The organism is Skermanella aerolata KACC 11604 (assembly GCF_000936425.1).
In the GTDB taxonomy this organism is placed as follows: domain Bacteria; phylum Pseudomonadota; class Alphaproteobacteria; order Azospirillales; family Azospirillaceae; genus Skermanella; species Skermanella aerolata.
Window position 1 is genome coordinate 55,916 of sequence record NZ_AVFK01000008.1, and the last position, 56,666, is coordinate 112,581.

The window sequence follows — 56,666 nt, forward strand, 5'->3', positions numbered from 1 at the left end:
GGCGGCACCGGCATGCTGGCCGGACCGGAAGAACTGCGGGCCTGGATCTGGCTGTCGATCCTCGTCCTGTTCACCCATCCCATCATCGACGTCTTCACCAGCTACGGCACGCAGTTGCTGGCGCCGTTCTCGCGGCACCGCTTCGCCATCGATGCACTGCCGATCATCGATCCCATCTACAGTCTCGTGCTGGTGGCGGCGCTGGTCGTAGGTACCTTTGCCCGCCGAAGACCGGGTACCGCGGTCGTATCGGCCGCAGCGGCGCTGCTGTTCATCTATAGCTGGACGCTGATGGGATGGGCGATCAACGAGAACATCCGGGCCGAGGCGCGCCAGCAGTTGAAGACGGCCGGCCAGCCGGTCCAGAACATCCTGGCGTATCCGCAGCTCTTTCAGCCCTGGTTCCGCCGGGTCGTCGCCGAGACGCCGGACAGCATCATGGTCGGTTATTATTCTATCGTGGCCGGCGGAACGATCGACTGGACCACCCATCCGGTTCGGCAAGATCCCCTGATCGACAAGGTCGCCGCGACGTGGGAAGCCGGGGTTTTCCGGTGGTTCGCGATGGACAAGCTGTGGTGGCGGGTCGTCGAGAATGCCGAAGGCGCCGCCGTGGAGGCGTTCGATTACCGCTATGGCATGATGGGCAGCACCGAACTGGGCTTCTGGGGCATCCGTGCCCAAGTGGACCGGGACGGACAACTGCTGGGTGCGCCCGAGAGATTTCAGCAGCCTCGCTCGGCTTCACGATCCGATTTTAGCGAGTATTGGCGCCGTATTTGGGGATAGGCCTTTCGGCATATGAAGGATAATTACAGTATTCACTCATATTGTTTTGCATATGAGTGAATACTGCTAATTTCGGCCTTCGAGACGACCAAAGAGCTATCGGATTCTCCCAGATACGTAAAATTTTATTAATAACCCTGATCAATGATGCAAGGAGTTCGAAACGCCGGGGAAAGCGGTTATGTTCAAGAAGTTCAGCAAAAACACCGTGGATATAAGTAAAACTACGGGTCTGGACGCTTTGCGCGCCAATGTGATGATTGCCGACAGTGAGCTCAACATCACCTACATGAATCCTGCCGCCGTCAACCTTATGCGGGATGCAGAAGACGAGCTTAAGGCTGAACTTCCTCGCTTCAGCGTCGCCAAGCTTATCGGTAGCAACATCGACATCTTCCACAAGAACCCCGGCCATCAGCGCAAGATGCTGGCGGCGCTGGACAAGCCGCACAGCGCCACGATCCGCGTCGGCAAGCGCGTCTTCGATCTGCTGGTCAGCCCGCTCTTCGACAAGGGGCAAAGGATCGGCTTCGTCGTGGAATGGTCCGATGCCAAGGAACGACTTCTGAACCTCGACTACGCGATGCAGCTTACCGCCGTCAACCGGTCGCAGGCCGTGATCGAGTTTTCGGTAGACGGTCAGATCGTCAATGCCAACGAGAACTTCCTCAAGGCGATGGGATACCGCCTGGACGAGATCAAGGGCAAGCATCACGGCATGTTCGTCGAGCCCGGCCAACGCGACAGCCGGGACTACACGGCGTTCTGGGACAGGCTTCGGGCCGGAGAATTTCAGGCCGGGCAGTATAAGCGGATCGGCAAGGGCGGCAAGTCGATCTGGATCGAAGGAGCCTACAACCCCATCCTCGATCAGAATGGCAAGGTCGTGAAGGTCGTCAAGTTCGCGACGGACATCACGGCCCAGGTGGAACTCCTGGCGAACTTGAAGACCCTGATCGATACCAATTTCGGCGAGATCGACGGCGCGATCGAACGGTCGACCTCGGAGGCGCGCTCCGCGTCGCTGGCGGCGGACGAGACCTCGACCAACGTTCAGATGGTCGCGGCCAGTGCCGAGGAACTGGCGGCATCGATCAACGAAATCTCGCAGAACATGGCGAAGTCGCGCTCCGCCACCGACAATGCCTTCGACCGGGCGGTGGCGGCCGGGCAGAGCACGGAGAAGCTGACCAATGCCGCCCAGGCGATGAACGGCATCGTCGGCTTGATCCAGAACATCGCCGGCCAGATCAACCTGCTGGCGCTGAACGCCACGATCGAGGCGGCACGTGCCGGCGAGGCCGGGAAGGGTTTCGCCGTCGTGGCGAGCGAAGTCAAGAACCTTGCCAACCAGGCGGCCCGGGCGACCGAGCAGATCTCGCGGGAGATCGACGGCGTGCAGTCGACCTCGGGCGAGGTAGTAACCGCGCTCGACACCATCCGGGACGCCATCGGCAGCGTCCGCGACCATGTCACCGTGACGGCGGCCGCCGTCGAGGAGCAGAGTTCCGTCACCATGAGCATGTCGTCGAACATGCAAAGCGCATCGGCGGCCGTTTCGACGGTATCCTCGAATGTCGGGGAGATTTCCTCCGCCGTGCATCAGGCGGCGCTGGCGATCACCAAGACCAAGGATGCGGCAAAGGTGCTTGTCCGCTGAGGCGGAGAGGCATCGATGCCCGTTCAGAAAAGCTCGATGGCATCCTGATCGGGATCGGATTGGGCACCGGGCACATCGTCGGTGCCGGTGCGGTCGCCGGGTAGGACATCCAGCGCCCCGATGCCGTCGAGCGCAGTGCCGCCCATCAGCAGGGCACGAAGGAAGCGCTGGCGGGCGGCACCGACCGGGAGGCCCGCCGCCAGACCGCTCAGCCATTCGGACCGATCGTCCGGCGTGAAGGCGGGAGCGGCGCCGATGGCGGCCGATGTCGCCGGCCCCAGGTCTTCCAACCCGCTCTTCATTAGCATCATGCCGTCGATGACATGTTCGAAGTGCTGCTTGGCCAGATCCTGGAACTGCAGGCGGGTGACGATCTGGCCGATGTTGCGTGTCATCGTGTCGGACGCGACGACGGCATCGCTCAGTACGGCGGTGAAGTGCTCCGCCTGGACGATCAGGCCGGACATGGCGCTGTCGATCCGCTCCTTCGCCAGAAGCTGGGGCGACAGATCGGTGTCGGCGATGGTCTGAAGGATCTCGTAGCCTCGGACGACGCCGCGCGAAACGGCCCCGACCGAAAGTCTCATCCGCTCGGCCAGGGCCGCGGTCGTGGATGAGAGCTGGCGGACCTCTCCGGCGACGACGTGGAAGGTGGTTCCGGCGGCGCCGGCGCGGGCGGCTTCGATGCGGGCGTTGAGGGCGAGGAAGTTGGTCTGCTGGTTGATCTCGCCGATCTCGCCGATGAACTTCTCGACTTCCTGGACATCCTGGACGACGTCGTCCAGCAGATAGACCATCCCCTGGACATCCTGGACGACGTCGTCCAGCAGATAGACCATCCGCATCGCCTGTTTCGACAGCGAGACGATGTTGTTGACCATGTCCACCAGGATTTCCTGCATCGCCACCATGACCCGGTCGATCGGGACGCGCTCGCCGTCCAGTTCGACCACATTGGCGTTGGCGATGATCTCTTGAACCCGCCGGCTCTGCTCGCCGGCCGAATCGGCCAGATCGCGGAACCCGGTGCTGATGTCCTGGGTGCTGTTCTCGATGCTCCGGCTGGTTTCCTCGATCTCCCGCCGCAGCACGTCGAAGGACCGGCTTTGAACCGTCGAGAAAGCGGCCCACTCGCTCAACAGCGATGGGTCGCCTGCACGGGCCGATGGAAGATTGATGCCGGCAGATGTCATTATTATGCTTTTTGCCTTAAAATTTAAATTCTATGATGAGATTAGCCGCCGGTCGTAAATGAAGGATGACCAGGGCACGTGTTCAGGCGACAGGTCTCCGGCAGGCCCGCCTTCAGGCGAACTGGCCGGCGCAGTAACCGGACGACCATGCCCATTGGAAGTTATAGCCGCCGAGCCAGCCGGTCACATCGACCACCTCGCCGATGAAGTAGAGACCCGGCACGGCGCGGGCTTCCATCGTCTTGGACGACAAGGCGGCGGTATCGACGCCGCCCAGGGTGACTTCGGCTGTACGGTAGCCTTCCGTCCCGGCGGGGGAAATCTCCCAGTGGCGGAGGTCGTGGGTCAGCGATTGCCATTCCCGCTCCGGCACCCGGTTCGCCGGACGGCCGTCGAAGGATGCGGGCGTGACCTTCAGGGCCAGTCGGCGGGGCAGCAGGTCGGACAACAGCGTCTTCACTTCCGCCTTGGGACGTTCCGCGACAAGGCCCTTCAGCCGGTCTTCGATCCCGGCTCCCGGCAGCATGTCGATTTCCACCGGCATGCCGTCCTTCCAGTACGACGAGATCTGGAGGATGGCCGGGCCGCTGAGGCCCCGATGGGTGAACAGCATCGCCTCGCTGAAGGAGGCGCCGCCGCACCGGACCTCCGCGTCGAACGCCACGCCCGCCAGATCCTTGAAGTTCCTGGGGTCGGCATCGGCGAAGGTGAAGGGGACGAGCCCGGCCCTGGTCGGCAGCACCTCGACGCCGAACTGCTTGGCCACCCCATAGCCGAAGCCGGTCGCTCCCATCTTCGGGATCGACAGCCCGCCGGTCGCGATCACGAGGCTTTCGGTGTCGAAGGCGCCCCCGCTGGTCTCGACCCGGAAGCCGCCGTCCTTCTCGATCCGGCCGACCGTGGTGTCCAGCATCAGGGTGACGCCGGCTTCCTCGCATTCGCGCAGCAGCATGCCGACGATGTCGCGGGCGCTGTCGTCGCAGAACAACTGCCCCAGCTTCTTTTCATGAAAAGCGATGCCGTGGCGGCGAACCAGCGCGATGAAGTCGTGCTGGGTGTAGCGCCGGAGGGCGGAGATGCAGAAATGCCTGTTGGCCGAGATGAAGCGGTCGGGAGCGGTGTGCAGGTTGGTGAAGTTGCAGCGCCCCCCGCCGGAGATCAGGATCTTCTTGCCCGCTTTTTCGGCATGGTCGATCAGCAGCACCCGGCGGCCGCGCCGCCCGGCGGAGATCGCGCACATCAGTCCGGCGGCTCCGGCTCCGATGACGATGACGTCAGTTTTAGTGGCTGATACGGCCATTCAGGTGCCCCGGCGTTTGGCGCGGCTGGTCGGTTCCGCTTCCAGCGGGTCGTCCGGCCAGTAATGTTTCGGATACTTGCCCTTCAGGTCGGCCCTGACGTGGCGGTAGGTATTGGCCCAGAAGCTGGCGAGGTCGCTGGTCACCTGCATCGGCCGATGGGCCGGCGACAGCAGATGGAGCACCAGCGGCACCCGACCATGGGCGAGCTTCGGCGTTTCGGCCAGCCCGAACATTTCCTGAAGCCGCACCGCCAGCACGGGCACGTCGCCGCTCGTATAGTCGAGCGGGATGCGCGAGCCGCTGGGGACATTGACATGGGTGGGTGCCGCGTCCTCCAGGTCGCGCTGGCGGTCCCAGGGCAGCAGCGACTTGAGGGCGGAGCCGAGGTCGAGCCGCTTCAAATGGGCACGGCGCGTCAGCCCAGTCAGGAACGGAGCCAGCCAGTCTTCCAGGCTTGCGAGCAAGGTCTCGTCGGACATGTTCGGCCAGCCGGAGCCTTCCGGCTCGAACCGGCGCAGAAACTCGACGCGGGCGCGGAAGTTCTCCAGCTCGCGGGTCCAGGGCAGCACGGCGAGGCCGAGTTCCCGGATGCCCTGGCAGAAGGCTTGCGCCGTGCGGGCGCCGCCGGGGTCCGGCAATGGCTCGTCCTTCAGGACCAACTCGCCCAGCCGGCGCTGGCGGCGAGCCAGCACGGCTTCCTCCCGGCTGTCCCAGGCGATGGATTCGACCGTCTCGATCGTGTCGGCGAAGTCTTCCTCGATCTCGGCCAGGGTCAGCGGCGCTGCCAGGAAGATGCGGGCCTCCCGCTTGGCGCCGTCCAGGTCGGCCACGGCGAGGAAGTCCTCGGCGGCGAGAGGCTCCATCTTCAGGAAGAACGCGCCGCGCCCGTTGCTCAGCCGGTACTGGCCGTCGCTGCCCGGACGCCGCTGGGCAATGCGGTCGGGATAGGCCAACGCCAGCACCCTTCCGGTATCGCCTACGGTTCCGCTTCCGGCGGCGATGCCGAGCTGGCGCTGCCATTGCCGCGCCTGAGCCGCCACCTGCCGCACCGACCAGAGCTTCTGGTCGCCCGATCTCAGCGTCTCGACCCGGCGGCGGATATCGGAGTCGCGCTGCTCGCCCGGCTGTTCTGTCAGGATATCGCGCTCCCCCAGCAAGGCCGCAATCTGGCAGGCCAGCGCGCCGCAGCCGAGGTCGCGGGCGCGCAGGACCATGTGGGCCAGACGCGGATGCATGCCGAGCGAAGCCATGTTGCCGCCATGCGCCGTGATCCTGCCATCCGCGTCGAGTGCGCCCAGCCGGCGCAGCAGGTCGCGAGCCTGGGCATAGGCCGGTGCGGGCGGCGGGTCGAGCCAGCGCAGGTCGGCCGGATCGCTGACGCCCCATTGCGCCAGTTCCAGCGCCAGCGGCGCCAGATCGGCCGCCAGCATCTCAGGGGCGGTATGCGGCGGCAGCGCCCTGTGCTGCCCCTGCGGCCAAAGCCGGTAGCAGACGCCCGGCTCCAGCCGTCCGGCGCGGCCCCGCCGCTGGTCGGCGGAGGCTTGGCTGACCTTGATCGTCTCCAGCCGGGTCATGCCGCCGCCGGGATCGAAGCGGGAAACCCGCATCAGTCCGCTGTCGATGACGACGCGGATGCCTTCGATGGTCAGGCTGGTCTCAGCGATCGAAGTGGCCAGCACGATCTTCCGCAGTCCCGGCGGCGTCGGACCGATCGCCGCGTCCTGGCGGTCCTGGGGCAGGTCGCCGTAGAGCGGAGCGATCAGGACGCCCGGCCCGGTGGAGGCCTGCACCAGCAGTTTCTCCACCCGGCGGATCTCGGCGACGCCGGGCAGGAAGACCAGGATATTGCCGGTCTCCTCCTTCAGCGCCGTCAGCGTGGCGGATGCCACGGCATCCTCGATCCGGCGGGCTCCGCTTGGATCGATATGGCGGGTTTCAACCGGGAACGCGCGGCCTTCCGAGGTGACGACAGGGGCACCGTCCAGCAGCCGGGCGACTGCCGTGCCGTCCAGCGTGGCGGACATCACCAGCAGGCGCAGATCGTCGCGCAGGACCGACTGGGTCTGGAGGCACAGGGCCAGCCCTAAATCCGCGTCCAGGCTGCGTTCGTGGAACTCGTCGAACAGGACGGCGCCGATCCCTTCCAGGGCGGGGTCGCGCTGGAGCAGGCGTATCAGGATTCCTTCGGTCACCACTTCGATCCGGGTGTTCGGTCCGACCTTGCTGTCCATCCGGACGCGGTAGCCGACGGTTTCGCCGACGGCTTCCCCCAGCATGTCCGCCATCCGGCGGGCGGCCGCGCGGGCGGCCAGACGGCGCGGCTCCAGCATCACGATCTTCGAGCCGGCCAGCCATGGTTCGTCCAGCAACGCCAGCGGGACGCGGGTGGTCTTGCCGGCACCGGGCGGCGCCTGGAGGACGGCGTAGGGAGCCGCTCCCAAGGCCCGGCAGATGTCGGGAAGGACCGGATCGATCGGCAGGACTGAGGGGATGGGATGCGGCAAGGGATGCGCGGCCTGTTTCAGAATAGGTCGGGAGCGTTCGGCGGCTCTATAGCATGGCGTCTGGGACGATGCCCGCCGCTTTACTGAAAATTAGGCACGGCGGCCGGAAGATGCAGCCCGAAGTCCCGTATTTCCGGAGATTCGCTGGCGATCGTCCATGATAACGAACGTCTCTTCTCTCCAGCGTCCGCTCTATGCCGCGCCCCAGCGCGGCCGCGACGGCGCTGCACAAGGCACCGGCCTCGCCGGCGCCGACGGGGAGACGAGTGCTTCGACCGACGGCAACGCCGCCACCCGGGATTACAAAGGCGCCGGGAACGCCAAAGGCGATGCCAAGGGCGCCAAGGGCCTCAAGGGTGGCAAGGACGATAAGGACACCGGCGGCGACGGCGAGAAGCGTGACGCCAGCGGCCTGACGGAGGGCGAGCGCAAGCAGCTCAAGGAGCTGAAGGCCCGCGATACCGAAGTTCGCAATCACGAAAACGCGCACAAGGCTTCCGGCGGCCAGTTGGCCGGCTCGCCGTCCTATACCTATCAGACCGGACCGGACGGCCAGCGCTATGCCATCGGCGGCGAAGTCTCGATCGACGTCAGTCCGGAGGACGATCCCGCCGCCACCATCGCGAAGATGGAACGGGTCAGCCGTGCGGCGACGTCTCCCGCCGAACCGTCGCCGCAGGACTTCAAGGTCGCCGCCGCCGCCCGCCGCATGATGGCCGAGGCGCAACGCGACCTCGACGCCGCGAAGCTCGACGAAATGAAGGGTGGCGACGACAGCGTCAAGGGTGCCGCCGGTAATTCCGCCACGGACCCGGCCGGGCAGGGGGGCAGGGCGGAGGAAGCCGGGCAATCCGGCCCGCACGATGGGAAGAGCGGTGAAAAGGAGCAGGCCAAGGCTTCCTCCGCCGCCGCGGTCGCCACCGCCATGCAGGCCTATCAGAGTGCCGCGGCGCTTGTCCGGTCGTCGCGGGCGCAAAGTGGGATAAACGCCTGAAGCGTTTGCGGACATGCGGCATCTTCGGGTGTTATGCAACACCTCGACATCCGCTCCCAAGTTCGCCTGGATCCTCCCGACGTGACCTTTTTCGTCCTGGCTGTCTTCACCGCCACTTATGCCGGAATGGCCCTGGGGCGGTTCCCCGGTCTGCGCATCGACCGCACGGGTATCGCCCTCGTGGCGCTGATCGTCCTGCTCGCCGGCGGCGCCGTGCACACCTCGGAGATCGCCGGGGCCATCGATTTTCCAACGCTGTTCATCCTGTTCGGGCTGATGATCCTGTCGGCGCAGTTCGCCGCCGCCGGATTCTACGACTGGTGCGCGCTCCGCGTCGCGACGGCCAGGCGCTCTCCCCTGGTCCTGCTGGCGGTGACCGTCGCCGTGTCGGGCGGATTGTCCGCCGTGCTGGCGAACGACGTCGTGGTCTTCGCCATGACCCCGATGCTGTGCGTCGGATTGAAGGGGCGCGGGCTCGACCCCCGGCCGTACCTGATAGCACTGGCAGGGGCCGCCAATGCGGGTTCCGCCGCGACGCTGATCGGCAACCCCCAGAACATCGTGATCGGTCAGGTCGGCGGTCTGGATTTCTGGCAGTTCGCCGGCGCTTGCGGCGTGCCGGCGCTGTTTGGGCTGGTCTGCGTCTTCGTCACGGTGGCCTTGATCTGGCGCGGACGCCTGACGGTCGGCGGCCTGAGCCTGGACGACGTGCCATTGCCGCAATTGGACCGCTGGCAGTTGGGCAAGGCGCTGCTGGCGACGTTCGCCCTGCTGGCGATGTTCGGGACGGCGATGCCGCACGAGATCGGGGTGCTGCTGATCGCCGGCGCCATGCTGATCAGCCGCCAGTTGGGCAGCCGCGACATGATCGGCATGGTCGACTGGCACCTTCTCGTCCTGTTCGCCTGCCTGTTCTCCATCAACTTCGCGCTCAAGCAGACCGGGCTGCCGGCGGATGCCGTAGCCTATCTGGCCGCCGCCGGACTGCTGCCCGACAGTCTCGCCGTCATGGCCCCGCTTTCCGTCTTGGCGAGCAATACCATCGGCAATGTCCCCGCCGTCGTCCTGCTGCTGGCCGTCTGGCATCAGCCGCCGGAAGGAGCGCTGTACGGACTGGCGTTGCTGTCCACCCTTGCCGGCAACCTGATGATCCTCGGCAGCCTGGCCAATATCATCGTGGTCGAGCGGGCACAGTCCATGGGAGTGCGCCTCGGTTTCGTCGAGCATGCCCGATGCGGTATTCCGATGACGCTTGCATCCCTGGCTTTTGCTTGTCTCTGGTTATGGGGGACCGGGCTGATGCCGTTGAAGTAAAAGGAAGCTCGCGTTATTTCGCAGTTGCGAGATAAAGCATAAACAGAACGGTTCAGTACTCAACGGTACACCTGTTACCCTTTGGGATAATATTACCTTTGGCTTGGTGTCTATGCCGAGAAAGTCTGCACAAGAACCAGTTTTTGTGCAAAAAGCCCTTTGCGGCGAGGGGGGATTGCGTTATTGTCCCCTCCAACGATGCGGGCAAGAACAAAAACAACTCTGAACCCGCACATGGGAGGATCGCTCAAAATAAAAACGCCACATCCGGCAAAGGATGGGCAACAAGGTTGAGGACGCTACGGCACCAATTACCGCACCTGATACAGGGCGGTTGGACCTGACCCAGGTTAGGTTCCGTCCTATACTCGGAGACATCGGAACAACGCTTCCGAAATAATAAGATCCCTTAGCATCAATGCGAGGGACGGCCGGGTAGAAGGACGATATGGAGGGTTATAGGAATTCAGCGGCGGGCATCGACCCGCCGCTTTCTCTTTGTGCGCCTCTTATTTAAGCAAGATCAGATCGTATCCCCGGCAGCCGCCGCTTCCCGGTAGGCTTCGTACATCGCTTCGATGGTCTCCCGGCTGACGTCGCGGGTGATGAAGACGATGCGCGACCGGTGATCGTCGCTAGGCCATGCCTCCAGCCGGACCGGCGGGTGGAAGACGTGCTGGACGCCGTGGACCACGACCGGCGCATCGGATTCCCGGACGTTCAGGATGCCCTTGATGCGCAGCAGGTCGGGACCGCGCAGCGTGATCAGCGTCTCGATCCAGGTCGCGAAGGCGTCCCACACCAGCGGTTCGTCGATCGTCATGCAGAAGGCGGTGATGTGGTCGTCGTGCCGGTTGCGGTCATGCCCGTGGTGGTGATGGCCGTGATCGTGGTCGTGTTGATGCTCGTGCCCATGATCGTGCCCATGGCCGTGATCGTGCCCGGCGTCCTCGTAGGCCTCCGCCTTCAGCCAGCGTTCGACATCGGGGCTCTTGGTTGTCGGGTTATAGAGGCCCGCGTCGAACAGACCGGCCGGGTCGATCTGGCCCTGGACCGCCCGCAGGATCGGGGCGGCAGGGTTGAGCGCCTTGAGCCTGTCTTCCAGGTCGGCTACCGCCTCGGCCGACGCGATATCGGTCTTCGTCAGGACGATCCGGTCGGCGACGGCGGCCTGCTTGACGCTTTCGTCGTGCCGGTTCAACTGATCGCCGCCGTTGACGGCATCCACCGTGGAAATGACGCCGTCCAGCCGGAAGCGGGCCGCGATCAGTGGGTCGTTCATCAGCGTGTGGAGCACGGGCGCCGGATCGGCCAGTCCGGTCGTCTCGATCACGACGCGGTCGAACTCCGGCACCAACCCGCGAACCCGCTTCAGGAACAGGTCGCGCAGCGTGTCGATCAAGTCGCCGCGCACGGTGCAGCACAGGCATCCGCTGTTGAGCAGCACGGTGTTCTCCGAGCTTTTCTCGACCAGCAGATGGTCCAGCCCGATCTCCCCGAACTCGTTGATGATGACGGCCGTGTTCGCCATGCCGGGATGGCGCACGATCTGCGACAGCAGCGTGGTCTTGCCGCTGCCCAGGAAGCCGGTCAGGACCGAAACGGGGAGACGGGTCGGGTTCGCGGCGATGACTGTGTTCACTCTATCTTGCCTTCCGGTTCGCCCCTGGGATCGGCCCTTCGCATCGGCGGCGCGGGCATCAGGGGCAGGGCGATTGTTCGTAGACTACGCTAGCGAGTTGCGGCAGGTCGTGCAAAGACCTCGGACTTCGACGGTCGTCCTGTCCACCGTGAAGCCCTGATCGCGGGCACAGGCGTCGATCGCGGCGCTCACCCTCGCGTCGTTGAGTTCGATCGCGTTGCCGCACTCGCGGCACACCAGGAACTGGCCGGGATGGGCATGGTCCGGGTCCGGGCAGCCGATATAGGCGTTCAGGCTCTCGATCCGATGGACCAACCCCTGCTCCACCAGGAAGTCGAGCGCCCGGTAGACCGTGAGCGGTGCTACCCGCTTGCCCTCCACCGCCATGTCGTCGAGGATGGCATAGGCGCCGCGCGGCCGGTGGCCGCTCCACACCAGTTCCAGCACCTGCCGGCGGATAGCGGTCAACCGCGCGCCGCGCGACGCGCACAGCGCTTCGGCACGGCCGAGCGCTCCGTCGACGCAGCGGCCGTGATCGTGTCCGGTTTCGGCCGGGGCCGTGATAGTCGTCATGGCGGGTCCCGTAAACTCATCCAGCGTTATGTAACTATATAACAACGATGAGGCCGGACTACCCGCAAAAATGAACCGAACTGGCGAAGCTATCCGCCGGTGCGGTAGGAGAAGGAGATGTGATGACAGTTCAGCCTGACGCAACCGTCGCCCCCGACGGCGACCTTCCGACGCTTCATATCAGGTGCGGCTCCGACATCCGTCAGGCGCTGTGCGATGCCGGCTTCACCGGCGATTTCCTTGAATATTCCAACCCCTACTGCATGGGGCCGGTGCCCGACGTCCCCGATCTCCAGGCGATCCGCGCGCGGTTCATCTCCGATGCCTTCGGCGGACCGCTCGGCTTGTCGGAGGTGGACGTCGTTGAAAAGCTGCGTATCGAGCATGATGGGTTGATAGGAGCCGCCACGCGCTATGAACGGGTTATGCTGTGGTTCGAGCATGACAGCTACGACCAGCTTATCCTGGCCCGGTGCCTGGCGCAGTTCCATCAGACCGGAGCGCCGAAGGTCCTTGAACTCGTCTCCGTCGACCACTTCCCCGGCGTGGAGCGTTTCATCGGCCTGGGTCAATTGCCCGCGCAGGCATTCCTGACGCTATGGAGCGAAAGGCACGCGGTCACTGCTTCCGACCTGTCGATGGGCTTCCGGACTTGGGACGTCTTGCGGAGCGACGATCCGAGTGCGCTGTCCGGTATCGCCCGCTCGAGCATACCCGGCTTGCCGGACCTACCGCGAGCGCTTCAGCGGCATCTGCGGGAATTGCCTTGGACGATCGATGGCCTCTCGCTGACCGAGCGCCTCGTTCTGCAGATCCTTGACGCCGAAAGCCAGACCATCGGCCGCATCTTCTCCCGCCTGATGCGGGAGGTCGAGCCGCTGCCCTGGCTGGGCGATGTCATGCTGCTCGCCATAGTCGAGGCCATGGCGAAGGCCAGCCAACCGGTCTTCACGATCACGAACGACAGCACCGCCCCGAACTGGCCCGAGCGCCGGCTGGAAATCACCGCGGCCGGCAAAGCCGTGCTGAAAGGCGAAATCGACTGGTTGTCGCTGTCGCCGCCGGAACGCTGGGTCGGCGGCGTCCGGATCGTTCCGGGCACGCCGCACTGGCGCTGGGACGAGGCTGCAGGAAAGCCGGTGCGGGCATGAAACCAACCCGCACCGGTTTGTACTCAAGGGCGGATCAGACGCCGATGACGCCGCCGTCTTCCTTGGTGATCATGACAACCGAGGGGCGGGGCGGCATGCCGTCCTTGAAATCAGGCCAGCGGGTGGCAGGGTCCTCGAAGCTGGACGACCTGCCGAACTCCGGCCAGTCCTTGGTGTTGTCGGTCGCCGGGTGCTGGACCGCGACGAACAGCGTCCTGTCGTCCGGAGTAAAGCACGGACCGCACATCTCGGCCCCGACCGGCACGCGGAAGAACAGCCGGGAAGTCCCCCGCATCTCGCCCTCGGTCTCCATCGCCCAGACGCCATCGGTCGTCTTCGTGCCCTTGTAGCTGTTGCCGTCGGTCGCCACCCACAGGCGGCCCTGGTTGTCCACCGCGCAGTTGTCCGGCATGCCGAACCAGCCATTCGGCGAGGTAGCCGGGTTGAAGCTGGCGCCGACTTCCGCGACGCTGGGATCGCCGCACTTGACCATGATGTCCCAGGCGAAGGTGGTGGAGGCATGGTCGCCGCCGGTCGGCGTCATCTCGATGATGTGGCCGAAGGCGTTCTTGCCGCGCGGGTTGGCGGCGTCGACGGCCTCCGCCTTGCGGTTGGTGTTGTTGGTCAGCATGACGTAGACCTTGCCCGTCTTCGGGTTCGGCTCGACGTCTTCCGGCCGGTCCATCTTGGTGGCGCCCAGCAGGTCGCCGGCCTTGCGCGCCTGGATGACGACGTCGGCCTGGCTCTTGAAGCCGTTTTCCGCCGTCAGCTTGCCCTGGCCGTGGGTCAGCGGCAGCCACTCGCCCTTGCCGTCCTCGCTGTACTTCGCGACGTACAGGGTGCCCTTGTCGAGCAGGTCCATGTTCGCGGCGCGGTTCGACGGATCGAACTTGCCTTCCGTCACGAACTTGTAGACGTAATCGAAGCGCTCGTCGTCGCCCATGTAGACGACGACGCGGCCGTCCTTGTTGACGATGCTTTCGGCGCCCTCATGCTTGAAGCGGCCCAGCGCGGTACGCTTCTTCGGGGTGGAAGCCGGGTCGAGCGGGTCGATCTCGACCATCCAGCCGAAGCGGTTGGCCTCGTTCGGCTCCTTCGATACGTCGAAACGGTCGTGATAGGCGCCCCAGTTGTACCAGTTGCCGGGGATGCCCATGCGCTTGTAGTTCTCGGCTTCCGGATGGTCGTCTGCGACCTTGCCCCAGAAGTTGCCGTTGACGTTCTCTTCCGCCGACAGATAGGTGCCCCAGGGCGTGATGCCGCCGGCGCAGTTGTTGATCATGCCGATCACCTGCCTGCCGGCCGGGTCGGCCTTGGTCTTCATGCGGTCATGGCCGGCGGCGGGGCCGGTGATCTCCATCACGGTGTCGGAGGCGGTGATCCGGCGATTGTACTTGCTGTCGGGGACCACGGCCCACTTGCCGCCGGTCTTCCTGACCTCGATCACGGTGCCGCCATGCGCGGCCATCTCGATATCGACCAGTTCCTTGGTGATCGCGACGAAGCCGATATCCTTGCCGTCCTTGTCCTTGCCGTCCTGCGCCACGCCGACGCCGGGGAACATGACTTCCTCGTCGGTGTATTCGTGGTTGATGCAGAGCAGGCCGTGGTCCGGATTGTTGGAGCCATAGGGCAGGCCGATATAGCCGACATAGTCATTGTTGTAGCCGAACTGCATCTTCTGGGCGGCGGCGGTCTGCTTCATCGGGTCGAAGGCCGGCGCGCCCGGCAGGACGGGGTCGCCCCAGCGGATCAGGATCTCGGCCTTGTAGCCCTTGGCGACGTGGTGGGTGCGGTCGACGCCGCGCTCGACCTCGTCGAAGCTGAAGGCCGCCTTCATGCCGTTGCCGGCCGCCGCCTTGGCCTTTTCGGCGGTGGCGAGCGCCAGCGGGCCGAAGGCCGCCGTGATGGCGGCGGCGGCGAGCGATCCGCGCAGCATGTCGCGTCGGCCGAAGCGCTTGTTGATGATGTCTCCCATCGTCGGGCCGTCGCTCGGGTTGCGGCCGATGTCCTCAGACGCTTCGAAGGCTTCCGCCTTGCACGAAAACTCACCGATGTCGCGCTTGTCCATGGTTCTCTCCCGCCTGACCTGATCCGTGATATGCGCCCGGATTTCCGGGCCTGTTGGCGCGGACCATAGTCGGCGTGCATGACGCTTCGGTGACGCCGGCGTTACAAGCGGATGAATTCCGGAAACGCCGGTCTCCCCTGTGGACGCGGCGACGCCGCACGCTAGTTCAGTAATCCGATCGACGCGATATTCCCGCGCGGCAGTTTGAACGCGCGGCAGTTTGAACGCGCGGCAGTTTGAACGCGCGACAGTCTGAACCCGATAGTCTGAAACAACGAAGCAGGGCCATTCCTCATGACAGCACCCATCATCGTCTTCGGCGCCAACGGCGGCATCGGCGAAGCTCTGGCGCGCCGGCTGGCGCGGGCCGGAGCGCCGCTTTTCCTGACCGGCCGCTCAGCCGACAAGATCGGACCGCTGGCCGACGACCTGAAGGCCCGGCATGGCGTCTGCGATGTGCTGGACGAGGCGGCGGTTTCCGCCATCGTGCAGGAGGCGGGGCAGGACGGCGAGGGCATCGCCGGCATCGCCTACTGCGTCGGCTCGATCGACATCAAGCCGCTGAAGGCGACCAAGGACGAAGACTTCATCCAGGCCTACCGGCTGAACGTGCTGGGCGCCGTCAACGCGATCCGGGCGGCGGAGAAGGGATTGAAGTCGGCCAAGGGTTCGGTCGTCCTGTTCTCGACCGTCGCGGTCCAGCAGGGCTTCGCCAATCACGCCCTGATCGCGTCCGCCAAGGGTGCGGTCGAAGGCTTGGGCCGCTCTCTCGCGGCCGAGTTCGCTCCCCATGTCAGGGTCAACGTCGTGGCTCCCAGCCTGACCCGGACCCCGCTTGCCCATGGCCTGACCTCCAACGACCAGATGGTCCAGAGCATCGCGGGCCTGCACGCGCTCGGCCGGATCGGCGAACCGGAAGACATCGCCGCCATGGCGGCCTTCCTTCTGACCAAGGAGAGCGGCTGGATCACAGGCCAGGTCTTCGGCGTCGACGGTGGCCGCAGCAGCCTGCGGACCAAGGGCTGACCGTTTTCCGGTCAGCCCTGCTACCTCCATCTCCCTCATGGCGAACGCCGCACGTACGCTGTACGGTTTCGCGCTCACGAAGGCGCGGCTCGTTGGTCCGGCTGCCGGCATGGCATGGGGGAAGATGGCTTTATCCTATAGCGGCTGGTGGAAGATCCTTAAAGGGACCTACCGGACCTCCACCGACAAGGGGCTGTGGGTTGCGGCGGCGGGAGTGGCGTTCTTCGCCTTCTACACGCTGATTCCCACGCTGGCGGTCTTGATCGTGACCTATGGGGCTCTCGGCGGCGGCGGCGACGTCCATGACCGGATGAGCGAACTCGGCCCGGTCTTCCCGGACCAGGCGATGCAGGCGCTGTTCGGCCAGATGATGGACACCGCCAGGGATACCGGGACCGGTTTCGGCTGGGGATTGTTCGGCAGTCTCATGGTCCTGGTCTGGAGTGGGCTGTTCGGCATGCGGGCCTTGATGGCGGCCCTCAACTATGCCTACCACGAGGTGGAAACGCGCGGTTTCCTGAAGCTGAACGGCATGGCGCTGCTGCTCTGCCTGGGGTCCTTCGTACTGGCCGCCGGTTTGATCGGAATTCTGACAGCGGCGCCGTTAATGATGCGGGACCCGGCCCAGGACCCTCTCTGGTCGAAGATCTACGTATATGGCCGCTGGCCGTTGGTCGGTGCCCTGATAATCGGGGCGCTGGCCGTCTGCTACCGGCTGGGACCCTGCCACTCCGCTCCGCGCTGGCGGTGGGTCGGCTGGGGTTCCATCTTCACCGCGACGGTATGGATCGTGACCTCCATTGGCTTCACGCTCTATGTCCAGCAGATCGCCAACTACGCGACGGCGTTTGGCTTGGCCGGCGCCGTCCTGACGCTGATGATCTGGCTATACCTGCTGGCCTACACCGTCCTGCTGGGCGCCGTGATCAACGCCGAGACCGAGCGCGAACACGGACCGGAAACCTGAGCGTTCCGGTCCGTGCCTGGAAAAGGGATCAAAGCAGCAGGGCTTTTTCCCGCTGCACCCCGCCGGACATCATGGCGGTTTCCTTCTGGTCCAATACGGCGCGAAGCTTGGGAAAGTCGACCTCCTCCTCTTGCTTGACGTGCCCAGCGATCAGATCCCGCAGTTCGGTGGCGATGCCGCGCCAGCGCGGGTCGCTCTTGGGCATCTGTTCCAGGTTAAAGAGATGCATCTTCATCTCCGCGTGCTCGCTGTAGAGATGCATGGTGTCGTCCTCCTCGTGGGCGCGGCCATGGAGCAGCGGATATACCACGTCCTCTTCCGCCACCGCATGCGCCGACAGCCGCCGCTTCAAGCGAAGGAGAAGCTGCGTGCGGTCGAACACCGCGTTGTCCGGACTGGATGTCATCCGGTCCAGCAGCGACAGGATGATCCTGTGATCTTCCGCCAGTCCATCGAACGGGTCGCGTCCCGCCGCTGCCTGCGCGGAGCCCGCCACCTGCGCCACGATGGGCGGCAGGATCCGGCTGGCGATCACGGCCGCCAGCGCGCCCGTCGTGAACGCGGCAAGGCCGCGCATGGTGATCAATCCTGAGCCTCGAGACATGGCGCCTGATCCTTGCCGTTGATTGAAATCAGTTGCTTCCCGGCGAGGCCGCGGGCGGGTCGCTTGCCGGAAAAGATTCGTCCACGCTTTCGTCGACCTTGTCCCAGGGGCGCCGCTCCTGATCCCGCATGTTCTCCGGTCCGGCATGCCGGACCGCTCCGTAGCAGCTTCCCTGCTCGACGGGAGCTTTCTCCGGATCGCTGAACGCCGCATATCTCCGGCCCGTTCGGTTATCTTCCCGATCCTGACCTTGACTCTGGCCCTGGCCGGAGGCGACGGGCTGCCCGGTCGGCCGGAGCGGACCGAAATACGCAAGGCGTCCGACATCCGGGATGCGGTCGTCGCCGCTCGGTGGCCGTTGGCCGCTGGCTGGCCGCCCCTGGCCGCCCGTCCGCTTCTGATACAGCCAGTATCCCAGCAGCGACGCACCCGCCGCCATCAACAAGGGACCGGCCAGACTGCTGGAACTGGAGCGTCCCCGCCATGCTTGCGCGCGCATCTCGATCTCCCACGCTGTGTTTCCTGCTCTCCCCAACAGGCGAAACAGCCACCTTGTCACTCAGGGCCGTCCGCTTGGCCGTATCGGCCTTCCCGCGAAGCTCTGACCTATGGCCCCTTGACTTCGCACTTGCGAAAGAGCAACTATCGGTCTCGATCAATTGTCTTTCGTGATCGCGCGAAGCGGCAACTTGTGCCGCTGCATCCGGAAGACTCGCATCAGCACCAGAGGGCGGCCCGGCAGCGCGCGGTCAAGGCCCCGAAAGATCCTTTCACAGTGACGTCTTTCAGCGATCTCGGCTTGAGCGAGCCGATCCTGCGCGCCATCAGCGCCGAGAACTATTCCACTCCGACCCCGATCCAGGCGCAGGCCATCCCGCACCTGCTCGAAGGCCGCGACCTGCTGGGCGTCGCCCAGACGGGTACCGGCAAGACTGCGGCCTTCGCGCTGCCCATCCTCCACCGCCTGTCCGCCACCCGCACCCGGCCGATTTCCCAGGGTGCCCGCACCCTGGTCCTAACGCCGACGCGCGAACTGGCGATCCAGATCGGCGACAGCTTCAAGACCTACGGCGCCAACCTGCCGCTGACCCATACCGTCATCTTCGGCGGCGTCGGCCAGAACCCGCAGGTCCAGGCGATGTCGCGCGGCGTCGATATCCTGGTGGCGACGCCAGGCCGTCTGCTCGACCTGATCGGGCAGGGCCTGGTCAAGCTCGACCGCCTGGAAGTGTTCGTCCTGGACGAGGCAGACCGCATGCTGGACATGGGCTTCATCCATGATGTCCGGCGCATCCTGAAGACGCTGCCGGCCAAGCGCCACTCGCTGTTCTTCTCCGCCACCATGCCGCCGGAAATCGCCAAGCTGGCCGACAAGATCCTGACCGAGCCGGTCCGGGTCGAGGTGACGCCGGTGTCGAGCACCGCCGAGCGGATCGAACAGCACGTCATGTTCGTCGAAAAGTCGGACAAGCGTCCGCTGCTGGGCGAAGTCCTGAAGCGTCCGGAGATCGGCCGCGCGCTGGTCTTCACCCGCACCAAGCACGGTGCGAACCGTGTCGTCGAGCAGCTTGGCCAGATTGCCGTCCGGGCGGAGGCGATCCACGGCAACAAGTCGCAGACCGCACGCCAGCGGGCGCTCGAGAACTTCAAGACCGGCGAGATCCGGGTGCTGGTCGCGACCGACATCGCGGCGCGCGGCATCGATATCGACGGCATCACGCACGTCATCAACTACGACTTGCCCAACGTTCCGGAAAGCTACGTCCACCGGATTGGCCGCACGGCGCGGGCGGGGACAAGCGGCATCGCCATCTCGTTCTGCGACAGCGAGGAGCGGGCTTTCCTCAAGGACATCGAGAAGCTGATCAAGGTCCGCATCCCGGTCGTCGAGGATCACCCGTGGCATTCCCACGGCGGCGTGGTGTCCGCTCCGAGTGCTGACGACCGTCCGCCGCGCCCGCCCCGTCCGCAGCAGCGCCGGCCCCAGGCATCGGCGGGGCAGGGGCAGGGCCGTCCGGCGCCGCAGGGCCAGGGACGTCCCCAGTCGCATGGCCGTCCGCAGCGGAGCGGTCACGGTCATAGCGGCGGTGGTGGCGGTGGTCAGGGGCGTGGCCGTCCGGAAGGGCGGTAACGAAGCTCCGGCTTCCACCCGGTTTCCAAATAAAAAAGGCGCGGACGATGTCCGCGCCTTTTTTGCGAGTGATCCGGCAGAACTGCGCCGCCTCTATATTTAATGCCTCAAGCCGAAGAGGCTGACCGGCGGTCGGCAAGTGTTGGGCCACGGCCCAACCTACGAAGCAGAAGCCTGTAGGTTGGGCCGTGGCCCAACAAACACTTGTCACCCGGGTCAATGTCTTCAGCCCGATACGACGGCAGGAGCGCCGGTCAAAGTCGTCAACCCTGGCATGATCCCGCGATAGACGAATCTCACCCCCGCTTGGTGTCGATCATATCGACGAAGCGGTGGAACAGGTAGTGGCTGTCTTCCGGGCCGGGCGAGGCTTCCGGATGGTACTGGACCGAGAAGATCGGCTTGTCCTTGACCCGCAGCCCCTCGTTGGTGCCGTCGAACAGGCTGACATGAGTCACCTCGACCGTATCCGGCAGGCTCTCCGGCTTGACGACGAAGCCGTGGTTCTGGCTGGTGATCTCGACCTTGCCGGTCGCCAAGTCCTTGACCGGATGGTTGGCGCCGCGATGGCCGCGCGGCATCTTCTCCGTCTCGGCGCCCAGCGCCAGCGCCATCAACTGGTGACCCAGGCAGATGCCGAACATCGGGACGCCGGTATCCATCAGCCCGCGGATCGTCGGCACGGCGTATTTGCCGGTGGCGGCCGGATCGCCGGGGCCGTTCGACAGGAAGACGCCGTCCGGCTTGTGGCGCATGACGTCCTCGACCGTGGCGTTCGCCGGTACCACCGTCACCTTGGCTCCGGTACCGGCAAGGCAGCGCAGGATGTTGCGCTTGGCGCCGTAGTCGATCGCGACGACGTGGTGGCGCGGGTTCTCTTGGCGGGCGTAACCCTCGCCCAGCTTCCACATGCCCTCGTCCCAGTCGTAGGTCTGGCGGCACGATACGTCCTTGGCAAGGTCCATACCCTCCAGCCCCGGCCACTGCCGGGCCTGCGCCAGCAGCGCTTCCAGGTCGAACGCGCCGTCGGGGCTGTGCGCCACGACGCCGGTCGGCGCCCCGCCGTCGCGGATGCGGCGGGTCAGCCGACGGGTGTCGATTCCGGAGATGCCGATCAGGTCGTAGCTTTTCAGCCAGTCGTCCAGGTGGCGGGTGGCGCGCCAGTTGGACGGATCGGTGATGTCGGCACGCAGCACGAGGCCGCGCGCGGCCGGCGTGACCGTCTCGATATCCTCGGCATTGGCGCCGGTATTGCCGATATGCGGAAAGGTGAAGGTGATGATCTGGCCGGCATAGCTGGGATCGGTCAGGATCTCCTGATAGCCGGTCATCGAGGTGTTGAAGCACACCTCGCCGACCGAAGCGCCCAGGGCACCCAGTCCTCGGCCCCACAGCACGGTCCCGTCGGCAAGAACCAGGACGGCGGTCGCACCTTCCGGGCGCGACGCGGCGGCGGCGCTGAGCGTCGCACCGGCGGGAGTGTTATCGGACATCGGTGATTGACCCCATATTGACGGCGCCATCGGGCGCATTACTTACAGCGGCTCTGATCGTGCCGCATCCCGCCCAAGTGGAACGCGAACCGGCACGCGTCAAGACCGCGACCGGCCTGTCGTGCCGTTCGTGGTTCGCTTGCTCCTGCGATTAAACCATGGCTCTGCACCGGTCAAGTGACGGAATGGCCGCCGTGCCCTGATCGCATCCCCCATCATGCCCCTGCCGCACGGCAACGGCCGCTCTGGCGGACGTGTCGGACATTGGGTATTGTTGCTTTGTATTCTCTCGATGAAGGACTTCAAACCATGTTCCGCACTCGGCTCAACGAGGCCTTGAAAGAGGCGATGCGGGCCAAGAACCCGCGCGCGGTATCGACCCTGCGCCTGATCCTGGCGGCCTTGAAGGACCGCGACATCGCGGCGCGGGGCCGCGGCGTCACCGACGGCATCGACGAGGAGGAAATCCTCTCCATGCTCCAGACCATGATCAAGCAGCGCCGGGAAGCGATCTCGCTCTACGAACAGGGCGGCCGGCTTGAACTGGCGGAGCAGGAGCGTGAAGAGATCGGCATCATCGAGACCTTCCTGCCCAAGCAGTTCAACGATACCGAGGTCCGCGAGGCCGTGGCCAAGGTGATCGCCGATATCGGTGCCGGCGGCATCAAGGACATGGGACGGACCATGGCCGAGCTGCGCACCCGCTATGCCGGCCAGATGGATTTCGGCAAGGCCAGCAGCTACGTGAAGGAAAAGCTGGTCCAGGCCTAACGGTTCAACGCGCTCCCTCTGTCACTCGGAACCCATGGCGTTTCCTCCTCAATTCCTTGAAGAGCTGCGGGCACGGCTGGCCCTGTCCGATGTGGTCGGCAAGCGCATGCGGCTGATCCGGGCGGGGCGAGAGTTCAAGGCGCCGTGCCCTTTCCACAACGAGAAGACGCCCAGCTTCTACGTCAACGACCAAAAGGGCTTCTTCCACTGCTTCGGCTGCGGCGCCCATGGCGACATCATCGGCTTCGCGATGCGCCACGATAATCTGGCGTTTCCTGAAGCGGTCGAGCAACTGGCGGCAGAGGCCGGATTGCAGGTGCCGCAATCGACCCCGGAAGACCGCCAGCGGTTCGAGCGGCAGAAGTCGCTGCACGATCTGGTCGAAGCGGCCTGCCGCTGGTTCGAGCTTCAGCTTTTCGCCCCGTCGGGCCGGGTAGCGCTGGAATACCTGCACGGCAGAGGCCTGGACGAGGAAGCCATCACCCGCTTCCGGCTGGGGCATGCGCCGTCCGATGGCAATGCGCTCCGCATCCATCTGGCGCGGGAGGGCTTCAAGGAACCCGACATGATCGAAGCCGGCCTAGTCCGGCCTTCCGATTATGGCGGTGGCGCCTTTTCCTTCTTCCGGAATCGCGTCATGTTCCCGGTGACCGACCGGCGCGGCCGGGTCGTGGCCTTCGGCGGCCGCATTCTGGAGGGTGAGGGGCCGAAATACATTAATTCGGCCGACAACCCGCTCTTTCATAAGGGCAAGCTGCTCTACAACATGAGCCGCGCCCGGCAGGCGGCCGCGGACGACAAGCCTGTGATCGTGGTCGAAGGCTACATGGACGTGATCGCCCTGGTCCGCGCCGGCTTCGAGGGGGCGGTGGCCCCGCTCGGCACGGCGCTGACCGAAAGCCAGATCCTGGAGCTGTGGAAACTGTCGCCCAGCGGCCAGCGGGTGCCCATCCTGTGCTTCGACGGCGACAATGCCGGCCAGCGTGCCGCTTTTCGCGCCGTTGAGAGAATTTTGCCACACCTGATGCCGGATCATTCCGTCAAGGTTGCCTTCATGGAGGGCGGGGAAGACCCCGACAGCCTGATCCGCAAGCAGGGCGCCAAGGCGATGCAGGAGGTTCTGGACGGCGCCAGACCCCTGGCGGACGTGTTGTGGCAAATGGAAGCGGAGGGTAGGGCCGTCGATTCACCGGAGGCCCGCGCCGGTCTTCAGGCGGCCCTGGACGAGCGGGTCGGAACCATCAACGACCGTACCGTGCAGTCGCTCTACCGGGACGAGATGCGCCGGCGGTTTTATGAAAAATTCCGCGCCCGGCCTGCGTTTCAGCAGCCTTTCCAGGGTCGGCAGGGCGGTCCGGGCAGGTTCGGCGGGCGCAATTTCCGCCAGCCGCGCAACACCGATCCGCCGCCCGATTACCAGCGGTCCAGACCCCGGCCGGCCCGCGAGGGACGCGAGCGGGTGCTGCTTGCGACGATGCTGAACCATCCTGAACTGTTCGAGGAATTCGGCGAGGCGCTGGGCGAAGTGCAATTCCTTGCCCAGCCGCTCGATCTCCTGCGGCAGGCGGTTGTATCGGTGCTGGTAGAACATCCCGGCCTTGACGCTGCCGCATTGGGTAGCCACTTGACTAGCAAAGGCTTCTCCAATCTGGAGGATGTCGTCGGCGCGGCGTCTTTCCTCTATGCTTTCGCCCGTGCGGAAGCGACTTTGGATCAGGCCCGCCGGGGTTGGGCCGACGTATGGGGGCAGACATATTGCGATCATATCCGGTCCGAGCGCCAGGAAGCGACACAGTCCCTAGCCCGCGACTTGAATATGGATAATTGGTCCCGCCTCAAGGCCCTCCAGGAGGCCGAGGCCGGAGCCGCTGAATTCGATGACGACCCCGACCTTGAATACTGAGGTCGCGTGTGGCAGATGGAGCATGGAGCTTGGGTCAGGCCAATAAAGTCAGTTCCTGTATGTGCGGATGGCGCGGAGCACCGCAAGTCGTCGGCGCTACTTTTGTTTTCTAGGCGGGGGCATCTATCGAATGGCCACGAAAGCGACGAATGGCGCAGAAGTGACGGAAAATCGTGAGGAATCCGGCGATGGCCCGCTGATGGACGGCATGGCGCAAGCGGTCAAGAAGATGATCGCCCGTGGCAAGGAACGTGGTTACGTCACCTACGACGAGATGAACGCCGCGCTTCCTCCAGACCAGTCGTCCTCCGAGCAGATCGAGGACACGATGGCGATGCTCTCGGAGATGGGCATCAACGTCGTCGAAAGCGAAGAACAGGACGACAACCAGAACGCCGCCGCCGAGAGCGACGGGGAGACCAGGGTCTCCGGCAATCTGGACGACGACGACATCGGCCGCACCGACGACCCGGTCCGTATGTACCTGCGGGAGATGGGATCGGTTGAACTGCTGTCCCGCGAAGGCGAAATCGCCATCGCCAAGCGGATCGAAGCCGGCCGCGAACAGATGATCGGGGCCATCTGCGAAAGTCCCCTGACGATCCGCGCCATCATCGAGTGGCATGATTCCCTGAACGAAGGGAAGATGCTGCTTCGCGACATCATCGACCTGGACGCCACATATGGCGGCGGTCCGGAAGGTGAAGTCGCCGAAGGCATTCCGGCCGCCGTCGAGGGCGAAGGGGGAGCCGAGCAGCCGGCCCGCGCCGAAGGGGCCGAGGGAGCCGCCGGAGAAGGCGAAGAAGTCGAGCCTCCCTTGGGTGCCGACGCCGAGGGCGATGGCGAAGGAGACGGTGAGGAGAACAATCTCTCGTTGTCCGCCATGGAAGCGGCCCTGAAGCCCCAGGTCCTCGAAACCTTCGAGAAGATCGCGGCGACTTATGAGAGGCTTCACAGGATACAGGAATCCCGCCTGACCGCCATCCAGCGGGGCGAGGAGATCGGCAAGACCGACAAGAAGTACGACAAGATCCGCGCCGAGATGATCGAGCTGATGAACACGGTCCGGCTTAACAACGCCCGGATCGAGCAGCTCGTCGAACAGCTCTATGGCCTCAACCGGCGACTGATCGGCATGGAAGGCCGTCTGTTGCGCATGGCGGTCGACAGCAAGGTCAAGCGCGAAGACTTCCTGCACCACTACTACGGCCACGAGCTGGACCCGAACTGGATCGACCGGATCAAGGGTCTGTCGGGCAAGGCATGGCCGCGCTTCCTGGAACGTCACACCGGCGACATCGTGCGCCTGCGTGAGCAGATCTCGTCCGTGTCGGATGAAGCCGGTCTGCCGATCGGCGAGTTCCGCCGGATCGTCTCGACCGTCCAGAAGGGCGAGAAGGAGGCGAGCCGGGCCAAGAAGGAAATGGTCGAGGCCAACCTCCGCCTCGTCATCTCGATCGCCAAGAAGTACACGAACCGCGGCCTCCAGTTCCTGGACCTGATCCAGGAAGGCAATATCGGCCTGATGAAGGCGGTCGACAAGTTCGAGTACCGGCGCGGCTACAAGTTCTCGACCTATGCGACGTGGTGGATCAGGCAGGCGATAACCCGCTCCATCGCCGACCAGGCCCGGACCATCCGCATCCCGGTCCACATGATCGAGACGATCAACAAGCTGGTCCGGACTTCGCGCCAGATGCTTCACGAGATCGGGCGCGAGCCGACTCCGGAGGAGCTGGCGGAACGGCTGCTGATGCCGCTGGAGAAGGTCCGCAAGGTCCTGAAGATTGCCAAGGAGCCGATCTCCCTTGAAACGCCGATCGGCGACGAGGAAGATTCGCATCTCGGCGATTTCATCGAGGACAAGAACGCTGTCCTGCCGCTCGACGCCGCGATCCAGGCCAACCTGCGCGAGACCACGACCCGCGTGCTGGCCAGCCTGACACCGCGCGAGGAACGCGTGCTCCGCATGCGCTTCGGCATCGGCATGAACACCGACCATACCCTCGAGGAAGTCGGCCAGCAGTTCTCGGTCACCCGCGAGCGTATCCGCCAGATCGAGGCAAAGGCCCTCCGCAAGCTGAAGCACCCGAGTCGGTCGCGGAAGCTGCGCAGTTTCCTCGATACCTGACAAATGATGACATTTGCGGCCTGTTGGGGGATGTCATCCCCGGCAGGCCGCATATTCCTGTAGCTACCCAGCCGGGCAGTCGCTTTTGAGCAAATATCGGGGTTGCTTTGGACCGATTTCGGCGGCACATTCCCGGTCCTGTCACGGGTTAGGGCGTGTAGCTCAACTGGTTAGAGCTGGCCGCTCATAACGGTCTGGTTATCGGTTCAAGTCCGGTCACGCCCACCACCTCTCCCTCCCGGCATACCCATCTGTTCGCCTCCGGTCATAGCACCCGCAATACCTTGCAAACGCATCGGTTTGCCCCCACCCTTGTTGCATGTGCTTTGTCACGTGGAGGAAGAATGGCGGAAACGATCGATCTGTCCTCATTTCGTCAGGCGCGTGAAGCGGTGCCGCTGGCTCGGGCGACGAACTCCTTCCTGGCCCTGGCGACCCAGACCAACAACGCCGGCCTCGATACCAAGCTCCTGCTCCAGGCGATGACCATAGCTCTCGCCAAACTAGTGGTGGAAGCGACCGAGCACGAGGAAGCCGAACAGGTCGCCCGCCAGATCGGCGACAGCTTGCCGGCCCTGGTCGAGCATCTCCTGAAGACCGACCCGCCCCACTGAGGCGAGAGGACTTGAGGCAAATCAATTCATTAGCGTGCAAACCGTGATACAGGAATCGATGTAGGACTCTCTCGTTTCCGGTCGGGGACACAAGCATGACAGGGCGTTTGCGGCTGGCCGCAGTGGTTGCGGTCCTTGCGGTCGCCGGTATTGCAGCGTGGTATTTCATAAAGCACCCGTCCGCCGGTCCCGGCGCTTTCGTCCTGACCGGCAACGTCGATATCCGCCAAGTCAATCTTGCCTTCAACGTAGAAGGCCGCATCGAGTCGATGCTGGTCCATGAGGGCGACAGGGTCGAAACCGGCGAGAAGCTGGCGACGGTCGAGAACAGCTACTACCGCGATGCCCTTGCCATTGCCCGCGCCAGGGTCGATGCGCAGCGCGCCCAGGTCGCCAAGCTGGTGACGGGCAGCAGGCCGGAGGAAATCGCGCTGGCCCGCGCCAATGTCGCGGAAGCCGAAGCGGCCTTCTCTTATGCGCGTTCCGTCCGGCAACGCCAGTACGAGCTGGCTCGTCGGGACGTAGTTTCCCAGCAGAACCTGGAAGATGCGGAAACCAATTTAGACCGCGCCCAGGCGCGACGCGAAGTGGTCAGGCAGCAACTGGCGCTGGCCGTGGCGGGACCGAGGCAGGAAGACATCCTTGCCGCCCGCGCGCAACTCGCCGCCGACGAATCGACGCTGTCGCTGATCGAGCGGCGCGTTGCCGACACCGTCCTCGTGGCGCCGTCGCCGGGGACGATCCTGACCCGCGTGCTGGAGCCCGGAGCCGTCGTGCTGCCAAATTCCGCCGTCTACGCGCTGGCGGTCACCGATCCGGTCTGGATCAGGACCTATGTACCGGAAACCGCGCTGGGCAAGGTCAAGCCCGGCATGCCGGTGACGGTATCCACCGACACGCCCGGCAGTCGGACCTACACGGCGCAGGTCGGATTCGTTTCGCCCACGGCGGAGTTCACGCCAAGGGCTGTCGAGACGCCGGAGCTTCGCTCCAGCCTCGTCTACCGCGTCCGCCTGATCGTCCAGGACGCCGACGACGGCCTGCGCCAGGGCATGCCGGTGACGATCTCGCTGGACGCACCCGGCAAGGCGGGCTGACGGGATGACCGGCCCGCTGGTGACGATTGATGACATTACATGTCGTTTCGGCAAACGCACCGCCCTCCAGGGCATATGCGCCGATATCGCACCGGGGCAGGTGACGGGGCTGGTCGGTCCCGACGGCGCCGGCAAGACGACGCTGATCCGGCTGATCGCAGGATTGCTCCGTCCGCATTCCGGGCACATCACCGTCTGCGGCTTCGACAGCGTCGGACAAGCCGAGGCGATCCACGGCGTCGTCGGCTACATGCCCCAGCGCTTCGGCCTGTACGAAGACCTGACTGTCGCCGAGAACCTGAACCTGAACGCCGACCTGCGGGCCGTCACGGGGCAGGAGCGTTCCCAGGCGTTCGAGCGGCTGCTGGGGTTCACGGGCCTCGCGCCGTTTACCAAACGGCTTGCGGGTGCCCTGTCCGGGGGAATGAAGCAGAAGCTGGGGCTGGCGTGCACGCTGATCCGGCCGCCGCGCCTGCTGCTGCTGGACGAACCGAGCGTCGGCGTCGACCCTCTGTCGCGGCGCGAGTTGTGGCGCATGGTTCACGAACTGGTCGACCAGGGCATCGGCGTGCTCTGGAGCACCGCCTATCTGGACGAGGCCGAACGCTGCGGCTCCGTCCTGCTGCTGAATGACGGCAAACTGCTGAACTCCGGCGCCCCCAGGGGGATGACCGACCGGATTTCCGGCCGCACCTTCGTCGTCCGGGGACTGGACCCCGCCGGCAAGCGGCTGGTCCTGGACCGCGCTCGGCAGCGTGTCGGCGTGATCGACGCCCTGATCCAGGGGCGCAACATCCGGCTGGTGATGGCCGAAGGCGCCGCCGCTCCCACGGCGAACGAGCTTGAGGCCGGCGCGGATGCCGCCGTCGAGCCGGTCCGGCCCCGGTTCGAGGATGCCTTCGTCAGCTTGCTGCGCGGCCAGGGACTGACCTCCAATACCGGAGCCTTGCCGCAGGGCCGGACTTCCGAAACGCCTCCCGGCGATCCGGATGCCGTAGTCGAGGCGCGCGACCTGACGCGCCGGTTCGGCAGCTTTACCGCCGTGGACAGGATCAGCTTCGCGGTCCGCCGGGCGGAGATCTTCGGGCTGCTCGGCCCCAACGGCGCCGGCAAATCGACCACCTTCAAGATGCTGTGCGGCCTTCTGCCGATTACCTCGGGCACGGCCCGCCTGACGGGGCTTTCGCTGGCCGAAGCACCCGCCCTGGCCCGTGCCCGGCTGGGCTACATGTCGCAGAAGTTCTCGCTCTATCCCGACCTCAGCGTGCAGCAGAACCTTGAGTTCTTCGCCGGAGCCTATGGGCTGAGCGGGCGGACACGCCGCGAAGCGGTCGGCGGGATGAAGGAGGGCTTCGGGCTGGAACCCTTCGCGGCGTCGAACGCCGGCGAGCTGCCCCTGGGCTTCAAGCAACGGCTGGCGCTGGCCTGCGCCATCATGCACGGCCCGGCTATCCTGTTCCTGGACGAGCCGACTTCCGGCGTCGATCCGCTGACGCGGCGGGAGTTCTGGTCGCATATCAACGCGATGGCCGGGCAGGGGGTGACCGTTCTGGTGACCACCCACTTCATGGACGAGGCCGAATACTGCGACCGCGTCGGCATCGTCTATGGCGGGGTGATGATCGCCACCGCGTCCCCCGACGACCTCAAGGAGCAGGCGCGCACGCCGGATCTCCCCGACCCCAGCCTGGAGGACGCCTTCATCCGGTTGATCGAGCGGCACGACCGCGACAGGAAGGCGGCGGCATGATGACACAAGGCGCCGCCCGCCGCCTGCGGCTGAAAGGGCTGGTCGTCAAGGAAACGCTCCAGATTCTCCGCGATCCGAGCAGCCTGCTGATCGCTTTCGTCCTGCCGGTGCTGCTTCTGCTGCTGTTCGGCTACGGCGTTTCGCTTGACGCCAACCATATCCGCATCGCGCTGGTGGTGGAGAACCCGACGCCGGAGGCCGAGCGGTTCATCGCGTCCTTCGCCAACTCCTCCTATTTCGAAGTCGACGTAATGCGCCACCGGGCGACGGCGGAAGAGGATCTGGTGGCCGGCCGGATGGACGGCGTCGTGGTCCTGCGCGCCGACTTCGCGGCCCGGCTGGGGCAGTGGGACATGGCGCCGATCCAGCTCCTGCTGGATGGGACGGAGGCCAACACCGCCCACATCGTCCGGGGCTATGCCGAAGGTGTCTGGCTCGCCTGGGCGCGGCAGGAAGCGATGTCGCGCGGGCTGCCGATCGCCATCCCCGTCGTTGCCGAACCGCGCATCTGGTTCAACCCGGAACTCCGCAGCCGCAACTTCCTGGTTCCTGGCCTGATCGCCATCAACATGACGCTGATCGGGACCCTGCTGACGTCGCTGGTGGTGGCGCGCGAATGGGAGCGCGGGACGATGGAGGCGCTGATCTCCACCCAGACCGGCCTTCCGGAACTGCTGGCCGGCAAGCTGATCCCGTATTTCGTCCTCGGCATGACGGCGATGGCGCTGTCGGTTGCGATGGCGGTGTTCCAGTTCGGCGTGCCGATCCGGGGATCGCTGATGGTGCTGTTCGGCGCCTCGGCCATCTTCCTGGTCGGCGCGCTGGCGATGGGGCTGCTGATCTCGACCGTTACCCGCAACCAGTTCGTGGCGGGGCAGGTCGCCATCGTCTCCGGCTTCCTGCCCGCCTTCATGCTGTCCGGCTTCGTTTTCGAGATCGGCAGCATGCCCGGTTGGATACAGGTGCTGACCCATGCCGTGGCGGCGCGCTACTTCGTCTCGACGCTCCAGACGGTGTTCCTGGCCGGCGACATCTGGTCCGTTATCCTGCCCGACCTCGGCGCCATGACGCTGATCGCCTTGGTGTTCCTGGCCGCGACTTCGGTCCGTACCCGCAAGCGGCTGGACTGACCGATATGTGGACCCGCCTGATCGCGCTGATCGTCAAGGAACTGCTGTCGGTCTGGCGCGACCGGAAGAGCCGGTTCGTGCTGGTGGTGCCGCCGCTGGTCCAGCTTTTCGTCTTCTCCTATGCCGCAACCTACGACGTGACCAATGTCCGGATCGCCGTGTTCAACGAGGACGCAGGCGCTCCGTCCCACGACCTGATCGCCCGGTTCGAGGACGCCCCCGACTTCGCCCGCGTCCTTCATCTTGGGAGCGAGGCCGGGATCGCGGAAGCGATCGACTCCAAGGAAGCGGTTCTGGTGGTGCATCTCGGTCCCGGATTCTCCCGCGACCTGCTGGCCGGCGCTCCGGCCCGCGCTCAGCTCATCCTCGACGGGCGCGGGTCCAACACCGCCCAGGTCGTGATGGGTTACGCAACCTCGATCATCAACAATTTCAACCGCGACTGGGCGGCCGCGCATAGCGTGCCGGTGCTGCCGGCCCCGCTGATAGAGCGGGCATGGTTCAACCCCAACCTGATGAGCCTATGGGTCGTCGTCCCCGGTCTGGTCGGCATCCTGACGCAGGTGGTAGCATTGGTGGTGACGGCCCTGTCGGTAGCGCGGGAGCGCGAACTCGGGACCTTCGACCAGCTTCTGGTGACGCCGCTGCGGCCCTGGGAGATACTGGTCGGCAAGATCGTTCCGGCCCTCCTGATCGGCCTTGCCGAGGGGACGGTGATCGTCGTGGCGGCGCTGTTCTGGTTCCGCGTGCCGCTGGTCGGTTCCCTGCTGCTGCTCTACGCCAGCCTGTTCGTCTTCCTGCTGTCGATCATCGGCGTCGGGCTGTTCATCTCGGCGCTGTCTGGCACCCAGCAGCAGGCGATATTGGGAGCCTTCCTGTTCCTGGTGCCGGCCATCATCCTGTCGGGGTTCGCGACCCCGATCGAAAACATGCCGGAATTCATTCAGGCGCTGACGCTCGGCAATCCGATGCGGCACTTCCTGACGATCGTGCAGGGGATTTTCCTGAAGGATTTGCCGGCCGAACTGGTCTTCGCCCGCATCTGGCCGATGGCAGCCATCGGATTCGTGACCCTGGGCAGCGCCGTCTGGCTTTTCCGCCATAGGTTACGGTGAATGAAGTGCCCTGGAATGAAGTGCTCTGGAATGAAGTGCTTTGCCGACGCTTGCGCCCCTTTCCTGTTGCTGTTAGGGACCCCACTCTTTCCCCGGACCGTTTCCCGCTGGAGCCAACATGACGATCGATGAGTTGATCGAGAACTTCGAATTGTTCGACGAGTGGGAGGACAGGTACCGGTACGTGATCGACCTCGGCCGCGCCCTGCCGCCGCTGGAACCGCAGTACCAGACCGACGCCTTCAAGGTCGAAGGCTGCATGAGCCAGGTGTGGCTGGTGCCGCTGCCGGGCGAGGGCGGGCGTCTTCGCTTCGCCGCCGACAGCGACAGCGCCATCGTCAAGGGGCTCGCGGCGGTGTTGCTGACCGCCTATTCGGACAAGACCCCGGAGGAGATCCAGGCGACCGACCTCGAATCCATCTTCTCGCAGATCGGCCTGGATCAGCATCTCAGCCCCAACCGGCGCAACGGTTTCTTTTCCATGGTTGAGAAGATCAAGGCATCCGCACGTGCTCGCATAGCGGCGCGTGATTGATCGGCTCCAAATATTTCAGAATAGAAACAATCAGCCAGGCACTTTATAATTAGAAAAGATACGATGTTCATTTATCTCCAATAGTTTGCTTTCCCTGTTGGAAGTAGGTAAAACTCCGGGGAACCAAACGCGTGGAGATGCTGCAACTGTGTCCACTTTGTACACTACTGCCGATAGGCAGATGCCTTCGGCATTGTGGGAACAGCATCTCGATGCCGGCATGCATATCTGCCAGCTTTTCTCCGACGAGGACGACCGGCTCGAGGCGATGACCCGGTATCTGGTTTCCGGGATCGAGGCCGGACAGAGATGCGGTTGCTGGACCTTCGACGATGCAGGCGCGCTGCTTGATGGCGAATGCGTCGCATCCGGTAATTCGATGGGCGATGCCCATACCCGCGGCCAGCTCTCCTTCGAGGACGCCGACGATGTCTGGTTCGCCGACGGCAGGTTCGATCCGGAGCGGCTGCTGAGCCATCTGTCGAACTTCCACGACCAAGACGGCGGTGGCAGGACCTGGGGCGGCGCTCGGATCGTAGCGGAAATCAGCCCGGCGATCCCGGAGATGCCGGGCGGCGGCAGGCTGATCGAGTACGAGGTCGAGGTCAACCGGCTGCTGCACGGCAAGCCGATGATGGTCGTTTGCCAATACGACCTGAACCGATTCAGCGGCTCCGTCCTGCTGGATGTCCTGCGCGTCCACCCCTACGTCATGATCCGGGGCAACGTGATGCCCAATCCGTTCTATCATCCTGCGGACGACACTCTTGCCGCAGCATGAGTCGCACATGCCCCTGGATGCCGCCAGTCGTACGATGGGGCAACTGCTCGTCCTGCAAAGCATCGCGATCGGCTTGCCCGGACGCCGGGAAATCTTTGATTTCCTGAGAGCGGGGCTGCAACGCCTGCCGGGTGTCAGCCAGGTCGAAACCTATGAGTCGGGGGGAGCGCCGCCCGTCTCCTACGATCTGGTCGTGCCGGTCCGGTCCGGTCAGCGCGACTACGGCGCTTTCGCCTTCGTCATCGCCGACCATGCCGCCTTCGGCATTTTCAGTCCCTATGTCCGCAACCTGATAACGTCGGTCGCGGCGATACTCGAGTTCCGGCGCAATCAGGAAGTCAGCCACGACCGCGAGCACCGGCTTGAAGTCGAAGTCCTCCGGACGCGGCGCGAGCTTCTGCTGATCGAGCACGACCTCCAGGCGATCCTGAACACGATCCCGGACATCTTCTTCCGGACCGGCGACAACGACCGCGTGGTGATGGTCTCTCCCGGCGTCCACTCGATCCTAGGCTACGCCCCCGAGTCGTTCCTGGGAACGCGGCTGAGCGATCATTACTGCGATCCTCAGCAATACCTGCGCGACCGGGAACGGGTGCTGGATGCCGCCGGAGCCGTCGTCATGGTCGAGGGGATGATGCGGCACAAGGCCGGCTTCGAGGTCTGGATTTCGACCAATGCCGCCGCCCGGTTCAATGCCGACGGTCAGTTCACCGGCATAGACGGCATCTCGCGCGACGACAGCCTGCGGAAACGGACCGAGCAGGACTTGCTCGCGGCGAAGGATCAGGCCGAGCAGGCCAACCACCTGAAGACCCAGTTCCTCGCCAATATGAGCCACGAGTTGCGGACGCCGCTGAACGCGATCATCGGCTTTTCCGAATTCATGGGGCTGGAGGCGCTGGGACCGCTGGGCGCCGACAAGTACCGGGAGTACCTGATCGATATCAAGAACTCGGGCGAGCATCTTCTGGAAGTCATCAACGACATCCTGGATGTGGCACGGATCGAGGCGGGCAGGGTCGAGGTGCGGTTCGAAACGGTTGTTCTTGATTATGTGGTCGATGCCTGCGTCAGGCTGGTCGCCGACCGGGCCAGGGCCAGGAACCTGACGATCAGCTGCGAGCTGCCTCCGGGATTGCCGTCGCTGTCGGTCGATCCGCTCCGGTTCCGTCAGGTGGTCCTCAACCTGCTGACAAATGCGGTAAAGTTCAACCGGCCCGGCGGCGGCATCCGGGTGACAGCGGAACACGAACCCGGCGGCGGCATGGCGATTCGGGTGACCGACGGCGGCATCGGCATCGCGGCGGACGACATTCCCCTGGTGCTCGAAGCGTTCGGGCAGGTTTCCGACGTCTATGCCCGCCCTCACGAAGGATCGGGGCTGGGGCTTCCCCTATGCCGCTCGCTGATGCAGTTGCACGGCGGTGACCTGGAGCTGGAAAGCACGCTCGGGGTCGGGACGACCGTGACCGTCCGCTTTCCCCCCGAGCGCGTCGTGCTCGACCGGAACGAGTACCTATTCAACCAAGGGTTGAACTTACTGGGCTGAACCTCCTCCGGCTGAGCGTGGCGTCGGCCGCCAGTCTGGTGGAGCCAGTTCGAAGCCGGCAAACTCGAAGGCCGGCGAGACGGTGCAGCCGACCAGCGTCCAGGTCCCGAGCGAAACCGCCGTCTGCCACGCTCCGGCGGGTACGACGGCCTGCGGCTTCTGGCCACGACCGAGGGCAGGACCCAGATGGGTGGCATAGGCGTCATGGCCATTGGGTGAGATGGTCAGAGCCAGCGGACCTCCGGCATACCAGTGCCAGATCTCAACCGCGTCGACCCGGTGCCAGGCCGAGAACTCGTCCGCCTGAAGCAGGTAGTAGATCGCGGTGCAGGACCCACGCGATCCGTCCGCCGGAGCATCGCGAAAGGTCTCGACGTAATGGCCGCCCTCGGGATGCTTTTGCATCCCGAGCAGCTTGATGACCTGATCGGCGGTCAAGTCGTCCATGGCGTTCAGGCCGCCGGCGGAACGGTGCCGGTGAAGCTCTCCCGCTTCGATTCGGCGTCGAACCATGCCGACAAAGCGGGGCGGCCCTGCCGCCAGTCCTCGTGACCGAAGCGGAAGTCCAGATAGCCGAGGGCGGCCAGCACGGCCACGCTGCCGATGGTGAACCGTTCGCCCAGCTTTCCGGCGCCGGCTTCCAGGGCATCGAGCGAACGGGAGACCGCCGTCCGCTGCCGCTCCATCCAGTCCGTCGAGCGAAGCTGTTCCGGCCGGTTGCCTTCCAGGCGGCGGAGGATGGCGGCGTCGCAGATACCGTCAGCCAAGGCCTGGAAGCGTAGCGCCGCCCAGCGATCCGGGCCGGATTCCGGATACAGCCCATTGCCGGGACCGCTTTCCAGGCTGTCGAGATATTCGACGATGACCGGACTGTCGAACAGCGACGTGCCGTCGTCGAGCACCAGTGCCGGCACCTTGCCGAGCGGGTTGTCCTGCGGCAGGTCGGTTGCGGGGCTCCAGGCATCCGTCTTCGTCAGCTCGACCTTATCCGACAGGCCGCGTTCATGGATGACCATCATGACCTTCCGCACATAGGGCGAGGTCGCACTGTAACGCAGCTTCATGGGTTCTTCTTTCCGTTGGTCGTTTCTTCTGGGTTTGGCGAGGCTAGAAAGTGTCTTTGCGCCTGCGGATCTCCGCGAACACCTCCGTCGGGTCCGCACCGGCAAGGCCTACCGCAGCGGCGACTTTGGGGTCGTCGGCGCGGAGGAACGGGTTGGTCGCCTTCTCGACGCCGAGCGTCGTGGGGATGGTCGGCTTGCCGGCATCGCGCAGGACCGCGATATCGGCGGCACGCCGCTTCAGTGCCGTATTGTCGGGATCGACGGTGACCGCGAACCGGGCATTGGACAGGGTGTATTCGTGACCGCAATAGACAGCGGTCTCGTCGGGCAGGGGGCGAAGTTTCAGCAGCGACTGCCACATCTGGGCCGGCGTCCCCTCGAACAGGCGACCGCAGCCGAGGGCGAACAGGGTGTCGCCCGAGAACAGGGCCGACGCGTCCTTGAACCACAGCGAGATATGGCCGCTGGTATGGCCCGGCGTCTCAAAAACCAGGACGTCCTGCGTGCCGAAGCGGTAGGTATCGCCCTCCTTGACGGTCTCGTCCAGGTCAGGGATGCGGTTGCGGTCGGCGGCCGGACCGACGACGGTACAGCCGAACTTCTTCTTCAACTCCGCATTGCCGCCGATGTGGTCGGCGTGATGATGGGTGTTGAAGATATGCGTTGGACGCCAACCTAGGCGTTCCAGGGCTTTTAGTACGGGTCCGGCTTCACCGGGATCGACTATGCCGACAGCCTCGCTTGTGGGATCCTTGAAGAGGTAGACATAATTGTCGCTGAACGCGGGTATGAGCTGGATATCCATGACGAAGACGTTACCCCATGGCCGGTGGTCGGGCAAAGCCCTGGGCATGACCCCGGCGTTTGTTTCGTGTTAGGCTCCTGCCACAATGTATACCGATGCCATCGATCTGCGCGAGTTCTACGAAAGCAGCCTCGGCCAAGTGGCCCGAAGGATGATCCGTCGCCGCGTTCGCGAGTTGTGGCCCGATGTCCGGGGGCAGGTAGTTCTCGGAGTCGGCTACGCCGCACCCTATCTCCGCCCTTTCCGGGAGGAGGCGGAGCGGACGATAGCCCTGATGCCGGCCTCCCAGGGGGTCGTATACTGGCCGTCCGAGGGACCGGGACTGTCGGCGCTGGCCGACGAGGCGGAGTTGCCGCTGCCGGATATGTCGGTCGATCGGGTTCTCCTTGTCCATGGCCTGGAATGCACGGAACAACTGCGTCCCATGATGCGGGAAATCTGGCGGGTCATGGCGGGAGGCGGCCGCCTGCTGGTGGTCGCGCCCAACCGCCGGGGCATCTGGGCACGGATCGACCGGACGCCGTTCGGCCATGGCAGTCCCTATTCCCCGTCCCAGTTGAAGCACGCGCTCAGGGAGAACATGTTCGTTCCGGAACGGACGGCGCGTGCGCTGTTCATCCCGCCGGTCAAGTCGCGCTTCCTGCTGGGGTCGGCTCCCGCTTGGGAGGAGATCGGCGAGCGCTGGTTCAAGGCGTTCGCCGGCGTCTATCTGGTGGAGGCAAGCAAGCAGATCTATGCCGGAGTGGCACGGAAAGCTCCGGTGCGACCTAAGAAACGCCGGCTGATCATGCCGATGCCGAGCGGAGCCGGGATGCCGGGTGCTGCCGGTGCGGCCCATGTCGAGCACGACGACGAGGTCCCAACGGCGGCGCGGGTGCAAGGCGACGACGGCTATTGCCGGGGGGCAGGCTGAGCGGGCGGAGACGACGCGGAGGGCGGCGGATTGGCGCGGTCGCTTTGCGCCTCTCCCTGACCGGTCATGTCGGACGGGACATCCCGTGCGTCCGGGGTCATGCCGGGTACGCCGGTGTTGCCCTGCCCCGTGAGTTCCCGGCTCGGCGCCTCTCCCGAGATCCCTGGAGTCGGAGCCACTTGGTCCGTCGTCGGCTGATCGCCTGGACGGGGAGCCGTCATCAGCGGCTTATTGGCGGGATCTCCGGTTGGGTTGGCGGGTGCCTGCGCCACCGCCGGCATCGCGCCGAGCATCAGGGTAGTCGCGACGGTAATCAGCATGGTGCGCATGGCAGTTTTCCTTATGCAACGCATTTGAAACTCAACAGCGGGCGGGGTTGAGCGTTGCGGAAGCTCGCCGGATTAACGCAGGCTTCGACTATAGTCAGCTTGGGACCGGAGGGTTGAGGGATGCGCAAGGGCTTGATGCTGCTCGCCATGACGACGGCCTTGTCGGGATGTGCCGCCCTTGGATCACCCGGCTGCGGGCCGGACGGCCAGCCGGAGATGGTAGCCGAGGTGGTCTTCGGCCGGAATATCGGCGATTCGCTGGGTGTCTCCGAAGCGGACTGGAACCGCTTCCTGGAGGAGGAGGTGACGCCGCGCTTCCCCGACGGATTGACGGTGATGAACGCCAGCGGACAATGGCGCGACAGCGAGCGCGGCACCGTCGTGCAGGAACCGAGCAAGGTGCTCGTGCTTGTCCTGGGCGACGAGATAATGGACCGGCCCCGGGTCCGCGAGATCGCCGACGCCTATAAGCGCCGCTTCCAGCAGCAGAGCGTCCTGACGATGATGCGCCCGGCCTGCGTCTCGTTCTGACCGCCGTGGAATGGCGACGCCGTTATTCCTGCGTGCCGTTCCGGCGCAGCATGAAGACGCCCTGCTCGCCGAAGAAATTGGCGATGCCGTCGGCTGAAGCGAGGCGGGTGGGACGGTTGTCGCGGCCCAGAATCACGCTTCGTTCGATCGTGATGTCCAGCCGGTCGCACAGGCTGGTGAAATCCTTGATCGTGCAGAAGTGGATGTTCGGCGTCTCGTACCATTCGTAGCCGAGGCGCTCGGTCACGGGCATGCGGCCCATCAGCAGCAGCGACGCCCGGATGCGCCAGTAGCCGAAGTTGGGGAACGAGATGATCGCCCGGCGGCCGATCCGCACCAGTTCCTCCAGCACCTTGCGCGGCGCGCGCATCGCCTGGAGCGTCTGGCTGAGCACCACGTAGTCGAAGGCGCCGCTGGGATAGTCCTTGAGGTCGGTGTCGGCGTCGCCCTGGATGACGGACAGGCCATGGCTGACGCAGGAATGCACGCCGTCCATGCTCAGTTCGATCCCGCGCCCGTCCACCTGCTTCTCGTAGACGAGGTAGTCGAGCAAGGCGCCGTCGCCGCAGCCGATATCCAGCACCCGGCTGCCTGGATCGATCATGTCCGCGATCAGCCGAAGGTCGAGTCGGATGTCGCCGGGCCGGCGGTTCCGCCCGATCCCGGTAGAAGTGTCGTCCAGGGGGCTCATGCCGGTTCCGTCCGCTTTCTGGTCAGTCCCCGATGCTCGGCGCAGCCGTCCATGAAGCCCCGGACGACCTGATGGAACTCCGGCTCCTCCAAAAGGAAGGCGTCGTGCCCCTTGTCGGTCTTCACTTCCACGAAGCTGACATTGGCGGCGACGGCGTTGAGGGCATGGACGACCGCCCGCGACTCAGGCGTCGGGAACAGCCAGTCGCTGGAGAACGAGGTCAGGCAAAACCGCACCGGCGTAGCGTTCCCCTTGTGCCGGAAGGCGTTCGCCAGCACGTCGCCATGCTCCGCCGCGAGGTCGAAGTAGTCCATGGCGCGGGTGATGTAGAGGTACGAGTTGGCGTCAAACCGGTCGACGAACGTGATCCCCTGGTGCCGCAGGTAGCTTTCCACCTGGAAATCGGCGTCGAACCCATAGGTCACCGTCGTACGGTTCTGCAGGTTGCGGCCGAACTTGCGGTGGAGCGCCGCTTCGGACAGGTAGGTGATGTGCGCCGCCATGCGCGCGACGGCGAGACCGCGGTGCGGGCGTTTGCCCTGGTTGAGGTAGTCGCCGGCGCACCAGTCCGGATCGGCCATGATGGCTTGGCGCCCGACCTCGTGGAAGGCGATGTTCTGGGCCGAATGCCGGGCCGCCGTCGCAATGGGCAGAGCCGCGAAGACGTTGTCCGGATAGCTGACCGTCCATTGCAGCACCTGCATGCCGCCCATCGATCCGCCGACGACGCAGAACAGCTTGTCGATCCCGAGATGGTCGATCAGCAGCTTCTGCGCCCGTACCATGTCGGCGATCGTGATGACCGGGAAGTCCAGGCCGTAGGGCTTGCCGGTGGCGGGGTTCGTTTCCGCCGGGCCGACGCTGCCCATGCAGCCGCCGATCACGTTGGAACAGATGATGAAGTATCTGTCGGTGTCGATCGGGCGGCCGGGACCGACAAGCATGCTCCACCACCCGGGCTTGCCGGTGACCGGGTGGTAGTCGGCGACGAAATGGTCGCCGGTCAACGCATGGCAGATCAGGATGGCGTTGGACTTGTCGGTGTTGAGCGTGCCGTAGGTGCTGTAGGCGATCGTGAAGTTCTCAAGCTCGACGCCGCAGTCGAGCCGCATCGGCCGTTCCGTGCCCAGCACCACCCGCAGGTTCGCTCCTTCCGAGACCGTCCCCTTCAGGGGGCCGGCAGCCGAGCCGCCGGACGGTGGCTGACGAAATGGAATGGGCGCGGTCATGGGGACGGAGAACCTGCTCTCAAATGCCTGGAAGGGAAGCGCATTGCTACGGAGCAAGCCATGGGGGTGTCAACGTTTTCTTTGATTTTAGCAAGGCCGGATACTACTACTATCCGGCTCTGAATGCACCCTGACCGTACCCTGACAGGCAAGATCCAGAAACCCATGTCCGCATCACCGCCTTCGCTTGAAGAATTGCGCCGCGAGATCGACGAGATCGACGACGCCATTCACGACCTGCTCATGCGCCGCGCACAGGTGGTCGAGCAGATCGGTATCGCCAAGCGGCCGGACAACCAGATCTTCCGTCCGGGCCGGGAAGCCATCATCCTGCGCCGTCTGGCGGCTCGCCATACCGGCGCTTTCCCGATCGCCGTGGTGGTGCGTATCTGGCGCGAGATGATCGCCGCCTTCTCGCGTCTCCAGGGACCTTACGCGATCACCGTCTATGCACCGGAAGACAAGCGCGGCTTCTGGGACATCGCCCGCGACCACTACGGCAGCGTCATTCCGATGACGGCGGTCAACACCCCGGCTGCGGCAATTCGAACCGTGGCCGACGGCACCGCCACGGTCGGCGTCGTGCCGATGCCGGAGGAGGACGACCACGAGCCCTGGTGGCGCCACCTGATGAACGAAGACGTCAAGACGCCCCGCATCGTCGCCCGCCTGCCGTTCTGCGGACGTGGCAACGCACGCGGTGAAAACCACGATGCCCTTGCCGTCGCCCTGATCCAGCACGAGGGGACCGGTGACGACCGCACCCTGCTGGGCGTCGAACTGTCGGAAGACGTCAGCCGGGGGCGTCTCAAGGACGCACTGGAAGCAGCCGGGCTGACGGTCGTAAACTTCAGGAGCTGGACCGGCCGGGAGGCCGGCGGCGGCCCTCCGCTCCATCTGGTCGAGGTGGCGGACTATGTCGCGTCGACCGATCCCCGGCTGTCGGCGTTCAAGTCCAAGGTCGGTGACATCGTCCTGCGCGCCACGCCGATCGGCGGCTATGCGATGCCGCTTGGACTCAACCCGGACGTCAAGAAAGTCTGAAGTCTCCAGTCAGGTCTGAAGTCTTTATCAGGAAAGTACCGTTCCATGTCTGCTCCGGCCCCCCGTCCCGGAATCCTCGATATTTCGCCCTATGTCGGCGGCGAGGCCCATGCTCCCGGCGTCGACAGGCTGATCCGTCTGGCCTCCAACGAAGGCGCCCTGGGGCCGAGCCCCCGCGCCGTCGAAGCCTACCGGAACGCCGCCGCCGAGGTGCATCGATATCCGGACGGCCACTCCACGGCTCTGCGAGACGGTTTGGCGCGGCTTTATGGACTTGATTCCGCCCGGATCGTCTGCGGCACCGGATCGGACGAACTGCTGGGACTGCTGACCCGTTCCTATGCCGGTCCGGGGGACGAGGTGCTGTACAGCACGCACGGCTTCCTGATGTACCCGATCTCGGCCAAATCGGTCGGCGCCACGCCGGTAGCCGCACCCGAGACGGGCCTGAAGGCCGACGTCGACGCTCTGCTGGCGCATGTGACGGAGCGGACGAAGATCGTCTTCATCGCCAATCCGAACAACCCGACAGGCAGCTTCCTGACGACTGACGAGATGCGTCGGCTGCATGCCGGCTTGCCGGAGCATGTCGTGCTGGTGATCGACGCCGCCTATGCCGAGTACGTCGACCGGCCGGATTATACGGCGGGCGCGGAACTGGTCGAGGAGTTCGCCAACGTCGTCATGACGCGGACCTTCTCCAAGATCTATGCCCTTGGCGGGCTGCGGCTGGGCTGGGCATACTGCCCGCCGGCCATCGCCGACGTGCTGAACCGCGTGCGCGGACCGTTCAACGTCAGTTCCGCGTCGCAGATCGCGGGCGTCGCCGCCGTCGAGGACCAGGAGTTCATCGAGCGGTCGCGACTTCACAATGACACATGGCGGGAGTGGCTGGCGGCTCGCCTGACGGAACTGGGCCTCACGGTACATCCCAGCATCGCCAACTTCCTGCTGGTGTCGTTCGCCAACGCCGCGTCGGATGGCAATCAGGCGGCCGAGGCGGCCCGGCAGTTCCTCAAGTCGCGCGGTATCCTGGTCCGCCAGATGGGCGGCTACGGGCTGCCGCACTGCCTGCGGATATCGATCGGCACGGAAGAAGAGATGCGCGCCGTCGCCGACGCCGTCGCCGCGTTCTTGAAGGGCTGACGGCATGTCGAACGAATTGCTTGTGGAATCGCTGCCCCTCGCGGCTGCCGGCGGCGGCCCTCTGTTCGGCCGGGTCGCCTTCATCGGCATCGGGCTGATCGGCTCGTCCATGGCGCGCGCCCTTGCCAAGCTCGGGCTGGCGCGGGAGATCGTTTGCAGCGCCCGCAGTCAGGCGACCTGCGACAAGGCCCTGGAACTGGGTCTCGTATCGCAGGCTTCGACCGATGCCGGGGCAATGGTCGCCGGTGCCGATCTGGTGGTGCTGTGTTCGCCTGTCGGCACCTATGCCGATCTGGCGGCGCGAATAGCACCGCACTGCACGCCGGGCGCCATCGTCACCGATGTCGGATCGGTCAAGCAGGCGGTCATCCGTGACGTGGCACCCCATCTGCCGGAAGGCGTGCATCTGGTGCCCGGCCATCCGGTTGCCGGGACCGAGCATTCCGGGCCTGAAGCCGGCTTCGCCGAACTGTTCGAGAACCGCTGGTGCATCCTGACACCGCCGGCGGGAGCCAACGAGGAGGCTGTCGCCAAGGTTGCCGACATGTGGCGGCGCTTCGGGTCGAACGTCGAGTTCATGGAAGCCTCGCACCACGACAAGGTACTGGCGATCACGTCCCATCTGCCGCACCTGATCGCCTATACCATCGTCGGAACGGCGACCGACCTGGAGGAAGACACCAAGTCCGAGGTGATCAAGTTCTCCGCCGGCGGTTTCCGCGACTTCACCCGGATCGCGGCCAGCGACCCGGTGATGTGGCGCGACATCTTCCTGAACAACCGGGAAGCCGTGCTGGAGATCATCCAGCGCTTCAACGAGGACATCACCGCGCTCCAGCGGGCGATCCGCTGGGGTGAGGGCGACAAGCTCGAAGAGCTGTTCACCCGCACCCGCGCGATCCGGCGCGGAGTCATCGACGCCAAGCAGGCCTGAACTTCAGTCCTGCCGGCGCCGCATGAGGCCGAGGCCGAGCAGACCGCCGGCCAGCATGACCAGAGTCGCCGGTTCCGCGACCTGGAGCGGGTCGGCGTCGGGGTCGCCGGCCGACGCGTCCCAGCCCGCCAGCGCCGCCAGGGCATAGTCGCCAAGTATCCGGTGGGCGACAGTGGTCGGATGGACGCTGTCCCAGAACAGGTATTCGTCCGGGTTCGCGCAGACGGTTCCGGGGCGGTCCACCGCGCCCGTGAAGCAGGGCGTGTTGACGCTGGTCAGGCCGTATTGAGCCGGATTGCCGGCGACGGAATTGAACAGGCTGCGGACGTCCAGCGTGATCAGATCGACCGGGAAAGCCGCTTCAAGCCCGGCCAGGACGCCGGTCAGCGCTGTGTTGAAGGCGGCTGAAAGGCTGGTGGCCCGCGCCATAATCTCGGGACCGCCGGCGATCGATTCGGGCGTCAGGGCCAGATCGCTGAGGTTGGGCACCATGATGTACTCGGCACCCGCCAGGGCGAGGCTCGTAAGCGCCTGCCGGACGTTCTCGGTCGCCGCGGCAGCCAAGGCTTCCGGCGCCAGGGTCGAGGTCAGCTCGTTCCGGACGTCGTTGCCGCCGCCATAGACGATGTAAAGGGCATCAGGGTCCGCTCCCTTCGTCCCCTGCCGCGCCAGATAGTCGAGCGTCTGGAAGGTGACGCCCGGAGGGACGGTACCGCCGGTGGTCGCCCCGCCGAAAGCATAGTTGTTGCCGCCCGCCAGCGACGGGACAGCCTGGGTTCCGTAAGCTTCCGCCACCCGGTCGATCCAGAGCGGTCCGTTGGAGAACCGGCCGGGCGCATAGGGCGGTGACAGCGGGAGAGCGCCGAAAGTAGCCGAGGTGATGTTGCCCGTGTCGGTCAGGCTGTCCCCGAAGGCGTAGATCGATGTCGGCGCCGCGCCGGCCGGCGTAGCTGCCGCCGCGATGCCGAGGCAAAGGCCCAAGCCTGCCCCAGCCATCGCACCCTTGTTCCACCAAATTGCCAGCATCTGGCCTCCAACGAATTTACACAACTTTTAGTATATTAGCGTTCGCGTTCTTGTAGAGGAACAGGCGGAACGCTTCAACGTCTCAGTTGGAGACCGGGGGAGTTCAGCGTCATTCTCCCGCTTGCTGTGACATCTCGCGCCGCTGCCGGCGCCGGCCTCGCCACTGGCGGACAAAGCGATAGGCGAACAGCAGGACCAGTCCTGTGATCAGGATGGTGCTGACCGGGCTGATATAGGCCTCCACCGCACTCCACTGATCCCGCAGGATGTAGCCGCAGATGGCAAGCAGACTGGTCCAGGCCACTGTTCCAATCGTGGAGTAGAGCAGGAACGGAAACAGGCCCATCCCGCTGATTCCGGCCGGGACGGAGATCAGGGTGCGGACACCCGGCACGAGGCGCCCGATCAGGACGGCGGATCGGCCATGACGGTTGAACCAGTCCGTCGCATGGTCGATGTCGTCGGGCGACACGGTGATCCAGCGGCCGTAGCGGTCGGCGAACTCGCGCATTCGTTTATGGCCATAAACCTTGCCGGCGTAGTACCAGGGCAGCGCTCCGAGCAGCGACCCCAGGCTGCCGGCCACGATCACGCCGACCAGGGACATGCCACCCTGGGTGGCGGTGAAACCTGCAAGCGGCATCACGACTTCGGAGGGGATCGGCGGAAAAATATTCTCGAGGAACATCAGCAGGGCGATGCCGGCATATCCCAGCCCATTCATCAAACCTGTAATCCAGTCAAACATCGGCCTCAATCCCTGGCGTTATGTGATCGCTTAACAACCCGCGCGCCAACGACTCGGTTGCAGGCGACTCAATCCGCCGATCGAGATGCCTCGTCCTTAGCCTGCCGTTTGGCTTGACGGCGCGCGAGCCGTTCCGCACGGCGCGCCTGTCTGCGCTGACGCCGCTGCCACAGACGGAAGTAGAGACGACTCCGCGCCGCTTCAAGCATGCGGATCAGGTCGCGGGGGAGGGGGATGGCGGGAGGGCGTGGCCCGGACTGCGGTGCTGCCGGCTCCAATGCCAGCCCGACGACGCGCAACTCCCCGTCCTGCATGTCGCGGGCGATCAATTCCACCGATCCCATGCGCAGCCTGTCGCCGACCTCCACGGCGTCGCGGAATTCCTGCCGGAACAGCTCGGCCAGCGTGAGCTTGGCGTTGCGGATCGACAGCGGCAGGCCGTACAGCTCCGCGAGCGCCGCGACCGTCATGTCGGCCTTCAGCGCCAGATCGCCGAAGAACTGGCGGTCGTCTTCCGCCAGTTCGCGTGTTTCGCCGAAAAGGCGGTCGAGCATGGAGACGCGCGACGGCGCAGTGAACAAGTATACTAGGTCGCCCGCCTGGAGATGGCGGACTGTATGGATCGTCCGTACCTGTCCGTCGCGGATGATCAGCGACGGGCGTGCCCAGCGTGGCAGCCGGTGGCCGCTGACCACCGGACTGTGCTCGAGGATCGTATAAGCCACCAGCTCATAGTCGGCCTGCCCCGGAAGTTCCAGTTCGACCCTGTCCACCGGACCGATTCGCGGCGGGACGATCAGCTTGAGCCAGTGGGCCAGCGGCCGGATCGTCCAGCCCTGCACCAGCAGCGACATCATGACGATCAGGAAGGCGATGTTGAAGTAGAGCTGCCCGTCCGGCAATCCGAACAGGATCGGGACGATCGCGAGCAGGATCGACACGGCACCGCGAAGACCGACCCAGGCGATGAAGGTGGTCTCGTTGTTCGTGAACCGGAAAGGCGCCAGGCACAGCCAGATGGCGATCGGGCGGGCGACGAGGATCAGCACCACGGCAAGCGCCGCCGCCGGCAGGAACAGGCTGGGGAATTGCGCCGGGCTGGCCAGCAATCCCAGCATCACGAACATGACGATCTGGCTGAGCCAGGTGAGCCCGTTGTGGAAGCGGCGCAGGCTTTGCGCGCCGCGCAGTTTCGAATTTCCCGCGACCAGACCGGCGACATAGACGGCGAGAAAGCCGCTTCCTTCGGCGACGCCGGCGAGTGCGAAGATGAATAGGGCCATCGACAGCGAGACGATCGGGTAAAGCCCCGGTTCCAGCTTGACCCTGTTGATCGCGAGCACCAGCAGCCATCCGCCCACCAGCCCGAACAGGACGCCGCCGCCGATCTGGGACAGGAACAAGGCCGGCAGATGCCAGGGGGACTGGTCGCCGTCTGCGGTGATCAACTGAACCAGCGCCAGGGTCAGGAAGATCGACATGGGGTCGTTGGTGCCGGATTCGATTTCCAGCGTCGAGCGCACCCGATCGCGGAGAGTGATGCCGCCAACTCGCAGCAGGAAGAACACCGCCGCGGCATCGGTCGAACTGACGATTGCGCCGAGCAGCAGCGATTCGCGCCAGGGCAGGCTCAGCGCGACGTGAGCGGCAAGACCCACGAGGCCCGTCGTGATGAGAACACCCACTGTCGCGAGGGTCAGAGCCGGGGCGGCCGCGACCCTGTAGCTGGAGAAGCGGGTGTCGAAACCGCTTTCGAACAGGATGATGGCAAGCGCCACGCTGCCGATCAGGAAAGCGGCCGGCGTATTGTCGAACGAGATGCCGCCGATACCGTCTTCGCCGGCGGCCAATCCGACGCCAAGGAAAATCAGAAGTAACGGTGCGCCGATCCGAAATGAGATCAGGCTTGTGAAAATACTGACCAGCAGGAGTATCGTTGCAATCAGAATTATCAGATTATTGAATTCCATGTAACCGTCTTGCCCCGACGTAAGTTGTATCTCAACCGATTGCCAAAACGATTTGCCCTAAACAGGCCATGCTGCCTCCTGGGGAGACTATGGCAGGTTGTCGTCTTTGGCTACGCGAAACATCCGGCCCTGTTTGTCGCACCGGCGCCGGTCCGAAAAGCTGCAAAAGGGAGGCGGAGCAAATCTGAGTAAAATTCGATCAATGTTGAATGTAGATCGATTGCCAGAGGTCATAACCCAAATGTATTATGTTACACGAGAAGCACATATGTGGCCAAAGCTCACAGTTGTTGTCAGAAAGAACTTTAGCTGAGCCAGCATTGAGGTATCTATACCGCCAAGACGACAGCGGGGACGACACGATCGTGGCTGCGTCGGTTGAATGAATACTCGATAGGGGTAGCTTAAATGAAAAAGATCCTTTTGGGGACCACCGCGATCGCAGCCGCTGCTCTGTACGCACAGGCCGCTCAGGCGCAGATCACTGTTTCCCTCGGCGGTTACACCGAGTTCTTCGGTGCTTACTACGATGACGACGCAGCCAACCGCACCAGCCGCGAATTCCAGATCGAGACGGAAATCGTCGTCCGCGCCGACGGCAAGGCCGACAACGGTCTGCTCTACGGCGCCAAGGTCGAGCTGCAGAACTCCAGCGCCGGCGGCGGTGTCTCCACCGACGAAGCGTCCGTCTATCTGTCGGGCACTTGGGGCCGTATCGAACTGGGTGACTTCGACGGCGCCGCCGACACCCTGGCCATCTACGCCCCGCTGGTCGGCATCGAGCAGATCGACGGCGACGGCTACGACTTCCTGAGCGCCACCGACGCCACGTCGGGTGCTCTCTTCGGCGCCCAGCCGTTCTTCGGTCTGGTGAAGGCTCCGGACTCGGGTGACGCGACCAAGGTCATGTACCTGACCCCGCGGTTTGCCGGTATCCAGGCTGGCGTCAGCTATGCCACCCAGAATGGCAGCGAAGCCCAGAACGTCGTCGCCCTGAAGTCTCAGACCCCGTCCTACAAGGACTTCTGGGAATTCGGTGCGAACTACACCGGCACCTTCGCCGGCTTCTCGGTCGCCGCTGGCGCCACCGCCACCACCGGCACGGGCGAGTCGCGGGCTGCCATCGAGCTGGAAGACTTCTTCGCATGGCAGGCCGGTGCCCAGGTCGGCTACGCCGGCTTCAAGTTCGGCGGCGGCTACATCGACGGTGACGACTTCGGCGCCGCCTCCGGCACCGCCGCGAGCGATGCGACCGCTTGGCACCTCGGTGCCAGCTACACCGCCGGCCCGTTCGCCGTCGGCCTGACCTATGCCGACGCCGAAGGCGCCAAGGCCGGCTTCACGACCTACGCTTCCGACTACAAGACCTACGGTGGTGGTGTTGCTTACACGATCGCTCCGGGTCTCGTCCTCCAGGGCGACTTCATGTATGTCGACGAAGACGTCGTGAACCTGACCACCGGCACGCCGGCCAGCAACGAAGGCTACGTCGCCGTCGTCAGCACCCGCCTGAACTTCTAATCAGGCAGGTTCCGGTTCGTCCGGAACAGGGTTATGGGAAAAGGGGCAGCGGTCATCCGCTGCCCCTTTTTTCATGTGCCGCTTTTTGTGTGCCGCTTGTTCAATTTCCGCTTACGCGGAGACGGTCGAGCAACCGGTCCGTCGCCATACCGGTGACATCAAGGCCCACCTCGCGCTGGAACCGCTCGATGGCGGTCCGTGTCCGATTTCCGGCGATACCGTCCGGTACGCCCGTCCTGTATCCCAGCCTGTTCAGCTCCCGCTGGATTGCCGCGATCAGGTCGCGCGCTTCCCGGTCTTTTGCGGCATTGCCAGGGGCGGAGCGGCGGCGGGCTTCGGCGAGTTGCTCCTGGGTCAGCCGTGCAGCCATCCTGTCACGCAGGGTTGCCGCGTCCTGATGGCCCGATTCGGCCGCCCGCTCGAACCAGCCATAGGCAGTCACGGGATCGCGCGGACGTCCCAGCCCGCCTTCGTAGATCCGGCCCAGCCAGTACTGGGCGTCCGGATCGCCCTCGCGGGCGACTTCTTCGAACTGCCTGGCCGCTGTCGCGAAGTCGCCGCGATTGAACGCGAAAAGCGCTTCATCGTACTGAGCCGCCGCCGGTCCTGCCATCGTTAGTGTCGCGACAACGGCCACGACCGTCAGCAGCTTTGGACGGCCCGCTGTTCCTCCCATCGGTGGAAGCCGTTCAGCTCACGATCCTCCAGGTTCCGTCGGGTTGCCGGCAGGCGTCGCCGCGTGCCTGTTCGGCCCTGCCGCCAACATAGACCGTGTGCTGATATTCCCGGCAGGTCTGGCCGCTCTGATCCTGATAGGTGCGGGTCGGTTCGATGGTGCCGCGGTTGCCGGTCTCGGGATTGCTCCACTGGATCGGCTCGCCCTGTGCGACGGCACTCTGTTCGGCCTGGGTCGCCGTCTGATGGTCGTTGCCCTGGAGATAGCCGCCGAGCTTTCCGCCGGCGAGAGCGCCCACCAGCGTACCGACCGCCGTCGCCGCCAGCTGGCCACTGCCGCCGCCGATCTGCGAACCGAGCAGCGCGCCGCCGGCAGCGCCGCCCAGCGTTCCGACGGTCTGACCGGTATTCATCCCCTCGCAGGCCCCCAGGCTCAGGGACAGGGCGGCTAAAGCCGCGATAGTGGTCCTGCGCATCATCATGACGATCTTCTCCGTTACGGGCTGGGCTGGCCCGTCAAACGTCACGAAGATTCAAAGGTTCCAGCCGTGCTGCCCCGAAAATACCGGACCTTTCGGGGAATGAAGCGCAAGGCGCGCTGTTTTCCGGTCGGGGTGATCAGACGAACCATGATTGCCGGAACGACAACGAAATCAGGAGCGAATCATGTCGCGTATGGCGATCGCCTTTCTCGGTCTTGTTCTTCTTGGGACGAGCGCCTGTGCCAATCTGATGAATTCGGGAAGCAACAAGACGCCTGAAGGCAGGTCCACGACATCCGGTGGCGCCGCACTGGGTACGCCGGGAAGCAACGGTCCCGCGACCGGCGCTCCCCGGACCAGCAACAGCCCGGGTGCCGGCGATGGAACCACGCCCGGCGACCTGATGCGTCAGGGCTCCATTCCGGGCGAGGACAAGCTGGACTGATCGGCAGAACCGGTCGAAGGGGCCGGTTGTCAGGCGACCGCTTCGGCCGACATGGCCTCTAGAGCATGAAGGGCGATCATCGTTTCCTCGCTGGTCCTGACGATCATGACCCTGGTCCGCGAGCCGGGCGCCGAGATGACGTCGGCGCCGTGGTCGTTCGCGTCTCCGTCCAGATCGACTCCTAACCATTGCAGGCCGTCACAGACCCGGCGGCGGACATTGGCGGAGTTTTCGCCGATGCCCGCCGTGAAGATAAGGGCGTCGATCCCTCCCATTGCCGCCGCCAGCGCGCCGACCTGCTTCCGGATGGCATAGACGAAATAATCGATGGCGGCAGCGGCATGGGGATCGGCGCTCTGTTCAAGATCCCGCATGTCAGAACTGATGCCCGACAGTCCTTTCAGGCCGGACTCGTGGTAGAGCAGCCGCGTCACTTCCGGGACGGTCATGCCGAGCGAGCCCATCAGATGGAGCAGAACGCCCGGGTCGAGCTGTCCGCTGCGCGTACCCATCGCAAGCCCGTCGAGCGCCGTGAAGCCCATGGTGCTTTCGACGCTGGCGCCGTCGCTGATCGCGCACATGCTGGCGCCGTTGCCTAGATGAGCGACGACGACCTTGCCATGGGCGATGTCCGGCGCGATTTCCAGCAGTCGCCGCGAGACATATTCATAGGACAGGCCGTGAAAGCCGTAGCGGCGGACACCTTGTTCGTAGAACTTGTACGGGATCGCGAAGGCTTCGGCTGCGAAGCTGTGGCCGCGATGGAACGAGGTGTCGAAGCAGGCCACCTGGAGCACGCCCGGATAACGGGTCCCGACCGCTTCGATCGGAGCCAGATTGTGCGGCTGATGCAGGGGAGCCAGCGGCACCAGTTCCCGCAGCTTCGCCATGACAGCCGGCGTGATCGCGACGGGGCCGGTGTAGTTGGAGCCGCCATGAACGACTCGGTGGCCGACCGCGAGGACTCGGGCATCGCCCAGGAAACCGTCGAGCCACTCGCTGATGACATGGAGGGCGGCATCGTGGTTGGCGGGGCCGGCACCGTCGGGCCAGCGCGTTTCAGCCAGAACCGCGCCGTCTGCGCTCTTAGCGATGAAGTGCGTGTGGGTCCCGATGCCTTCGATCTGCCCGACCGCGAGCATGCGGACCGTGTCCGGCCCGGTCGGGGTCTGGACCGAGAACTTGATGCTGCTGGATCCGGCGTTGAGGACGAGGATGCTGTCGCTCATTGTTGTGCTCCCGATACGCCGTTGAGGTCGAGCAGTGCCTTGCCGGTCTTCCGGTAGGCTTGATAAAGCTGCGCCAGGGCACAGGAGGCCAGGCGGGATTTCTCGTCGTCCGCCCGGCTGGTCAGGATGACGGGCACCTGTGCGCCGAGCACCAGACCGGCGGCATCCGCGTGGGCGATAAATGTGAGTTCCTTCGCCAGCATGTTGCCGGCCTCGAGGTTCGGCACGATCAGCACGTCGGCCCGGCCGGCGACGAGGGATGCGATGCCCTTGGTCTTCGCCGCTTCCAGATCGACCGCATTGTCCATGGCGAGCGGACCATCGACGATGCCGCCCTTGATCTGACCGCGCTCCGCCATCTTGGACAGGACGGCGGCGTCGATCGTGGACGGGATCTTGGGGTTGACCGTTTCCAGCGCGGACAGGATGCCGACGCGCGGCTGGCTGATGCCGAGCGCCAGCGCCAGGTCGATCGAGTTCTGGACGATGTCGACCTTGGTTTCCAACGACGGCAGGATGTTGATCGCGGCATCGCTGACCAGCAGCAGATGGTCCATGCCCGGCACGTCCATCACGAAGATGTGGCTGATCCTGTAGTTGGTGCGCAGCCCGGTGCCGGCCTTGGTCACTTCGTGCAGCAGCTCGTCGGAATGAAGGTTCCCCTTCATGATGGCGCCGACCTTGCCCTGGTGGACCAGCTCGACAGAATGGGCCGCCGCCGCTTCGGACTGGAGGATCTCGATCAGGGGATAGTGCGATATGTCGACGCCCATTTCAGCGGCCAAGGCGCGGATACGCTCCCCCGGACCGATCAGCACGGGATCGATCAGGCGCGCCTCGGCCGCCAGCACCGCGCCGCCCAGGGAACTGCGGTCGGTCGGGTAGACGACGGCGGTGGTCAGCGGCGGGAGCGTCTGGCAGGCATGGATCATCCGGGTAAATTTTTCATGGCGCTGGACCACCAGCTTGGGTAGTGCCGCGTCGGGAATGTCGATATGTTCGGTCGGCGCCAGCACGTCGGCGATGCCGTCCGCTACCAGCTGCCCCTTCTGGTTGGTCAGGGTGCAGTCGAGGATGACGATGCCGGGCTCGTGCTTGGCTGTTACGGTGACGGTGATCGCCAGATCGTCCCCGACATGGACGCGCTCGTGGAAGTTCAGCGTCTGGCTGCGGTACCTGGTCCCGGCGCCCGGCAGGGAATTGCCGAGAATGGCGGAAATCTGCGAACCGACCCACATGCTTGGGGCGACGGTGTCGGGATCGGTACGCCCGTCGAGGTCCTTGTCATGGGGCAGCGACAGCGGATTGAGATTTCCGGATGCGTGGGCGAAGATCACGAGATCGTTCGCCGTGCAGACCCGGTGGATCGTCGCGGTGTCGCCGACCGAAATCTCGTTGAAGGTCCGGTTCCGTGCCATGGGGTCCCTGAAGTCGCATCGGCTGTCGGGACAGCCGGGAAGTTGAGGTAACCGAGCACGGAAACGAGGCAGCGGCGTGCCACGCGCGGTTCACCAGTCCCGCTCGGCAACACCACTGTAAGGACGCACTGTTACAAGATCATTATCTTTCGCGGAGACTTGCTGCGGTGCGGCAACAAGGCGCTGGCCCGAAGGCGGGGAGGAGGCGCCGTTCCGCCCCGGCCTTGAGGTGCCGTCCCTGGCGTGACCATCCTGTCAAGGGCTGGCCAGCCAAGCGTCGTGTGGTCAGGCGTTGTGCGGTCAGGCGCTGCGCGCCTGCGGACGGTCGAAGCCCTGGTGGATCGCCCAGAGCGCCGCCTGGGTCCGGTTGGCCGCCTTGATCTTGCGGAGCAACTGCTTGACCGAGGCCTTGACGACCATTTCGCTGAGCGAAAGATGCGCCGCGATCATCCGGTTGCTGTCGCCGTTGACCAGCCGCTTCAGGATTTCCGCCTCGCGGGCCGTCAGGCCGCGCGGAGTCGGCGCATGCGGGGCCGTTACGACCATCGGCGCCATGATCTTCGGGAACAGGATCTGACCGTCCATGATCCGGTCCAGCGAAGAGGCCAGCTCGCTCGGCTCCAGCTCCTTGGTCAGGAAGCCCTGGACCGGAAGTTCTCCGATCTGGCGCATGCGGTCCAGATGCATGCTGGATGTCAGCATGACCAGCCGCGCTTCGGGGAAAGCGGCGCGCAACTGCGGGATGGTTTGCTGTGAATCGCTGCTGGGATCGACTACGACAAGCTGCGGCGCCACCACGTGGAAGGGGGACCGCATTGCCTCTTCGATCGAAGCATACTCGGCAACGACCTGGTACCGGGTGGCTTCGAGCAGACGCACCAATCCCTGGCGGAACAGGCGGTGCGGATCGATCAGCAGGGTCAGGACCGGTTTCATCGGTATTCTCCATCGCGGGAACCTGGACCAGAGAGAACCACGCGACGCTGCCGCAGGCAGTGAACTACTTCACAAGCCAACCGGAAGTTTGGTCTTTTTTATGTCTCGGGGCTTTTTGCAACAGGGGGGTGAAAGCAGGGGTTCACCCCGCATTCCTCTCCGATGACTCGCAAGGAGATCGGAATACTTCTGCAAAGAATATGCTCGATGAGGTTTTTCAATTTTCCGATAATAGGAGTTGCCTGCGGCATTTAGTCCATTACAGGACATATCCGCTTGATCGGCAAACGGGTGAACTCCTTGCTTTGCTTCATGAATCCGGATCCTGGACGTCAGCCGGAAGGCGGCGAAGCATAACAATGCTATGAGCGGAACATGCGTCGGCGTTTTCCTTGCCCATGAACACAAGCAATGATTATAAAAGTTCACTTGTCGGAAGTTCCGGGGGTAGGCTATTTAGTAAGCTGCATGAATGACAAAGCTAACTAATCAATTGCCGGCAGATTCTGGCCCCAGGGTTAATTATTTGTAAACGGGAGAGGAAATGGTTAAATTCCTGCCGGATATGCGCCGCGCCTGGTTTTTCACTGTGGTCGCGACGGCGTTTTCATTGTTAAGCTTGCATACCTCCGTACAGGCTCAGGTTATCAAGGCTGCCTACGTGGAACTGCCGCCCTATACGTATACTGACGCGTCCGGCAGTCCCCAGGGAAGTCTGGTCGAACTTCTGGCGAAGGTAGCCGCCGACGCTGGATATACCTATACGGCGGAGTCGGCACCGGCGCGCCGGCTCTTCCAGGGGGTTGTCGATGGTCAGTACGACTTGTTCATCGGCATCAAGACGCCTGAAGCGTTCCAGGGAACCACCCTCGCCAGCAAGTCGGTCATCGCCAATATCGAACTGCGGGCATGGGGGATCGGCGGAACGCCTGCCTTCAAGGCCAAAGAGGATCTTGCCGGCAAGCAGGTCATCGTCCTTACCGGCTATTCCTATGGCGGCTGGCGAACCTATATGGACGACCCGGCCAACGGCGTTCAGCTGATCGAGGCACGCACTCCCGAGCAGGCGTTGCAGTTGCTTACCGCCGGCCGCGCACCCCTTCTGCTGCAATATGCGCTGCCGATGGCGCGGGCATTGAAGGCTCAGCCGGCGCCGGACGTGCAATCCACCCTGATATCCAGTCTGGATTGCCACTTCGTCGTATCCCTGAAACGCCCGGATTCCGCAGCGCTCGTGGCCAAGCTGGATGCCAGCTACGAAAAGCTGAAGGCGGCGGGTGCGCTTCCGTGATGATTTCCGCTGGAGCCGCTGACAAGGCGGCGCCTTGATCCTTGAAGACGTTGAGCGCAAGCGGACCATGCCAACAAACAATCAGACGCCCCACGCCGCCGAAATTACCGGCCGACTTGGAATTCGCCAGAAGGCCCTGCTGCTGATCGGCGCGACGCTGCTGATTTTCGGCATGCTTTCGGTCGCCTTCACGCTGTACAAGTCCGGCGAGACAGCTTACGCGGACCTGCACACCAGGGCCGAGATCATCGCGGCCCTACAGGCGCGGTCGGCGGCGATCCCGCTTTTCGACTTCGACTTCCAGCAGGTGGCGGAGATCGTCAAGGCGTCGGCCGGCGATCCCGATTACTTGGCGAGCTTCGTGCGAGATACCAAAGCCAAGGTCGTGGCGGGGGACGGCGACCTGAAGACGGGCAGCGGCTTCATCGAGGTGATGCAGGAGATCAAGGGCGGTGCGTCCGGTCAGGCGACCAAGATCGGCGAATACGTCCTGCGTCTGAAGACGGCAAGGATCGACAGCCAGTTGCGTGAGCAGGCTCTGATCCAGATCGGGGGAGGCATCGCCTCCATGCTGATCGTCGTCGGCATCCTCTATGCCATCATCGCATCGTTCAGCGGACCGCTGGAGAAGTTGACGCGGCTGGTCGCACGGCTCGCCCACGGCGATCACGGCGTTTCGGTCCCGGATACCGACCGGCGCGACGAAATCGGAGCGCTGGCCCGTGCGGTCGACGTCCTCAAGGCGAAGGCGCAGGAGCGTGAAAGGCTGGAGGCGGAAAAGATCGCCAGCCAACGGGCCGAAGCCGCCCGGGCACACCGCCTGACCGAACTTGCGGCGGCTTTCGACAGCCGGGTCGAGCTGGCGGTCGTCGAGGTGTCGGGCACGGCCGGCCAGATGAAGGCCGGCGCCGAGGGCGTGCTGGACGGAGCGCTCCTTGCCGACAGGCGCAACTCCACGGTCGCCGATGCCGCCGGCAGGGCGTCGGAGAACGTGTCCATCGCCAGCGCCGCGGCGGAGGAATTGACGACGTCGATCCAGATCATCGCCGAAAGCGTCGGCCAATCGGTCCTGGTGTCGGAGCGCGCGATCGGCAAGGCCGAAGAAACCCGCCGCACCGTCGAGTCGCTGGCGGAGGCCGCACACAAGATCGGCGAAGTGACCGAACTGATCAACCAGATCGCCGGCCAGACGAACCTGCTGGCCCTGAACGCCACGATCGAAGCGGCCCGCGCGGGAGAGGCCGGCAAGGGCTTCGCCGTCGTAGCGAGCGAGGTCAAGAGCCTCGCCAACCAGACGGCCCGGGCGACGGACGAGATCGCCGGCCAGATCAAGGCGATCCAGTCGGTCACGCACGACACCGTCAACGCCATGCAGCAGATCTCCTCCGCGATCACCGACCTCAACGAACGCTCCGGCCGGATTTCGGCAGCGATCGGCGAGCAGCTC

The 56,666-nt window shown here is 64.7% G+C and carries 51 protein-coding genes and 1 tRNA gene (2 of these 52 running past the window's edge); 29 read left to right on the forward strand and 23 right to left on the reverse strand.

The window, feature by feature from the left end:
* Together N826_RS12285 and N826_RS12290 are read left to right on the forward strand one after the other, a co-directional pair.
* Positions 1-789 carry the 3' portion of a metal-dependent hydrolase gene (locus N826_RS12285; protein WP_044429122.1) on the forward strand. The gene continues 261 nt to the left of window position 1, outside the view, so 789 of the gene's 1,050 nt are visible here — the last part of the coding sequence; its start codon lies beyond the left edge, outside the window; its stop codon occupies positions 787-789.
* A gap of 181 nt (positions 790-970) precedes the next feature.
* Positions 971-2,449, forward strand: a complete 1,479-nt coding sequence (locus N826_RS12290; RefSeq protein ID WP_044429124.1) for a methyl-accepting chemotaxis protein — start codon at positions 971-973, stop codon at positions 2,447-2,449.
* A gap of 23 nt (positions 2,450-2,472) precedes the next feature.
* Here N826_RS12290 and N826_RS12295 read toward each other — a convergent pair whose 3' ends face one another.
* The 3 genes from N826_RS12295 to hrpB all read right to left on the reverse strand — a co-directional run bounded on the left by N826_RS12295 (position 2,473) and on the right by hrpB (position 7,447).
* Positions 2,473-3,588 carry a methyl-accepting chemotaxis protein gene (locus N826_RS12295; protein ID WP_169789332.1) on the reverse strand — a complete coding sequence of 372 codons (1,116 nt, stop codon included), beginning with the start codon at positions 3,586-3,588 and terminating at the stop codon, positions 2,473-2,475.
* Positions 3,589-3,754: 166 nt separating this feature from the next.
* Positions 3,755-4,942: a BaiN/RdsA family NAD(P)/FAD-dependent oxidoreductase gene (locus N826_RS12300; RefSeq protein WP_044429126.1), complete on the reverse strand. Its 1,188-nt coding sequence runs from the start codon at positions 4,940-4,942 to the stop codon at positions 3,755-3,757.
* Positions 4,943-7,447, reverse strand: coding sequence for an ATP-dependent helicase HrpB (gene hrpB, locus N826_RS12305; RefSeq protein WP_211099267.1), 2,505 nt, complete (start codon positions 7,445-7,447; stop codon positions 4,943-4,945). It lies immediately after the preceding gene.
* Between the two features lie 157 nt (positions 7,448-7,604).
* On the opposite strand from hrpB, the gene N826_RS39915 reads away from it, so the two are divergent.
* On the forward strand, positions 7,605-8,441 hold the full coding sequence (locus N826_RS39915) for a putative metalloprotease CJM1_0395 family protein (protein WP_052831116.1): 837 nt from the start codon (positions 7,605-7,607) through the stop codon (positions 8,439-8,441).
* A gap of 81 nt (positions 8,442-8,522) precedes the next feature.
* The gene (locus N826_RS12315; protein ID WP_147040498.1) at positions 8,523-9,755 is read left to right on the forward strand and encodes an SLC13 family permease; all 1,233 of its coding nucleotides are present in this window, start codon (positions 8,523-8,525) and stop codon (positions 9,753-9,755) included.
* Between the two features lie 523 nt (positions 9,756-10,278).
* Here the strand turns inward: N826_RS12315 and N826_RS12320 are convergent.
* On the reverse strand, positions 10,279-11,397 hold the full coding sequence (locus tag N826_RS12320; protein ID WP_044429130.1) for a CobW family GTP-binding protein: 1,119 nt from the start codon (positions 11,395-11,397) through the stop codon (positions 10,279-10,281).
* An 84-nt stretch (positions 11,398-11,481) separates the two neighbouring features.
* Entirely contained in the window at positions 11,482-11,970 is a 489-nt protein-coding gene (locus N826_RS12325; RefSeq protein ID WP_044429131.1) for a Fur family transcriptional regulator, read from the reverse strand.
* 122 nt (positions 11,971-12,092) lie between these two features.
* Here N826_RS12325 and N826_RS12330 point away from each other — a divergent pair, with 122 nt between their 5' ends.
* On the forward strand, positions 12,093-13,121 hold the full coding sequence (locus N826_RS12330; RefSeq protein WP_044429133.1) for a DUF1835 domain-containing protein: 1,029 nt from the start codon (positions 12,093-12,095) through the stop codon (positions 13,119-13,121).
* A gap of 34 nt (positions 13,122-13,155) precedes the next feature.
* Here the strand turns inward: N826_RS12330 and N826_RS12335 are convergent, their stop codons facing one another.
* Entirely contained in the window at positions 13,156-15,192 is a 2,037-nt protein-coding gene (locus tag N826_RS12335) for a PhoX family protein (protein ID WP_044429135.1), read from the reverse strand.
* 294 nt (positions 15,193-15,486) lie between these two features.
* Between N826_RS12335 and N826_RS12340 the strand changes: the two genes are divergently transcribed.
* Positions 15,487-16,218, forward strand: coding sequence for an SDR family NAD(P)-dependent oxidoreductase (locus N826_RS12340; RefSeq protein WP_044429136.1), 732 nt, complete (start codon positions 15,487-15,489; stop codon positions 16,216-16,218).
* Between the two features lie 124 nt (positions 16,219-16,342).
* The gene (locus N826_RS12345; protein ID WP_169789333.1) at positions 16,343-17,185 is read left to right on the forward strand and encodes a YihY/virulence factor BrkB family protein; all 843 of its coding nucleotides are present in this window, start codon (positions 16,343-16,345) and stop codon (positions 17,183-17,185) included.
* A gap of 28 nt (positions 17,186-17,213) precedes the next feature.
* Here N826_RS12345 and N826_RS12350 read toward each other — a convergent pair whose 3' ends face one another.
* Positions 17,214-17,789, reverse strand: coding sequence for a hemerythrin domain-containing protein (locus N826_RS12350; protein ID WP_044429137.1), 576 nt, complete (start codon positions 17,787-17,789; stop codon positions 17,214-17,216).
* Between the two features lie 28 nt (positions 17,790-17,817).
* A complete protein-coding gene (locus N826_RS44755) occupies positions 17,818-18,288 on the reverse strand; it encodes a hypothetical protein (protein WP_052831120.1) in 471 nt (156 codons plus the stop codon).
* A gap of 276 nt (positions 18,289-18,564) precedes the next feature.
* Here N826_RS44755 and N826_RS12360 point away from each other — a divergent pair, with 276 nt between their 5' ends.
* Positions 18,565-19,920, forward strand: coding sequence for a DEAD/DEAH box helicase (locus tag N826_RS12360; RefSeq protein ID WP_044429378.1), 1,356 nt, complete (start codon positions 18,565-18,567; stop codon positions 19,918-19,920).
* A gap of 296 nt (positions 19,921-20,216) precedes the next feature.
* Here the strand turns inward: N826_RS12360 and carA are convergent, their stop codons facing one another.
* Positions 20,217-21,413 carry a glutamine-hydrolyzing carbamoyl-phosphate synthase small subunit gene (gene carA, locus N826_RS12365; protein ID WP_044429138.1) on the reverse strand — a complete coding sequence of 399 codons (1,197 nt, stop codon included), beginning with the start codon at positions 21,411-21,413 and terminating at the stop codon, positions 20,217-20,219.
* 309 nt (positions 21,414-21,722) lie between these two features.
* Between carA and N826_RS12370 the strand changes: the two genes are divergently transcribed.
* From N826_RS12370 to N826_RS39925, 12 genes are all read left to right on the forward strand, one after another.
* The gene (locus N826_RS12370) at positions 21,723-22,184 is read left to right on the forward strand and encodes a GatB/YqeY domain-containing protein (protein WP_044429139.1); all 462 of its coding nucleotides are present in this window, start codon (positions 21,723-21,725) and stop codon (positions 22,182-22,184) included.
* Between the two features lie 34 nt (positions 22,185-22,218).
* Positions 22,219-24,087 (forward strand): DNA primase, encoded by a 1,869-nt coding sequence (gene dnaG / locus N826_RS12375; RefSeq protein ID WP_044429140.1) that lies wholly within the window; start codon positions 22,219-22,221, stop codon positions 24,085-24,087.
* Positions 24,088-24,217: 130 nt separating this feature from the next.
* Positions 24,218-26,218, forward strand: coding sequence for an RNA polymerase sigma factor RpoD (gene rpoD, locus N826_RS12380; protein WP_044429142.1), 2,001 nt, complete (start codon positions 24,218-24,220; stop codon positions 26,216-26,218).
* A gap of 151 nt (positions 26,219-26,369) precedes the next feature.
* A tRNA-Ile gene (locus tag N826_RS12385) sits at positions 26,370-26,446 on the forward strand.
* Positions 26,447-26,562: 116 nt separating this feature from the next.
* Positions 26,563-26,832, forward strand: coding sequence for a hypothetical protein (locus N826_RS12390; RefSeq protein WP_044429143.1), 270 nt, complete (start codon positions 26,563-26,565; stop codon positions 26,830-26,832).
* A gap of 95 nt (positions 26,833-26,927) precedes the next feature.
* Positions 26,928-27,929, forward strand: coding sequence for an HlyD family secretion protein (locus N826_RS12395; RefSeq protein WP_044429145.1), 1,002 nt, complete (start codon positions 26,928-26,930; stop codon positions 27,927-27,929).
* Between the two features lie 4 nt (positions 27,930-27,933).
* Positions 27,934-29,679 carry an ATP-binding cassette domain-containing protein gene (locus N826_RS12400; protein WP_044429147.1) on the forward strand — a complete coding sequence of 582 codons (1,746 nt, stop codon included), beginning with the start codon at positions 27,934-27,936 and terminating at the stop codon, positions 29,677-29,679.
* Positions 29,676-30,809: an ABC transporter permease gene (locus N826_RS12405; RefSeq protein ID WP_044429148.1), complete on the forward strand. Its 1,134-nt coding sequence runs from the start codon at positions 29,676-29,678 to the stop codon at positions 30,807-30,809. The genes N826_RS12400 and N826_RS12405 overlap by 4 nt, the downstream gene beginning before the upstream one ends.
* A gap of 5 nt (positions 30,810-30,814) precedes the next feature.
* Positions 30,815-31,924 carry an ABC transporter permease gene (locus N826_RS12410; RefSeq protein ID WP_044429150.1) on the forward strand — a complete coding sequence of 370 codons (1,110 nt, stop codon included), beginning with the start codon at positions 30,815-30,817 and terminating at the stop codon, positions 31,922-31,924.
* A 118-nt stretch (positions 31,925-32,042) separates the two neighbouring features.
* On the forward strand, positions 32,043-32,459 hold the full coding sequence (locus tag N826_RS12415; RefSeq protein ID WP_044429151.1) for a SufE family protein: 417 nt from the start codon (positions 32,043-32,045) through the stop codon (positions 32,457-32,459).
* Between the two features lie 181 nt (positions 32,460-32,640).
* Positions 32,641-33,240: an MEDS domain-containing protein gene (locus tag N826_RS12420; protein WP_044429152.1), complete on the forward strand. Its 600-nt coding sequence runs from the start codon at positions 32,641-32,643 to the stop codon at positions 33,238-33,240.
* Positions 33,241-33,247: 7 nt separating this feature from the next.
* The gene (locus tag N826_RS39925; protein WP_052831123.1) at positions 33,248-34,792 is read left to right on the forward strand and encodes a sensor histidine kinase; all 1,545 of its coding nucleotides are present in this window, start codon (positions 33,248-33,250) and stop codon (positions 34,790-34,792) included.
* Here the strand turns inward: N826_RS39925 and N826_RS12430 are convergent.
* From N826_RS12430 to gloB, 3 genes are read right to left on the reverse strand one after another with little or no spacing between them, the layout of a single operon-like run.
* Positions 34,781-35,239 carry a cupin domain-containing protein gene (locus tag N826_RS12430; RefSeq protein ID WP_044429154.1) on the reverse strand — a complete coding sequence of 153 codons (459 nt, stop codon included), beginning with the start codon at positions 35,237-35,239 and terminating at the stop codon, positions 34,781-34,783. The two genes, N826_RS39925 and N826_RS12430, sit on opposite strands and share 12 nt — an antisense overlap.
* A gap of 5 nt (positions 35,240-35,244) precedes the next feature.
* A complete protein-coding gene (locus N826_RS12435; RefSeq protein WP_044429155.1) occupies positions 35,245-35,856 on the reverse strand; it encodes a glutathione S-transferase N-terminal domain-containing protein in 612 nt (203 codons plus the stop codon).
* 43 nt (positions 35,857-35,899) lie between these two features.
* Positions 35,900-36,661: a hydroxyacylglutathione hydrolase gene (gloB, locus tag N826_RS12440; protein ID WP_044429382.1), complete on the reverse strand. Its 762-nt coding sequence runs from the start codon at positions 36,659-36,661 to the stop codon at positions 35,900-35,902.
* An 85-nt stretch (positions 36,662-36,746) separates the two neighbouring features.
* On the opposite strand from gloB, the gene N826_RS12445 reads away from it, so the two are divergent.
* Positions 36,747-37,574: a class I SAM-dependent methyltransferase gene (locus N826_RS12445; protein WP_084720698.1), complete on the forward strand. Its 828-nt coding sequence runs from the start codon at positions 36,747-36,749 to the stop codon at positions 37,572-37,574.
* Here N826_RS12445 and N826_RS44760 read toward each other — a convergent pair.
* On the reverse strand, positions 37,553-37,903 hold the full coding sequence (locus N826_RS44760; protein WP_052831125.1) for a hypothetical protein: 351 nt from the start codon (positions 37,901-37,903) through the stop codon (positions 37,553-37,555). The genes N826_RS12445 and N826_RS44760 overlap by 22 nt on opposite strands.
* 120 nt (positions 37,904-38,023) lie before the next feature.
* Here N826_RS44760 and N826_RS12455 point away from each other — a divergent pair, with 120 nt between their 5' ends.
* The gene (locus tag N826_RS12455) at positions 38,024-38,434 is read left to right on the forward strand and encodes a DUF3574 domain-containing protein (protein ID WP_044429157.1); all 411 of its coding nucleotides are present in this window, start codon (positions 38,024-38,026) and stop codon (positions 38,432-38,434) included.
* Between the two features lie 22 nt (positions 38,435-38,456).
* Here the strand turns inward: N826_RS12455 and metW are convergent, their stop codons facing one another.
* Positions 38,457-39,125, reverse strand: a complete 669-nt coding sequence (gene metW / locus N826_RS12460) for a methionine biosynthesis protein MetW (RefSeq protein ID WP_044429160.1) — start codon at positions 39,123-39,125, stop codon at positions 38,457-38,459.
* On the reverse strand, positions 39,122-40,354 hold the full coding sequence (gene metX / locus N826_RS12465) for a homoserine O-acetyltransferase MetX (RefSeq protein WP_084720699.1): 1,233 nt from the start codon (positions 40,352-40,354) through the stop codon (positions 39,122-39,124). Before metX ends, metW begins: the two co-directional genes overlap by 4 nt.
* A gap of 165 nt (positions 40,355-40,519) precedes the next feature.
* Between metX and N826_RS12470 the strand changes: the two genes are divergently transcribed.
* The 3 genes from N826_RS12470 to N826_RS12480 are packed head-to-tail and all read left to right on the forward strand — an operon-like array spanning position 40,520 to position 43,478.
* On the forward strand, positions 40,520-41,398 hold the full coding sequence (locus N826_RS12470; RefSeq protein WP_044429389.1) for a chorismate mutase: 879 nt from the start codon (positions 40,520-40,522) through the stop codon (positions 41,396-41,398).
* A gap of 45 nt (positions 41,399-41,443) precedes the next feature.
* Positions 41,444-42,544: a histidinol-phosphate transaminase gene (gene hisC / locus N826_RS12475; protein ID WP_044429162.1), complete on the forward strand. Its 1,101-nt coding sequence runs from the start codon at positions 41,444-41,446 to the stop codon at positions 42,542-42,544.
* Between the two features lie 4 nt (positions 42,545-42,548).
* Positions 42,549-43,478, forward strand: coding sequence for a prephenate/arogenate dehydrogenase family protein (locus tag N826_RS12480; protein WP_044429163.1), 930 nt, complete (start codon positions 42,549-42,551; stop codon positions 43,476-43,478).
* A 3-nt stretch (positions 43,479-43,481) separates the two neighbouring features.
* On the opposite strand, the gene N826_RS12485 is transcribed toward N826_RS12480, so the two are convergent.
* The 3 genes from N826_RS12485 to N826_RS12495 all read right to left on the reverse strand — a co-directional run bounded on the left by N826_RS12485 (position 43,482) and on the right by N826_RS12495 (position 47,222).
* Complete coding sequence (locus N826_RS12485) at positions 43,482-44,504, reverse strand: SGNH/GDSL hydrolase family protein (protein WP_084720700.1); 1,023 nt, start codon at positions 44,502-44,504, stop codon at positions 43,482-43,484.
* A 109-nt stretch (positions 44,505-44,613) separates the two neighbouring features.
* Positions 44,614-45,228 (reverse strand): DedA family protein, encoded by a 615-nt coding sequence (locus N826_RS12490; protein WP_244619530.1) that lies wholly within the window; start codon positions 45,226-45,228, stop codon positions 44,614-44,616.
* Between the two features lie 92 nt (positions 45,229-45,320).
* A complete protein-coding gene (locus tag N826_RS12495) occupies positions 45,321-47,222 on the reverse strand; it encodes a potassium/proton antiporter (protein ID WP_044429165.1) in 1,902 nt (633 codons plus the stop codon).
* Between the two features lie 408 nt (positions 47,223-47,630).
* Between N826_RS12495 and N826_RS12500 the strand changes: the two genes are divergently transcribed.
* Positions 47,631-48,743, forward strand: a complete 1,113-nt coding sequence (locus tag N826_RS12500) for a porin (protein WP_044429167.1) — start codon at positions 47,631-47,633, stop codon at positions 48,741-48,743.
* Between the two features lie 100 nt (positions 48,744-48,843).
* On the opposite strand, the gene N826_RS12505 is transcribed toward N826_RS12500, so the two are convergent.
* Entirely contained in the window at positions 48,844-49,419 is a 576-nt protein-coding gene (locus N826_RS12505; RefSeq protein WP_044429168.1) for a peptidoglycan-binding protein, read from the reverse strand.
* A gap of 13 nt (positions 49,420-49,432) precedes the next feature.
* A complete protein-coding gene (locus tag N826_RS12510; RefSeq protein ID WP_084720701.1) occupies positions 49,433-49,900 on the reverse strand; it encodes an RT0821/Lpp0805 family surface protein in 468 nt (155 codons plus the stop codon).
* 184 nt (positions 49,901-50,084) lie between these two features.
* Here N826_RS12510 and N826_RS12515 point away from each other — a divergent pair, with 184 nt between their 5' ends.
* Entirely contained in the window at positions 50,085-50,345 is a 261-nt protein-coding gene (locus N826_RS12515; RefSeq protein WP_147040496.1) for a hypothetical protein, read from the forward strand.
* A 29-nt stretch (positions 50,346-50,374) separates the two neighbouring features.
* On the opposite strand, the gene N826_RS12520 is transcribed toward N826_RS12515, so the two are convergent.
* The 3 genes from N826_RS12520 to N826_RS12530 all read right to left on the reverse strand — a co-directional run bounded on the left by N826_RS12520 (position 50,375) and on the right by N826_RS12530 (position 53,928).
* Positions 50,375-51,574: an acetate/propionate family kinase gene (locus tag N826_RS12520; protein WP_044429170.1), complete on the reverse strand. Its 1,200-nt coding sequence runs from the start codon at positions 51,572-51,574 to the stop codon at positions 50,375-50,377.
* The gene (locus N826_RS12525) at positions 51,571-52,992 is read right to left on the reverse strand and encodes a bifunctional enoyl-CoA hydratase/phosphate acetyltransferase (RefSeq protein WP_044429171.1); all 1,422 of its coding nucleotides are present in this window, start codon (positions 52,990-52,992) and stop codon (positions 51,571-51,573) included. Before N826_RS12525 ends, N826_RS12520 begins: the two co-directional genes overlap by 4 nt.
* Before the next feature lie 300 nt (positions 52,993-53,292).
* Positions 53,293-53,928, reverse strand: a complete 636-nt coding sequence (locus N826_RS12530) for a LuxR C-terminal-related transcriptional regulator (protein ID WP_044429172.1) — start codon at positions 53,926-53,928, stop codon at positions 53,293-53,295.
* 619 nt (positions 53,929-54,547) lie between these two features.
* On the opposite strand from N826_RS12530, the gene N826_RS12535 reads away from it, so the two are divergent.
* Together N826_RS12535 and N826_RS12540 are read left to right on the forward strand one after the other, a co-directional pair.
* The gene (locus N826_RS12535) at positions 54,548-55,219 is read left to right on the forward strand and encodes a substrate-binding periplasmic protein (protein ID WP_169789334.1); all 672 of its coding nucleotides are present in this window, start codon (positions 54,548-54,550) and stop codon (positions 55,217-55,219) included.
* A gap of 67 nt (positions 55,220-55,286) precedes the next feature.
* Positions 55,287-56,666, forward strand: the 5' portion of a protein-coding gene (locus N826_RS12540) for a methyl-accepting chemotaxis protein (RefSeq protein WP_147040494.1). It continues 210 nt past the right edge of the window; the window shows 1,380 of its 1,590 coding nt (coding positions 1-1,380); the start codon lies at positions 55,287-55,289; its stop codon lies beyond the right edge, outside the window.

Bases quoted from the DNA above. Each gene is read 5' to 3' on its own strand.
- N826_RS12300 (WP_044429126.1), bottom strand. From the start codon at position 4,942: ATGGCCGTATCAGCCACTAAAACTGACGTCATCGTCATCGGAGCCGGA.
- N826_RS12485 (WP_084720700.1), bottom strand. From the start codon at position 44,504: ATGCTGGCAATTTGGTGGAACAAGGGTGCGATGGCTGGGGCAGGCTTG.
- N826_RS12430 (WP_044429154.1), bottom strand. From the start codon at position 35,239: ATGGACGACTTGACCGCCGATCAGGTCATCAAGCTGCTCGGGATGCAA.
- N826_RS12410 (WP_044429150.1), top strand. From the start codon at position 30,815: ATGTGGACCCGCCTGATCGCGCTGATCGTCAAGGAACTGCTGTCGGTC.
- N826_RS12515 (WP_147040496.1), top strand. From the start codon at position 50,085: ATGTCGCGTATGGCGATCGCCTTTCTCGGTCTTGTTCTTCTTGGGACG.
- N826_RS39925 (WP_052831123.1), top strand. From the start codon at position 33,248: ATGCCCCTGGATGCCGCCAGTCGTACGATGGGGCAACTGCTCGTCCTG.
- N826_RS12340 (WP_044429136.1), top strand. From the start codon at position 15,487: ATGACAGCACCCATCATCGTCTTCGGCGCCAACGGCGGCATCGGCGAA.
- N826_RS39915 (WP_052831116.1), top strand. From the start codon at position 7,605: ATGATAACGAACGTCTCTTCTCTCCAGCGTCCGCTCTATGCCGCGCCC.
- N826_RS12505 (WP_044429168.1), bottom strand. From the start codon at position 49,419: ATGGGAGGAACAGCGGGCCGTCCAAAGCTGCTGACGGTCGTGGCCGTT.
- N826_RS12415 (WP_044429151.1), top strand. From the start codon at position 32,043: ATGACGATCGATGAGTTGATCGAGAACTTCGAATTGTTCGACGAGTGG.
- N826_RS12525 (WP_044429171.1), bottom strand. From the start codon at position 52,992: ATGGCACGGAACCGGACCTTCAACGAGATTTCGGTCGGCGACACCGCG.
- N826_RS12445 (WP_084720698.1), top strand. From the start codon at position 36,747: ATGTATACCGATGCCATCGATCTGCGCGAGTTCTACGAAAGCAGCCTC.
- N826_RS12400 (WP_044429147.1), top strand. From the start codon at position 27,934: ATGACCGGCCCGCTGGTGACGATTGATGACATTACATGTCGTTTCGGC.
- N826_RS12500 (WP_044429167.1), top strand. From the start codon at position 47,631: ATGAAAAAGATCCTTTTGGGGACCACCGCGATCGCAGCCGCTGCTCTG.
- metW (WP_044429160.1), bottom strand. From the start codon at position 39,125: ATGAGCCCCCTGGACGACACTTCTACCGGGATCGGGCGGAACCGCCGG.
- gloB (WP_044429382.1), bottom strand. From the start codon at position 36,661: ATGGATATCCAGCTCATACCCGCGTTCAGCGACAATTATGTCTACCTC.
- N826_RS12395 (WP_044429145.1), top strand. From the start codon at position 26,928: ATGACAGGGCGTTTGCGGCTGGCCGCAGTGGTTGCGGTCCTTGCGGTC.
- N826_RS12490 (WP_244619530.1), bottom strand. From the start codon at position 45,228: ATGAATGGGCTGGGATATGCCGGCATCGCCCTGCTGATGTTCCTCGAG.
- N826_RS12455 (WP_044429157.1), top strand. From the start codon at position 38,024: ATGCGCAAGGGCTTGATGCTGCTCGCCATGACGACGGCCTTGTCGGGA.
- N826_RS12520 (WP_044429170.1), bottom strand. From the start codon at position 51,574: ATGAGCGACAGCATCCTCGTCCTCAACGCCGGATCCAGCAGCATCAAG.
- N826_RS12290 (WP_044429124.1), top strand. From the start codon at position 971: ATGTTCAAGAAGTTCAGCAAAAACACCGTGGATATAAGTAAAACTACG.
- N826_RS12325 (WP_044429131.1), bottom strand. From the start codon at position 11,970: ATGACGACTATCACGGCCCCGGCCGAAACCGGACACGATCACGGCCGC.
- metX (WP_084720699.1), bottom strand. From the start codon at position 40,354: ATGACCGCGCCCATTCCATTTCGTCAGCCACCGTCCGGCGGCTCGGCT.
- N826_RS12530 (WP_044429172.1), bottom strand. From the start codon at position 53,928: ATGAAACCGGTCCTGACCCTGCTGATCGATCCGCACCGCCTGTTCCGC.
- N826_RS12390 (WP_044429143.1), top strand. From the start codon at position 26,563: ATGGCGGAAACGATCGATCTGTCCTCATTTCGTCAGGCGCGTGAAGCG.
- rpoD (WP_044429142.1), top strand. From the start codon at position 24,218: ATGGCCACGAAAGCGACGAATGGCGCAGAAGTGACGGAAAATCGTGAG.
- N826_RS12435 (WP_044429155.1), bottom strand. From the start codon at position 35,856: ATGAAGCTGCGTTACAGTGCGACCTCGCCCTATGTGCGGAAGGTCATG.
- N826_RS12495 (WP_044429165.1), bottom strand. From the start codon at position 47,222: ATGGAATTCAATAATCTGATAATTCTGATTGCAACGATACTCCTGCTG.
- N826_RS44755 (WP_052831120.1), bottom strand. From the start codon at position 18,288: ATGCGCGCGCAAGCATGGCGGGGACGCTCCAGTTCCAGCAGTCTGGCC.
- N826_RS12470 (WP_044429389.1), top strand. From the start codon at position 40,520: ATGTCCGCATCACCGCCTTCGCTTGAAGAATTGCGCCGCGAGATCGAC.
- N826_RS12350 (WP_044429137.1), bottom strand. From the start codon at position 17,789: ATGTCTCGAGGCTCAGGATTGATCACCATGCGCGGCCTTGCCGCGTTC.
- N826_RS12335 (WP_044429135.1), bottom strand. From the start codon at position 15,192: ATGGACAAGCGCGACATCGGTGAGTTTTCGTGCAAGGCGGAAGCCTTC.
- N826_RS12420 (WP_044429152.1), top strand. From the start codon at position 32,641: ATGCCTTCGGCATTGTGGGAACAGCATCTCGATGCCGGCATGCATATC.
- carA (WP_044429138.1), bottom strand. From the start codon at position 21,413: ATGTCCGATAACACTCCCGCCGGTGCGACGCTCAGCGCCGCCGCCGCG.
- N826_RS12405 (WP_044429148.1), top strand. From the start codon at position 29,676: ATGATGACACAAGGCGCCGCCCGCCGCCTGCGGCTGAAAGGGCTGGTC.
- hisC (WP_044429162.1), top strand. From the start codon at position 41,444: ATGTCTGCTCCGGCCCCCCGTCCCGGAATCCTCGATATTTCGCCCTAT.
- N826_RS12345 (WP_169789333.1), top strand. From the start codon at position 16,343: ATGGCTTTATCCTATAGCGGCTGGTGGAAGATCCTTAAAGGGACCTAC.
- N826_RS12370 (WP_044429139.1), top strand. From the start codon at position 21,723: ATGTTCCGCACTCGGCTCAACGAGGCCTTGAAAGAGGCGATGCGGGCC.
- N826_RS44760 (WP_052831125.1), bottom strand. From the start codon at position 37,903: ATGCGCACCATGCTGATTACCGTCGCGACTACCCTGATGCTCGGCGCG.
- N826_RS12480 (WP_044429163.1), top strand. From the start codon at position 42,549: ATGTCGAACGAATTGCTTGTGGAATCGCTGCCCCTCGCGGCTGCCGGC.
- N826_RS12330 (WP_044429133.1), top strand. From the start codon at position 12,093: ATGACAGTTCAGCCTGACGCAACCGTCGCCCCCGACGGCGACCTTCCG.
- N826_RS12510 (WP_084720701.1), bottom strand. From the start codon at position 49,900: ATGATGATGCGCAGGACCACTATCGCGGCTTTAGCCGCCCTGTCCCTG.
- dnaG (WP_044429140.1), top strand. From the start codon at position 22,219: ATGGCGTTTCCTCCTCAATTCCTTGAAGAGCTGCGGGCACGGCTGGCC.